This is a genomic window from Jannaschia formosa (assembly GCF_003340555.1).
GTDB lineage: Bacteria > Pseudomonadota > Alphaproteobacteria > Rhodobacterales > Rhodobacteraceae > Jannaschia > Jannaschia formosa.
Genome location: NZ_QPLJ01000006.1, coordinates 109,863 through 164,668, shown reverse-complemented (window position 1 = coordinate 164,668; position 54,806 = coordinate 109,863). Strand labels below are relative to the sequence as shown.

General features: G+C 70.2%; 55 protein-coding genes (2 of these 55 cut by a window edge). 28 read left to right on the top strand and 27 right to left on the bottom strand.

All coding sequences use genetic code 11. The features are described 5' to 3' along the window. Positions 1–686: the 3' portion of an extensin-like domain-containing protein gene (locus DR046_RS09115; protein WP_115382065.1), read on the top strand. It extends 211 nt beyond the left edge of the window; 686 of the gene's 897 nt are visible here — the last part of the coding sequence; the start codon falls outside the window, past its left edge; the stop codon is at positions 684–686. An 18-nt stretch (positions 687–704) separates the two neighbouring features. On the opposite strand, the gene DR046_RS09110 is transcribed toward DR046_RS09115, so the two are convergent. Beyond that, positions 705–4,046, bottom strand: a complete 3,342-nt coding sequence (locus DR046_RS09110; RefSeq protein WP_115382064.1) for a hypothetical protein — start codon at positions 4,044–4,046, stop codon at positions 705–707. Between the two features lie 156 nt (positions 4,047–4,202). Here DR046_RS09110 and DR046_RS09105 point away from each other — a divergent pair, with 156 nt between their 5' ends. Then, positions 4,203–4,889 (top strand): SIMPL domain-containing protein, encoded by a 687-nt coding sequence (locus DR046_RS09105; protein WP_115382063.1) that lies wholly within the window; start codon positions 4,203–4,205, stop codon positions 4,887–4,889. Positions 4,890–4,977: 88 nt separating this feature from the next. On the opposite strand, the gene DR046_RS09100 is transcribed toward DR046_RS09105, so the two are convergent. From DR046_RS09100 to fabD, 15 genes are all read right to left on the bottom strand, one after another. After that, entirely contained in the window at positions 4,978–6,285 is a 1,308-nt protein-coding gene (locus DR046_RS09100) for an O-acetylhomoserine aminocarboxypropyltransferase/cysteine synthase family protein (RefSeq protein ID WP_115382062.1), read from the bottom strand. A gap of 72 nt (positions 6,286–6,357) precedes the next feature. After that, entirely contained in the window at positions 6,358–7,161 is an 804-nt protein-coding gene (locus DR046_RS23620) for a hypothetical protein (protein WP_167767018.1), read from the bottom strand. Beyond that, positions 7,154–8,113, bottom strand: coding sequence for an alpha/beta fold hydrolase (locus tag DR046_RS09090; RefSeq protein WP_115382061.1), 960 nt, complete (start codon positions 8,111–8,113; stop codon positions 7,154–7,156). The genes DR046_RS23620 and DR046_RS09090 overlap by 8 nt, the downstream gene beginning before the upstream one ends. A gap of 87 nt (positions 8,114–8,200) precedes the next feature. Then, the gene (locus DR046_RS09085; protein WP_115382060.1) at positions 8,201–9,151 is read right to left on the bottom strand and encodes a homoserine O-succinyltransferase; all 951 of its coding nucleotides are present in this window, start codon (positions 9,149–9,151) and stop codon (positions 8,201–8,203) included. 124 nt (positions 9,152–9,275) lie between these two features. Then, positions 9,276–10,148: an ATPase gene (locus DR046_RS09080; protein WP_115382059.1), complete on the bottom strand. Its 873-nt coding sequence runs from the start codon at positions 10,146–10,148 to the stop codon at positions 9,276–9,278. Beyond that, complete coding sequence (locus tag DR046_RS09075) at positions 10,145–11,062, bottom strand: DMT family transporter (protein WP_115382120.1); 918 nt, start codon at positions 11,060–11,062, stop codon at positions 10,145–10,147. The genes DR046_RS09080 and DR046_RS09075 overlap by 4 nt, the downstream gene beginning before the upstream one ends. 245 nt (positions 11,063–11,307) lie before the next feature. After that, entirely contained in the window at positions 11,308–12,630 is a 1,323-nt protein-coding gene (locus tag DR046_RS09070) for an OmpP1/FadL family transporter (RefSeq protein ID WP_115382058.1), read from the bottom strand. 191 nt (positions 12,631–12,821) lie between these two features. Then, on the bottom strand, positions 12,822–13,649 hold the full coding sequence (locus tag DR046_RS09065) for a DMT family transporter (RefSeq protein WP_115382057.1): 828 nt from the start codon (positions 13,647–13,649) through the stop codon (positions 12,822–12,824). Between the two features lie 50 nt (positions 13,650–13,699). Then, positions 13,700–14,143: a cytochrome c maturation protein CcmE gene (gene ccmE / locus DR046_RS09060; protein WP_115382056.1), complete on the bottom strand. Its 444-nt coding sequence runs from the start codon at positions 14,141–14,143 to the stop codon at positions 13,700–13,702. A 10-nt stretch (positions 14,144–14,153) separates the two neighbouring features. Beyond that, on the bottom strand, positions 14,154–14,960 hold the full coding sequence (locus tag DR046_RS09055; RefSeq protein ID WP_115382055.1) for a glutamate racemase: 807 nt from the start codon (positions 14,958–14,960) through the stop codon (positions 14,154–14,156). Between the two features lie 23 nt (positions 14,961–14,983). Continuing rightward, entirely contained in the window at positions 14,984–15,856 is an 873-nt protein-coding gene (locus tag DR046_RS09050; RefSeq protein WP_115382054.1) for a lysophospholipid acyltransferase family protein, read from the bottom strand. Positions 15,857–15,953: 97 nt separating this feature from the next. After that, positions 15,954–16,190 (bottom strand): acyl carrier protein, encoded by a 237-nt coding sequence (locus tag DR046_RS09045; protein ID WP_109563358.1) that lies wholly within the window; start codon positions 16,188–16,190, stop codon positions 15,954–15,956. Between the two features lie 180 nt (positions 16,191–16,370). Continuing rightward, positions 16,371–17,108 (bottom strand): 3-oxoacyl-ACP reductase FabG, encoded by a 738-nt coding sequence (gene fabG / locus DR046_RS09040; RefSeq protein WP_115382053.1) that lies wholly within the window; start codon positions 17,106–17,108, stop codon positions 16,371–16,373. A gap of 22 nt (positions 17,109–17,130) precedes the next feature. After that, positions 17,131–18,594 (bottom strand): calcium-binding protein, encoded by a 1,464-nt coding sequence (locus tag DR046_RS24185; protein WP_115382052.1) that lies wholly within the window; start codon positions 18,592–18,594, stop codon positions 17,131–17,133. A gap of 36 nt (positions 18,595–18,630) precedes the next feature. Continuing rightward, positions 18,631–19,572 (bottom strand): ACP S-malonyltransferase, encoded by a 942-nt coding sequence (gene fabD / locus DR046_RS09030; RefSeq protein WP_115382051.1) that lies wholly within the window; start codon positions 19,570–19,572, stop codon positions 18,631–18,633. A gap of 150 nt (positions 19,573–19,722) precedes the next feature. On the opposite strand from fabD, the gene DR046_RS09025 reads away from it, so the two are divergent. From DR046_RS09025 to mltG, 8 genes are all read left to right on the top strand, one after another. Beyond that, positions 19,723–20,949: a cytochrome b/b6 domain-containing protein gene (locus DR046_RS09025; RefSeq protein WP_115382050.1), complete on the top strand. Its 1,227-nt coding sequence runs from the start codon at positions 19,723–19,725 to the stop codon at positions 20,947–20,949. A 104-nt stretch (positions 20,950–21,053) separates the two neighbouring features. After that, the gene (locus DR046_RS09020; RefSeq protein ID WP_115382049.1) at positions 21,054–21,665 is read left to right on the top strand and encodes a holin-associated N-acetylmuramidase; all 612 of its coding nucleotides are present in this window, start codon (positions 21,054–21,056) and stop codon (positions 21,663–21,665) included. Further along, entirely contained in the window at positions 21,656–22,201 is a 546-nt protein-coding gene (locus DR046_RS09015; RefSeq protein ID WP_115382048.1) for a holin family protein, read from the top strand. The genes DR046_RS09020 and DR046_RS09015 overlap by 10 nt, the downstream gene beginning before the upstream one ends. 96 nt (positions 22,202–22,297) lie before the next feature. Next, positions 22,298–24,268, top strand: coding sequence for a heme lyase CcmF/NrfE family subunit (locus tag DR046_RS09010; RefSeq protein WP_115382119.1), 1,971 nt, complete (start codon positions 22,298–22,300; stop codon positions 24,266–24,268). Beyond that, complete coding sequence (locus DR046_RS09005) at positions 24,265–24,714, top strand: cytochrome c-type biogenesis protein (protein ID WP_115382047.1); 450 nt, start codon at positions 24,265–24,267, stop codon at positions 24,712–24,714. The genes DR046_RS09010 and DR046_RS09005 overlap by 4 nt, the downstream gene beginning before the upstream one ends. 126 nt (positions 24,715–24,840) lie before the next feature. After that, positions 24,841–25,617 carry an enoyl-CoA hydratase-related protein gene (locus tag DR046_RS09000; RefSeq protein ID WP_115382046.1) on the top strand — a complete coding sequence of 259 codons (777 nt, stop codon included), beginning with the start codon at positions 24,841–24,843 and terminating at the stop codon, positions 25,615–25,617. Between the two features lie 78 nt (positions 25,618–25,695). Further along, complete coding sequence (gene fabF / locus DR046_RS08995; protein WP_115382045.1) at positions 25,696–26,952, top strand: beta-ketoacyl-ACP synthase II; 1,257 nt, start codon at positions 25,696–25,698, stop codon at positions 26,950–26,952. Positions 26,953–26,972: 20 nt separating this feature from the next. Further along, positions 26,973–28,142, top strand: coding sequence for an endolytic transglycosylase MltG (gene mltG, locus DR046_RS08990; protein ID WP_115382044.1), 1,170 nt, complete (start codon positions 26,973–26,975; stop codon positions 28,140–28,142). A gap of 74 nt (positions 28,143–28,216) precedes the next feature. Here the strand turns inward: mltG and DR046_RS08985 are convergent, their stop codons facing one another. Next, positions 28,217–28,525, bottom strand: a complete 309-nt coding sequence (locus DR046_RS08985) for a hypothetical protein (RefSeq protein WP_115382043.1) — start codon at positions 28,523–28,525, stop codon at positions 28,217–28,219. 186 nt (positions 28,526–28,711) lie between these two features. Between DR046_RS08985 and DR046_RS24180 the strand changes: the two genes are divergently transcribed. The 18 genes from DR046_RS24180 (at position 28,712) to cysE (ending at position 43,437) form a co-directional block, all read left to right on the top strand. Beyond that, positions 28,712–29,227: a hypothetical protein gene (locus DR046_RS24180; protein WP_245190882.1), complete on the top strand. Its 516-nt coding sequence runs from the start codon at positions 28,712–28,714 to the stop codon at positions 29,225–29,227. Then, the gene (locus DR046_RS08980; protein ID WP_370815947.1) at positions 29,154–30,497 is read left to right on the top strand and encodes a DNA-packaging protein; all 1,344 of its coding nucleotides are present in this window, start codon (positions 29,154–29,156) and stop codon (positions 30,495–30,497) included. The genes DR046_RS24180 and DR046_RS08980 overlap by 74 nt, the downstream gene beginning before the upstream one ends. Positions 30,498–30,573: 76 nt before the next feature. Then, positions 30,574–31,725 (top strand): phage portal protein, encoded by a 1,152-nt coding sequence (locus tag DR046_RS08975; RefSeq protein ID WP_115382041.1) that lies wholly within the window; start codon positions 30,574–30,576, stop codon positions 31,723–31,725. Then, positions 31,722–31,952, top strand: coding sequence for a GTA head formation protein, RCAP_rcc01685 family (locus tag DR046_RS08970; RefSeq protein ID WP_115382040.1), 231 nt, complete (start codon positions 31,722–31,724; stop codon positions 31,950–31,952). The genes DR046_RS08975 and DR046_RS08970 overlap by 4 nt, the downstream gene beginning before the upstream one ends. Positions 31,953–31,961: 9 nt before the next feature. Further along, positions 31,962–32,489, top strand: coding sequence for an HK97 family phage prohead protease (locus DR046_RS08965; protein WP_115382039.1), 528 nt, complete (start codon positions 31,962–31,964; stop codon positions 32,487–32,489). A gap of 33 nt (positions 32,490–32,522) precedes the next feature. Continuing rightward, a complete protein-coding gene (locus tag DR046_RS08960) occupies positions 32,523–33,668 on the top strand; it encodes a phage major capsid protein (protein WP_115382038.1) in 1,146 nt (381 codons plus the stop codon). A gap of 150 nt (positions 33,669–33,818) precedes the next feature. Further along, positions 33,819–34,367 (top strand): head-tail connector protein, encoded by a 549-nt coding sequence (locus tag DR046_RS08955; protein WP_115382037.1) that lies wholly within the window; start codon positions 33,819–33,821, stop codon positions 34,365–34,367. After that, positions 34,367–34,702 (top strand): head-tail adaptor protein, encoded by a 336-nt coding sequence (locus DR046_RS08950; protein WP_115382036.1) that lies wholly within the window; start codon positions 34,367–34,369, stop codon positions 34,700–34,702. Before DR046_RS08955 ends, DR046_RS08950 begins: the two co-directional genes overlap by 1 nt. After that, a complete protein-coding gene (locus DR046_RS08945; protein WP_115382035.1) occupies positions 34,699–35,112 on the top strand; it encodes a DUF3168 domain-containing protein in 414 nt (137 codons plus the stop codon). Before DR046_RS08950 ends, DR046_RS08945 begins: the two co-directional genes overlap by 4 nt. Before the next feature lie 11 nt (positions 35,113–35,123). Then, on the top strand, positions 35,124–35,534 hold the full coding sequence (locus DR046_RS08940) for a phage major tail protein, TP901-1 family (protein ID WP_115382034.1): 411 nt from the start codon (positions 35,124–35,126) through the stop codon (positions 35,532–35,534). After that, positions 35,531–35,857 (top strand): gene transfer agent family protein, encoded by a 327-nt coding sequence (locus DR046_RS08935; protein WP_115382033.1) that lies wholly within the window; start codon positions 35,531–35,533, stop codon positions 35,855–35,857. The genes DR046_RS08940 and DR046_RS08935 overlap by 4 nt, the downstream gene beginning before the upstream one ends. Continuing rightward, entirely contained in the window at positions 35,854–36,048 is a 195-nt protein-coding gene (locus tag DR046_RS08930; RefSeq protein ID WP_115382032.1) for a rcc01693 family protein, read from the top strand. The genes DR046_RS08935 and DR046_RS08930 overlap by 4 nt, the downstream gene beginning before the upstream one ends. Beyond that, entirely contained in the window at positions 36,048–36,692 is a 645-nt protein-coding gene (locus tag DR046_RS08925) for an RcGTA-type gene transfer agent tail tape measure protein (protein ID WP_115382031.1), read from the top strand. The genes DR046_RS08930 and DR046_RS08925 overlap by 1 nt, the downstream gene beginning before the upstream one ends. 10 nt (positions 36,693–36,702) lie before the next feature. Beyond that, positions 36,703–37,335 carry a DUF2460 domain-containing protein gene (locus DR046_RS08920; RefSeq protein ID WP_115382030.1) on the top strand — a complete coding sequence of 211 codons (633 nt, stop codon included), beginning with the start codon at positions 36,703–36,705 and terminating at the stop codon, positions 37,333–37,335. After that, a complete protein-coding gene (locus DR046_RS08915) occupies positions 37,332–38,204 on the top strand; it encodes a phage/gene transfer agent baseplate hub protein (protein WP_115382029.1) in 873 nt (290 codons plus the stop codon). Before DR046_RS08920 ends, DR046_RS08915 begins: the two co-directional genes overlap by 4 nt. After that, positions 38,201–38,629, top strand: a complete 429-nt coding sequence (locus DR046_RS08910; RefSeq protein ID WP_115382028.1) for an NlpC/P60 family protein — start codon at positions 38,201–38,203, stop codon at positions 38,627–38,629. Before DR046_RS08915 ends, DR046_RS08910 begins: the two co-directional genes overlap by 4 nt. A gap of 23 nt (positions 38,630–38,652) precedes the next feature. Beyond that, the gene (locus tag DR046_RS08905; RefSeq protein WP_115382027.1) at positions 38,653–42,546 is read left to right on the top strand and encodes a baseplate multidomain protein megatron; all 3,894 of its coding nucleotides are present in this window, start codon (positions 38,653–38,655) and stop codon (positions 42,544–42,546) included. 75 nt (positions 42,547–42,621) lie between these two features. Further along, positions 42,622–43,437, top strand: coding sequence for a serine O-acetyltransferase (gene cysE / locus DR046_RS08900; RefSeq protein ID WP_115382026.1), 816 nt, complete (start codon positions 42,622–42,624; stop codon positions 43,435–43,437). 31 nt (positions 43,438–43,468) lie between these two features. Here the strand turns inward: cysE and DR046_RS08895 are convergent, their stop codons facing one another. From DR046_RS08895 to DR046_RS08845, 10 genes are all read right to left on the bottom strand, one after another. Beyond that, complete coding sequence (locus tag DR046_RS08895) at positions 43,469–44,818, bottom strand: pyruvate dehydrogenase complex dihydrolipoamide acetyltransferase (RefSeq protein WP_115382025.1); 1,350 nt, start codon at positions 44,816–44,818, stop codon at positions 43,469–43,471. A 12-nt stretch (positions 44,819–44,830) separates the two neighbouring features. Further along, positions 44,831–46,228: a pyruvate dehydrogenase complex E1 component subunit beta gene (locus tag DR046_RS08890; protein WP_115382024.1), complete on the bottom strand. Its 1,398-nt coding sequence runs from the start codon at positions 46,226–46,228 to the stop codon at positions 44,831–44,833. A gap of 2 nt (positions 46,229–46,230) precedes the next feature. Beyond that, positions 46,231–46,479, bottom strand: a complete 249-nt coding sequence (locus DR046_RS08885; RefSeq protein ID WP_115382023.1) for a hypothetical protein — start codon at positions 46,477–46,479, stop codon at positions 46,231–46,233. Beyond that, on the bottom strand, positions 46,479–47,498 hold the full coding sequence (gene pdhA / locus DR046_RS08880; RefSeq protein WP_115382022.1) for a pyruvate dehydrogenase (acetyl-transferring) E1 component subunit alpha: 1,020 nt from the start codon (positions 47,496–47,498) through the stop codon (positions 46,479–46,481). The genes DR046_RS08885 and pdhA overlap by 1 nt, the downstream gene beginning before the upstream one ends. Before the next feature lie 130 nt (positions 47,499–47,628). Continuing rightward, on the bottom strand, positions 47,629–47,928 hold the full coding sequence (locus DR046_RS08875; protein ID WP_115382021.1) for an FtsB family cell division protein: 300 nt from the start codon (positions 47,926–47,928) through the stop codon (positions 47,629–47,631). 124 nt (positions 47,929–48,052) lie between these two features. Then, positions 48,053–48,946 (bottom strand): fructose bisphosphate aldolase, encoded by an 894-nt coding sequence (locus tag DR046_RS08870; RefSeq protein WP_115382020.1) that lies wholly within the window; start codon positions 48,944–48,946, stop codon positions 48,053–48,055. A 100-nt stretch (positions 48,947–49,046) separates the two neighbouring features. Further along, positions 49,047–50,621, bottom strand: a complete 1,575-nt coding sequence (locus tag DR046_RS08865) for a hypothetical protein (protein ID WP_167767016.1) — start codon at positions 50,619–50,621, stop codon at positions 49,047–49,049. 67 nt (positions 50,622–50,688) lie between these two features. Then, positions 50,689–51,867: a phosphoglycerate kinase gene (locus DR046_RS08855; RefSeq protein WP_115382017.1), complete on the bottom strand. Its 1,179-nt coding sequence runs from the start codon at positions 51,865–51,867 to the stop codon at positions 50,689–50,691. A gap of 327 nt (positions 51,868–52,194) precedes the next feature. Next, positions 52,195–52,563 (bottom strand): response regulator, encoded by a 369-nt coding sequence (locus DR046_RS08850; protein ID WP_209313565.1) that lies wholly within the window; start codon positions 52,561–52,563, stop codon positions 52,195–52,197. Beyond that, a protein-coding gene (locus DR046_RS08845) for a PAS domain-containing protein (RefSeq protein ID WP_115382016.1) crosses the window boundary here: on the bottom strand, positions 52,556–54,806 show its 3' portion. Its footprint extends 1,079 nt past the window's final position; only the last 2,251 of its 3,330 coding nucleotides appear in the window; its start codon lies beyond the right edge, outside the window; its stop codon occupies positions 52,556–52,558. Before DR046_RS08845 ends, DR046_RS08850 begins: the two co-directional genes overlap by 8 nt.

Sequence of the window (54,806 nt, the reverse complement as noted above, 5' to 3'; positions counted from 1 at the left end):
ACGGCGAAGATGCATCGGAGGACGGCGAAGAAGCATCGGAGGACGGCGATGCCGTCGCGACGCCGCCCGGCGACACCGAGCGGGCGCAGATCGCGCTTTCCGATGCGCAGTATCGGCAGTGCCTCACCCTGCTCGACGGCCTCGGCGCCACCTACCGCAGCGTGGAGCCGATCACGCCCGAGGATGACCCCGATTGCGGCATCCTGCAGCCGATCGAGGTCAGCGAGATCCTCCCCGGCGTCGCGCTGGAGCCCGCGGCGACGCTGCGCTGCCCCACCGTGGTGGCCCTGGCGCAATGGACCCGCGATTTCGTGCGCCCGGCCGCCGACCGGCTTGGCCGCGGCGACCTCACCGCGTTGCGCGGCGGCTCGGGCTATACCTGCCGCCGTCGGAACAACCAGCCCGACGGCAAGCTGTCGCAACACGCCTTCGGCAACGCCTTCGACGTCACCGCCTTCGCTTTCGCTGGTGGCGAGCCGCTGCCGATCATGCCCCGGGCGCGCGACGGCACCCTGGAGGAAAGCTTTCAGGACGCCGTGCGCGCCTCGGCCTGCATGGAGTTCACGACGGTGCTCGGCCCCGGCTCGGACGAGTTTCACGACGACCACCTGCATCTCGACGTGGTCGAGCGGCGCAGTGGCTTCCGGCTCTGCGAGCAGGGGCGCGGCGAGGGCGACGAGGACTGATCCGCGCCCGATCCGCGCTCAGGTCTGGGGCAGGCTCAGCACCACGTTGCGGCCGCCGCGCTGGTATTGCAGCCGGTCGTCGCCGATGGCGACGACCCGGCCGCGATCCAGCCGGTCGCCGACCTCGACCTTGACGTAACGGCCGTTCGACAGGCGGACCAGCGCGCGGCGCGCGTTCGACCGCCCATAGACCCCGATCAGGTTGATTTCGTTGAGGCGGATCGCGTTCTCCTGCGTCGCTGCCCGCGCGACGTTCCCCCCGGCCGACCGAATCTGCTGCGATCCGCCATTGTCGGGGCTCGCCTCGGGCTGACGCGGCTGGGTCGTGGCGGCGGCGACCTCGCGGCGCTGGGTGACGATGCGCGCAGCATCGCGCTCGACGCTGCGGGGCCGCGTCCGGGGACGCTCCGACTGCAGCAGGGCGAGGTCGGAAATCGACTCCGCGGGTGGCTGTGCCGATTGGGCGGCGGCGTTGGCGAGCGAGGCGGCGGCGGCCTGCTGGGCGGCGTCGATGGCGGCCTGCTCGGTCGCATCCTGCGCGGCGCGCAGCGCAGCCTCGGCCTCCGCGGCGGCGGTCGCGATCGCCTCCGGGCGTTGGCGCGGCGGCGTGCGGCGCATCTCGGCCAGCGCCGCCTCCGTCTCCGCGCTCTGGGCGGCCAGTTCCGCCTCCGCCGCTTCGGCCTCGGCGGCGAGCTCGGCGGCGCGGGCGGCGGCGGCGCCATCGACGGCCCCCGGGCGCTCCACCGGACGGACGCGGCGGAGGATCGCGTCCTCCTCGCTCAACTCCGCGGCGGGTTCGGGCGTGGAGACGGCGAGCGGTGCGTCCGCGGGGAAGGGCGCGGCCTCCGTGGAGGCGAGCGCGACGGAGGCGTCCTCCTCGCCCGGCCGGGGCTCGGGCAGGATCTCGGGGCGGCCCAGCACCAGCGTGTAGCCGCCGGGCGCCACGACCCCGTCGGGCGTCGCGGCGATGTCTTCGGTCTCGGTGCCCGGGGCCTCAGCCTCCTCCACGGCGTCGGGGCGCCGCAGCGGCAGGGTCGCGGGACGGCCCTGCAGGACGGTGTAGCCGCCGGGCGCGACGGTGCCGTCGGCGGTCGCTGCGACGAGGACGAGGCCCTCGCCCCCTTCGGGCGCGTCCGGCGCGGCGGTTTCGAGCGCCACGGGGTCTGGCGCCGCCTCGGCCAGCGCGGCGAGGCGGGCCTCGGCCTCGCCGCCGGGTCGGGCGCGGGGCAGGGTCGCGGGGCGGCCGCGCAGCAGCGCGTAGCCCTCGGGCAGGATCGTCCAGTCGAACGTCGCGGGCACCAGCCCCAACGCCGCCGCGCGGCTTTCCACCAGTTCCGCCGGAGGCGGGTTCAGGCGCGGCGCGAGCATGTCCGGCGCGGCGGCCTGCGCGGGCAGGCCGGGCGCGGAAAGGCCCGCCAGCACTGGGTCGAGCGACGCGACCACGGTCAGCGGATCGGCAGGCAGTGCGGGCGGCGCGGCGAGGTCCGGGGCCTCGAAAGCGCCGTCTGCCTCCCAGATCTCGATGAACACGGCCGGGGTCGTCTCGGCGTTCGGCGCGGTGTCGAGCGCCGGGGCCTCGGCGAGGTTGGGCGCGACATCCGCCTGCAGCGGGTCCTCCGCCGCCGCCGACAGATCAGGGAGACGGGTCAGGACCGGGCCCTCGATCGGCTCGGGCGCGGCGATCACGGACGGCGTGGCGCTGCCCGTCGTGACGGAGCCCGGCTCCGGCAGCAGGATTGCGAGATCGATCTCGGTCGCCGTCGCGGGTGCGGCCTCAGGCGCCGTCTCGGGCGGCAGGCCGGCCGGGGCCGCGACGGAGAGTTCGGCCCGCTCCACCAGCGGGACGGAGGCGGGGACCATCGGCGGGGCGGCCAGGTCGCCGTCCTCCTCGGCCATAAGCGTGGCCGCGACCCCCACGAGGATCAGGACGGCCAGCAGCCCGAGCGTCATCATCAGGCCGAGCCGCCCGCCGCGACGCGCGGCCGCGGCTTCGCGCGCGAGGCCGGGCAGGGCCAGGGCGGCGGCTTCGGGCGCGTCCCCCTTGGGTTTCTGGGCCGCCTTCTCCTGCGCTTTGGTCTCTTCGGCGCGGCGCTTGATCCGCGCGGCGAGGCTGGCGGGCGCGTCCTCGGGCGCGACGTCGTAGCGCTTGGCCTTCGGGGCGGGGGCAGGGGCGGTGCCTTCCGCCGCCCGGCTTTCGGCCTCGGCATGCCACTCGGCGACTGCCTCGGGATCGGCGGCCCGGCGCTTCAGATGGGCGGCGAAGCTGCCCGGCGCCGCGACGGGCGGAACCTTCGGCGCGGTGGCGGCCGGCGTCTCCGGTGCGTGCGGGTCGGACTTCTTCGGCGCGTCGAAGCTGGTCGAGGGGGCGGCATTCGCCGTCATCGATGGCTCGGCCGCGGTGGGGCGCGGGCCGGGATAGCGGGCGTCGCGCTTGCCGGTGGCCTCGATATCGGCAGGGGTCGGCAGCCAAGGGGCGCTGCGCACCCCGCCGGGCTGCGCCGTCAGGCGCGGCGCGATGCGGGCCAGACGCTCGCCGCTGGCGGTCCGCGCCACGGGCGGCGCGGCGCTGGCCGCGCGGGCGCTGGCGAAGCTCTCCGGCGACGCGGGCGCCTCGCTTCGGGGCGGGCCGAATGCGTCGTCGCCTTCGCCCGGCGCGGGTTCTGCGCGGCTGCGGCGGAATGTCGGGATCGGCGCTTCCGGCTCGTCCTTTGTCACTCCGTCTTCCGTCGCGGGCGAAGCGGCCTCGGCCTCCGCTGTGACGTCCTCCGCCTCCGGCTCTGGCGCCAACTCCGGCTCTGGCTCCGGCTCCGGCAGAGGCGGAGCCGGGGTCGCGCGGAAGCCCTCCCCCAGCGCCAGTTCCAGCGGCGCGCCGCCCAGAAGATCGCCCGCGAGGCCGGTCTTTCCGAACTCGGGAATGCCCGGATAGGCGGGGTCCTTGGGGTTGGCCACCACCGCGACCGGGCGGAACCCGTATTCGGCGGCGAAGGTCTCGGCCTCGATCAGCGTGTCGAGCGCGACGACGGCGACCTGCAGTCGGTCCCCGCGTTCGACATAGTCCCAGGTCAGGTCCTCGACGGCATAGGGCGTCCGGCCCCTCAGCAGCGCGCGGATCGTGTCGTCGGGGCGGCGGTCGTCCCGCTCCAGCGAGGTGTAGAGAAGCTGGCTGTCGGGCAGGACTAGGATCGAGAGGAAGCCCGCCCCGACCCGCGCCTCGGCCACGTCGCGCAGCCCGGCCAGCCGCTCGGGCATGTCCGGCTCGCTCAGCCGCACGGTGCCTTCGCGCCACCACCCGTCCTCGGGCGCCCGGCTGAGGACGGTGATCGAGTCGAGCGACAGGTCGAGGGCGATCTGAGGTATCATCGGGTCGAGCCTAGCACGGGGGGACGGCCCCAGCGAGGGACGGTCGGGACATGACCGGAGTCTAGGGCAAGGCTTTGCCGATGAAAAGACGACTGGCCCCGCCCATGGCTGTGGCGATACTGTGGCGGAACGGGACCATTCCGAGGACACGAACCGATGCGCGTCATTCCAATCCTACTGTTTCCGCTGCTCTTGCCGCTGATGGCGGCCGCGCAGGAAGCCCCGCGGCTGCTGGTCGAGGGGCGCGGCGAGGTGTCTCTGGTGCCCGACGTGGCGACGGTGTCGGTCTCGGTCACCCGCGAGGCCGAGACCGCCGAGGCCGCGATGGAGATGCTGGCCGAGGCCACCGCCGCCGTGCTCGAGCGGATCGCCGCCGAGGGCATCGCCGCGCGCGACGTCCAGACCGGGCAGATCGCGCTCCAGCCGAGCTGGGACCAGCGCGAGGACCGCGCCGCGCCGCGCATCGTGGGCTATATCGCACAGAATTCGCTGACGGTGCGGGTGCGCGACCTGGACCGTCTGGGTGCCGCGATGACGGCCGTGGTCGCCGACGGGGCGAACGGGCTGAACGGTCTGTCGTTCGAGGTGGCCGAGCCGCGCCCGGCCGAGGACGAGGCCCGCCGCGCCGCCTTCGCCGACGCGATGGCGAAGGCGCGGCTTTATGCCGAGGCGGCGGGGATGGAGGTCGGGCCGATCCTGACGCTGCGCGAGGGCGGCGCGCAGCAGCCGGGTCCGGTGCGCTACGAACAGATGGACATGGCCCGCGCGATGCCCGTGGCTCCGGGCGAGGTGACGCAGGCCGTCACGGTCACGCTGGAGGTGGAGCTGACGCCCGCCGAGTAGGACGGGCGTCGGGCCGTGGGTGCGGTCGGGCCGCCTGGCGGCGCGCCGTCGGAGCCCGGTCCGGCTCCGGGTCGGCGCGCCGTCGCGATCACTCCGCCGCCATCTGCGGCGCAACCTTGGCCAGCGCCTGATCCAGATCGGCGATCAGGTCGTCGGCATCCTCGATCCCGATGCTGAGCCGGACCACGTCCGGCGAGGCGCCCGCCGCGGCCTGCTGCTCGGGCGAGAGTTGCCGGTGGGTGGTCGAGGCGGAGTGGATCACGAGGCTCCGCGTATCGCCCAGATTGGCGACGTGGCTGAAGATCTCGACCGAGTCGACGAACTTCACGCAGGCGTCGTAGCCGCCCTTCAGCGCGAAGGTGAAGAGGCCGCTCGCCCCCTTCGGGCAGACCTTCTTCGCCAATTCGTAATAGGGCGAAGAAGGAAGGCCGGCATAGGTGACACGGGCGACGGCCGGGTGCGCCTCCAGCCAGGCGGCGATCTTCTCGGCATTGGCGACGTGGCGGTCCATCCGCAGAGACAGCGTCTCGATCCCCATCAGCGTGTAATGCGCCGCCTGCGGGTTCATCGTCATGCCGAGGTCGCGAAGCCCCACCGCGATGGAATGGAAGGTGAAGGCCAGGCTGCCGAAGGTCTCGTGGAAGCGCAGGCCGTGATAGGCGGGCTCCGCCTCGCTGAGCGACGGGAACTTGCCGGAGGCCGACCAGTCGAACTTGCCGCTGTCGACCACGCAGCCGCCGGTGACGGTGCCGTTGCCGGTCAGGTATTTCGTGGTCGAGTGGACGACCAGCGTCGCGCCGTGCTCGATCGGGCGGACGAGGTAGGGGGTCGCCGTCGTGTTGTCGATGATCAGCGGGATGCCCGCCGCGTCCGCGACGTCGGCGATGGCGCGGACGTCCATGATCCAGCCGCCTGGATTGGCGATGGCCTCGCCGAAGACGGCGCGCGTGTTCTCGTCGATTGCATCCGCCACGGCCTTCGGATCGTCGAAGTCGACGAACCTGGCCGACCAGCCGAAGCGCTTGATCGTCTGCGAGAATTGCGTGACCGTCCCGCCATAGAGCCGGGTCGAGGCCACAACGTTGCAGCCCGGTTGCATCAGCGGGAACAGCGCCATGATCTGCGCGGCATGCCCGGACGAGCAGCAGACGGCGCCTGCGCCGCCTTCCAGCGTCGCAATGCGCTCCTGCAGGACAGCGACGGTCGGGTTGGTCAGGCGCGAATAGATGAAGCCGACTTCCTGCAGGTTGAACAGCGCCGCCGCATGCTCGGCGTCGCGGAAGACGTAGGCGGTGGACTGGTAGATCGGCGTCTGCCGGGCGCCGGTGGCCGGGTCGGGGCGGGCGCCGGCGTGGATCTGCAGCGTGTCGAAGCCGTATTGGCGGGTCTCGGTCATGGGGTCCTCCCTCGCGTGTCGCTTGCCCGCAAGGCTACCCTGCCCGGTGCGAAGTCGCCAGTGGGAAGCCGCCTAGGGCCTGGCCTCGGGGACCCCGGCGCAGGTCGGTCGGGTGGCGAGCCCGGCGGCGCAGATCTCGCGCCGCGCAGGGTAGAGCATGTCGTCCGGCGCGGCCTGCCGCATCCAGCCCAGCACGGCGAGCGGGGCGGCGCCCATGCGGCTGACATGGGCGCCCATCCGGACCTGGATCGGGTCGATGGCCGAGACGGCGGTGCCGTTCGCCCACGCGGCCTGGTGGAAGCCCAGCCGGCCCACGCCCGGGGTCAGCCGACGGATGCGCCCGCCGAGGAAGACGAAGGGGCAGGCCGAGACGCAGGCGCCCGCGGCTTCGGTGGCGAGCCCGCGCCGCCGCAGCAGCGCGCCTGCCGCGATGGCCGCGCCGACGCTGCCGCCGGGGCTGACCAGCGCGACGGTGGTCACCTGTGGGTTGGCGTCGAGCTTGGCCTCCAGCCGTTCGGCGAAGCGGATGTCGATCTCGCCCGCGACCGACAGCACCGCGCCCGCCGCGAGCATGGTGGCGTCGGCGGGCATCTCCAGCAATTGCGAGGCGGCGCCGTTCGGGCGGTCGGCGCAGTCGAAGTTCCACACGAGGCGGCTGCGCGGCAGGTCCCAGACCGCCACTTCGGCCGCGGCGGCGGCGCGTGCGCGCTGGGCGGGGGTCTTCGCCGGGCCGGGCTTTGACGGGGGCGCGAGCGCCAGCCGCTCCGCCAGGGGGGCGCAGCGGTGCTGGGCGATCTTGGCGGGCGAAAGCGGTTCGGCGGCGGCGGGCGCGCCCAGAGCCGCGCAGAGCGCGAGCAGGGCGCGCCACCTAGCCATGGGCGGCGGCGCGGTCGATGGCGGCGACGACGGCCCCGGGGTCGGCATGGTGCGGCATGTGGCCGATGCCCGGCAGCATCGTCAGATTGGTGCGCGGCATCCGGGCCTTGAACGGATGCCCGTGGACCTGCGGCGGAACGATGGTGTCGCGGTCCCCGTGGACCCATTCGATCGGCAGGTCGAGCGTGTGATACCGCTTCTGCATCGCGACCACATGCGGCTTCAGCCCATTCACCTGCCGCGCATTGGCGCGCAGCGAGGCGCGGCGCAGGGTCAGAAGCCCGCCGATATGCGCCTCGTAGCCGGGCGGGACCGGGTCCGGGGCGAAGATGACGCGGGTGATGTCGCTCAGCCGGGTGTCAGGCACCGCCGCCGTCAGCAGCGGCACCGCCATAGCTCCGCCGGGCGCCGAAGCGGTCACGGCGTAGACCGGGCCGAGCCCGCCTTTCCACTCCATCGCCGGCGCCGCCAGCAGCACCAACGCGCGCGCGGGATGGTCCAGCGCCCAGGCCAGCGCGACCGTGCCGCCGAAGCTGTGGCCGAGGATCAGCGGCGCGCCCTCGCCGACCTGGCGGTAGGCGCGGGCGAGCAGCGCGGCCTGTTCCGCGGGGCTTTCGGCGCGGGAGGTCCAGGCGGAGGCATAGGCCGGATCGGTGCGCCCGGTATAGCCGAGGCCGGGCCGGTCGAAGGCGATGCAGCGATAGCGCTCGGAGAGCCGGGGGATCAGGTCGAAGGTGAATTCCCGGAGATTGCCGGACGCGCCGTGAATCATCACGAGGTCCGGCCCCGTGCCCCGTACGACGACATGGACCGGGACGCCGCCCACATCCAGAAGCTCTCCCTGCGGCGGGAAGGTCGTCTCCGCCAGCCGTTCGCGCCGCGCCGCCGCCGCCCGGACGCCTCCGGTCAGAAGCGCGGCGGCGCCGCCGGTGATGAGCGCTCGCTTCGTCATGCCGCCGAGGCTAGGCCGTCCTGAGGACCTTGAAAAGACGGGCCGGAGGCGCGGCAGAGTTTCCGCCGCGGCAACGGGATTGGCCTGTCACAGCGGCTCCGGATCGGCGCCAAGGACCTGGCGATGGGTGCCGATCAGCGCAGTGTCGAAGGGCGTGGTCTGGTAGATCTCGTTGATCCAGTTGCCGTAGAGAAGGTGCCCGTGGCTGCGCCAGCGGTTCTGGGGCGGCCGGGTCGGATCGTCGTCGGGATAATAGTTGCCGGGCACGTTGATCGGGGTGCCCGCCGCAACGTCACGCTCGTATTCGCGGCGCAGGGTGTCGGTGTCGTATTCGAAGTGGTTGAAGATGTGCACGCAGCGCTTCGCCCGGTCCTCGATCAGGCAGGGACCCGTCTCCTCGGAACCCAGCAGCACGTCCATCCCCGCCGCCTCGACCTCGTCGCGCTTCAGTTCGGTCCAGCGCGAGACGGGGACGAGGCATTCGTCCGAGAAGCCGCGCAGATAGGGCGAGGCCGGGGCCTCGTTCGTCACGCGGAAGCAGCCGAAGAGCTTCCGTTCGAGGATGTGCTTCTGCACGCCGTGGAAATGCCAGGCCATCGCCATCGCGCCCCAGCAGACGCCGAAGGTCGAATGCACATTGGTCTGCGTCCAGTCCATGACCTCGCAAAGCTCGTCCCAGTAGGTGACCTCCTCGAACGGCAGATGCTCGATCGGCGAGCCGGTGACGATGAGCCCGTCGAACTTCTGGTGCTTCACGTCCTGGAAGGCGCGGTAGAAATTCTCCATGTGCGCCGGGGAGGTATGCTTCGACTGATGCTCCGTCATGCGGATCAGCGTCAGCTCGACCTGGAGCGGGGTCGCGCCGATCAGCCGGGCGAACTGCGTCTCAGTCGCGATCTTCATCGGCATCAGGTTCAGCAGGCCGATCCGCATCGGCCGGATGTCCTGTCGGCTCGCGGCGCGGTCGGACATCACCATCACGCCCTCGGACCCGAGCACGTCATAGGCGGGCAGGTCGCGGGGAAGGGTGATGGGCATCGGGTGTCTCCTGACGGCGCCCCGCTTCGGAGGGCGGCGTGGCGGGCGGCCGTGAGCATCGAGGGCCGGAAGTTGGAAGGGCGGGCGTTAACCTTGAGGGCGGATGGGTTGGCGGAGGACCGATCTAGCCATCGGCGCGTCGCCTGCCAAGGGCACCCGCGACGAGGTCGATCACGTCGTCGCCATCGCGGACCTGCGCCACGTCGGAGGCCTGCACGGTCACGCCCCAGTTGCGGGCCATCGCGGCGTAGCGCGGCTGCCGCTCGCGGATCGCGGCGGTATAGGCCTCGACGGCGAAGGCCTTCGGGTCGACCTCTTCGGGGGCGCAGCCGGTGCGGGCCATATGCGCCCTCCACGCGTCGGTCAGGAAGGCGGGGCGGTAGCACATCGGCTTCGGCGCGCGGGCGAAGCGGTCGATCAGCGTCTGGGTATGGGCGTCGCTGCCCTCGATCCAGACCATCAGCGTGGCCCCGGCCAGCGTCGTCAGGACCGGATCGTTCGGGTCCTCGGCATCGACGACCTCGCAGGTGGAGCCGCCGGAGTCGCAGACGAAGTTGTCGTAGCCGTAGATGTCCTGCGCCCGCTCGATGAAATGCGGCGTGTCGAGCAGTGCGTTCACCTCGGCGCGGACATGGAGCGCCTGACGCCGCTCGTATTCCGGCAGGGGCAGGCCTCCCTTTGCCGGGTCGCCGGGCTGGCCCAGATAGGTCGAGAGCGGGGCGAGATTGTCGAAGGTGATGTTGGAGCCGATATAGATCGAATCCGTCCGCAGCAGCCCGGCGAGGAAGGGCACGCGCATCGCCTCGCGCTTGAGGTTGTCGTTGATGTGCTCGCCCATGTAGGCGGTGCCGATGCGGTAGTCGACGGAGTAGTGGAACCACTCGCCCGCCTCGCGCAGGATCTCCGACAGGTGGGTCTTGCCCAGTCCGGACATGCCGAAGAAGGTGACGCGCTTGGCGGGCGCGGCGCGCCACTCGGTCTCGGACTCGTAGATCATGGACGCGGCGTAGACCCGCGGCGCAGCGCGCGCAACAGCCGCCCGTCGATCAGCACAAGGCCGAGGGCGAGCAGGGCAAAGCCGGCATAGACATTGGGCGAGAGCACCTCGTCCCTGAGCCCCGCGCCGAGCAGGATCGCGACCGGCGCCACCAGCAGCGTGCAGAGCATCACGTTGCCCGAACCCGCCATCGCGAGGATGCGGAAATAGAGCAGGTAGGCGCAGGCGGTGGCGACGATCGCGTAGTAGCCGATGGCGAGGATCGTGTCGGGCTCGCGCGGCAGGACCGGCCCGTCGAGCCAGAGCGCGGCGGGGATCATGACCAGCGACGATCCGGTCAGCATCCCTGCGGCCTGGACCTGCGGGACCAGACCGGCGAGCCGCAGCCGCGCCCAGACCCCGGCCATCGCATAGGACACCGTGCCGAGGACCACGGCGACCTGCGCCATCGACCGCAGGTCGAAGGCGGCCAGGTTCTCCAGGCCTATGGCGGTCGCGACGCCGAGAAAGCCCAGGCCGACCCCCGCCGTGCGCCGGGGCGTGAGCGATTCGTCGGCGAGGAAGGTGGCCGCTGCGAGGACGCCGAAGACGGCCGTGCCCGCGTTCAGGATCGAGGTCAGGCCGGTCTCGATATGGAGCTGCCCCCAGGCCATCAGCGAGAACGGGACGACGTTGTTCAGAAGCCCCATCACCAGCAGCGCGCCCCAGACGCGCGGGTCGCGCGGCAGCGGCAGGCGCCGCAGCGCGACGTAGGCCCAGAGAACGAGGGCCGCGATCCCGACCCGGTAGGCGACCGAGGTGACGAACGGTATCTCGTCCAGCGCGGTGCGGATCGCGAGGAAGCTGCCGCCCCAGATCAACGAGAGCAGGCCCAGCTCGGCCCAGGCGCGGGTGGTCATGTCGCGGGAGGTCATGGGGAACGGGTAGGCCCCGAGGCGGGCATGCGCCACCCGGAACCTGCTCGTTTGTCGGCCTTTTCGGGAGAGGGACCGATCTCGGACGGGGAGGGGGCTCTGCCCCCGCACGCTTCGCGCGCCCCCCCGGCATATTTGACGAGCATCGAAAGGAGGGCGCTGGCCTTGACGGAAAGCCGGTCCGGGCCGGAGCCGGTCCTCGGACGCCCCGCGAGAGGAGCGGGGCGCCCGGAAGGTTCAGCGGATCAGAACTCGTAGGCGACCTTGAGGCCCACGCCCACGGCGCTGTTGTCCTCGAAGAACGCGACGGGCTGGTCGGCCACGCCGGCGAAGGCGTCGCCGATCTTGGTGTAGTTGATCCCGCCCGAGATGTTCAGGTTGCCCGAGGTATAGCGCGCGCCCAGCGACAGGCCGATCTGTCCGTCGGTCGGCCCCAGCGGCGAGACGGTGTCGCTGCCCAGGTCCTTCTCGTAGGTAATCGAGGCGAGGCCCACGAAGTTGTCGGTGAAGCGCCGTGCCACGCCGAGGTTCCAGCGATAGCTGTCGTCGATATTGGCGAGGTCCGAGTTCAGAAGCTCGGGGATGACGTCGAAATCGTCCCAATCCGTCCAGCGGACGCCGGCCAGCACCAAGGTCTTCTCGTTGATGCCGGTCTGGAATTCGACGTTCACCGATTGCGGCGAGGCGAAGGTCAGGCCGTTCGACTGCTCGACGCCGCCGCCGAACAGAATCGAGGTCTCGTTGCCGCGCGTATCGTGGGTGACTTCCGAATGGTAGGTCACGGCCATGCGCAGCGCGATCTCGGGGATCTCGTAGGCGGCGCCCAGCGTGACGCCGACACCCCAGTCCTGCTCGACCTCGACCTCGTATCCGCCGCTGGCGGCGAAGTTCTGCACCGCCGTGACGGTCTGCGCGAAGGTCGGGCTGATCGCGCTGATCTGCTGGGCGAGGGGCTGCGTCGCCGGATTGCCCGTCGCCACGCCCGCAAGCGCCTGGGGGGCGCCCGCGCCGAGGTTCTGGAGGATGGCGCTCGCCGTCGGATCGCCCGCCGCAGCCGCCGCGCCCAGTGCGGAGCCCAGGCCACGCGCGCCCAGCGCCGCCTGATATGCGATGCCGTTCAGGGCGATCTCGCCGCCCGCCCGCTCGGCCCGGAGGCCGCCGAAGACGCTGATGCGGTCCGAGAACTTGTACTTGCCGATGAAGCTGATGGCGTCCGACGTCAGGTCCGCCTTCGTCCCGCCAAGGGCAGAGGCCGTCGGTGCGTCGTCGTAGAAGATGTCGGCGCCGAAGGGCTGGTCGCCGATGACGGCGTAGCTGAAGCGGTCGTTGACGTCGTTCTTGTAGCTCCAGCTATAGGTCGTGTAGCTGTTGCCTGCATCGTAGCTGCCCGGCAGGCCGCCGGTATCAGAGCCCGACAGGCTCGGGTTCACGTAGCTCAGCCCGAAGGACAGGGTGTTGGCCGGGTCGAAGATCGCGGCGACGGATTGCCCCGATCGGTCGAGACCGCCGGCCAAAGCTGCGCCGGCGCCGACGGTCGATGCGACCGCGGCAAGAATGAAGCGATTCATGTGTTCCTCTTCCCTTGTTCGGCGGCCGAGAGGTGCCGCCCGGCCTTCCCCAGCCGATCTCCATCGTGCGATGGGGCTGAAGGTGCACAGATCGTCCGATTTCGGTCAAATCGGACGCAGCGTCAGACCGCGTGCGCCAAGCCCCCCATTCGTAGCAGTGGCGGAATTGCCACAGCGGGCCTCGGGCTGGGTCAGCCCTTGTCGGCCAGCCTGAGATTGGCCCAGGCAGCCCCGGCGATCACCCCGCCCCCGAGCAGGATGAGCGGATCCAGCGCCTCGCCGTAGAAGGCCGCGCCGATCAGCGCGACGACCGGAAGGCGGGCGAAATCGACCGGCATGACCGTCGAGGCCGGGGCCAGCGACAGCGCGTTGGTCAGGCAGAAATGGGCGCAGAGCCCGGCGAGTCCGATCAGCACCAGCCAGGGCGCCGTCGCCATCCGGGGCAGGGCGATGTCGCCGTCGATCCCGGCGGTCACGAGGCCGAAGACCAGTTGCAGCGACGTGAGCCAGAACATGATGCAGAGCACCGTCTCGGTCCGGGTCAGCCGCCGGGTCAGCAGGTTGGTCAGCGCGAAGAACATCGCCGCCATCGCCGCCCAGAGGAGGCCCGGCGACATCGCCCCCGAGAACGGCTGCGCGACCAGCAGCACGCCGGCGAAGCCAACGACCGCCACGGCATACTGCGCGCGGCGAACCCGCTCGCCCAGGATCAGCGGCGCGAGCAGCAGCACCCAGAGCGGGGAGGTGAACTCCATCGCGAAGACCTGCGCCAGCGGGGCCGTGATCAGGGCGAGGAACCACAGGTTCTGCCCAGTGAAATGCGCGAGGTTGCGCCCGATCTGCAGCTTGAGGTTCTTCGTCGAGATCTGCCCCAGCCCGCCGATCGCCCAGCCGACCGACAGCACGACGATCACCCCCACGATCGAGCGGTAGAGCATGATCTCGAACGTGTCGTGCACGCTGCTGACGGCGCGGCCCGCGACCGCCATCGCGGTGAAGGACGCGATCGAGCCGAGCATCCACGCGGCGGCGCGCAGATTGGTCCGGGCGACGGGCTGGGCGAGATCGGTCAGCTTTCCGGGTCCTGGTAGACGCCCTGTTCCTTCAAGGCGTCGATGACCTCGGCGGGCATGTAGGTCTCGTCGTGGCGGGCGAGGATCTCGGTGGCGACGAAGGTCCCGTCCACGAAGGAGCCGGTGCCGACCATCCCCTCGCCCTCGCCGAAGAGGTCGGGCAGCACGCCGGTATAGGTCGCTGGAATCGAGGCGCCCCCGTCGGTGACGCGGAAGGTGACCGAGGTTCCCTCGCCGCGCACGAGGCTGCCCTCCTCGACGAGGCCGCCGATGCGGAACACCTCGGTCGGGGGCGGCGGGGCCTCGGCGACCTGGCTGGGCGAGCGGAAGAAATTGATCCCGTCGCGCAGCGAATAGCCGATCAGCGCCGTCGAGAGCGCCAGCGCCACCGCCGCGATGGCGATGACCTGGATCCGTCTGGTCTTCTTCAATCCGCGCATGGGCGTTCCCTCAGGCCGCTTCGAAGGTGATCGGGCGCCGCAGGAACTGCGTCGCCCGGGACGAGACCCGCACCGGGTCGCCGGTGGTCACCATCCGCGCCTGCCCGCCTTCGGCCATCTCGGGCCTGCGGGACAGGTAGTCGGCGAGGCTCTCGGCGACAATGTCCGCCTGGCTGAAGACGGTGACGTCCGGGCCGAGCGCCGCCTGAAAGCTTTCGGCGACCAGCGGGTAATGGGTGCAGCCGAGAATCGCCGCGTCGGGCTTCGGCATCTTGCGCTTGAGCGCGTCGACATGGGACTTCACCAGCGCGTCGGCGAGGATCATGTCCCCGTCCTCGATCGCGTCGACGACGCCGCCGCAGGCCTGCGCCTCGACGTCGACGCCGATGGCGCGGAAGGCGAGCTCCCGCTGGAAGGCGCGGGAGGCGACGGTGGCGGGGGTGGCAAACAGCGCCACCTGATTCACCGCGACCTCGCGAGGGGGGGAGTTGTCGCCCCAGTTCCGTTCGGTCAGCGCCTCTATCAGCGGGACGAAGACGCCGAGCACGCGCTTGCCCGGCGGCACCCCCGCCTCCTGCATGCGGCGCAGGGCGGCGGCGGAGGCGGTGTTGCAGGCGAGGACGACGAGGTCGTCGGTCTCCCACATCTTCGTGACGGCGGCGACGGTCAGGGCGTGAACGTCGTCGGCGGTGCGCGTGCCGTAGGGGGCGTTGGCGTTGTCGCCGTAATAGCTGACCTTGAGGTCGGGAAGGCGGCGGGTCACCGCCTGCCAGACGGTCAGGCCGCCCAGGCCGCTGTCGAAGATCGCCACGCTCATTCCGCGCCCCTCGGGGCGTGGTCTCAGGTGCAGCCCGCCCTCTGTCTGTCCCAGTCGAAGCCCGGATCGGGCGTCGCTCCTCCGGCTTCATAGGTCTTCCGGCGGAGCCAGTCCATCAGCTCCGTCTGGGTGCCGGAATGTGCGGCGATCTGTTGCGGCGGGATGGGCGCGCCGACCGAGAACCGGACCGGCCCGTCGGTGCGGGCGCGGAACTCCCGGATCAGCAGGCCGAGGCGCAGCGTCGCGTGCAGATGCGAGGCGAGCTGGAACAGGCGCGAATTGGCGCCCTCGAAATGGATCGGCACGACGGTGGCCCCCGACTTGCGGATCAGCTTGGCCGAGAAGCCCCGCCAGGGCGGGTCCATCGCCCGCCCGAGCGGGCGCTGCGCGGTCGAGACGGCGCCGCCCGGAAAGACGCCGACGATGCCGCCGTCGGCGAGGAAGGACAGCGCGGCGCGGCGCATGGCCAGGTTGACCTCCTGCCCGTCGCGGGTGCCGTCGAAGGAGACCGGCAGGACGACGTCGGCCAGGTCCGGCGACCGCAGGAAGACGTCGTTGGCGATGACCTTGAAGCCGCCCGGCCGCGCCCGGCTGAGCAGCAGCGACAGGACCAGCCCGTCAAGGATGCCGTATGGGTGGTTGGCGACGACGACGACGGGCCCGGTGGAGGGGATCGCGTCGAGACGCCCGCGCAGGATCTGCGGGCGCAGGCCGTAACGCTGCGCCATCTCCTCCCAGAAGACGGCGCCGCCGGCGACGGCCCGGTCATAGCCCTCGGCCCGGCGCAGCAGGATCGTCCGGCCGCCGAGCGCCTCCATCCCCCGGATCAGCAGCCGGCCGGAGGCCGAGCGGGCGCCGGTGGCATAGGTGATGTCGCTGGCGACGGATCGGACCATGGGCCGGTTTAACGGGGCAGAGGTGACGGTTCCATGACAGCCGGCCACGAAAAAGGGCGCCACCAGGGCGCCCGTTCGTCTCGACTGCGAGAGGCTGTCAGGTGTTGGCCTTGATGAAGGTCACGGCGTCACCGAAGGTCTGGATCGACTCGGCCGCGTCGTCGGGGATCTCGATGCCGAACTCTTCCTCGAACGCCATCACGAGCTCGACGGTGTCGAGCGAGTCGGCGCCCAGGTCGTCGATGAACGAGGCATTGGCCACGACCTTGTCCTCTTCGACGCCCAGATGCTCGACGACCTTCTGGCGGACGCGCTCTTCGATGTTGTCGCTCATGCTCTCATCCCTACCTTGCGGCCGTTCCTGGCCCTGTCTGCGCATGTTGGCCCCATGCCGGGCCGCTCACGAATGTGTGAACGTCGGGTCGGCCGTCAAGCCCCCCGGGAAAATGTGCGCCTCCTCTAGCGGCGGTGCGACAGGATGGCAAATCCTTTGTCGGGCCGCCGATTGACGCCGTCAGAGCATCGCCATTCCGCCGTTCACGTGCAGCACCGTGCCGGTGACATAGGCCGCCTCGGGCGACGCGAGGTAGAGCGTCGCCGCCGCGATCTCTTCCGGCTTTCCCATGCGGCCGGCGGGAATCTGCGCGTCGATCTTCGCCTTCTGCTCGTCGGTCAGCTTGTCGGTCATCGGCGTCGCGATGAAGCCCGGCGCGACGGCGTTGACGGTGATCCCGCGAGAGGCGACCTCGTAGGCGAGCGACTTCGCCATGCCGACCATGCCGGCCTTGGAGGCGGCATAGTTCGCCTGGCCCGGATTGCCGGTCGCGCCGACGATGGAGCTGATGTTCACGATCCGGCCCCAGCGGGCCTTCATCATCCCGCGCATCACGCCCTTCGACAGGCGGAAGGCCGAGGTCAGGTTGACGTCGAGCACCGACTGCCACTCCTCCTCGGACATGCGCATGAACAGGTTGTCGCGGGTGATGCCGGCGTTGTTCACCAGGATGTCGACGGCGCCCATCGCCTCTGTCGCGCGCTTCGGCAGCGCGTTGACCGCCTCGGCGTCGGACAGGTCGCAGGGCAGGACATGGGCGCGCTCGCCGAGCGTCCCGGCGAGGGCGTTGAGAGGATCCTCGCGCGTGCCGGACAGGCCGACGGTCGCGCCCGCGCCGTGGAGCGCGGTGGCGATGGCGGCGCCGATGCCGCCCGATGCGCCGGTTATGAGCGCCGACTTTCCTGTTAGGTCAAACATCTATGGGCCTTTCTTCATGTGATCAGAACAGCAGGAGGTCCGAGGCGTCGAGCGTCGGCGCCCCGCTCAGAATCGCGACGGCGCGTGGGGCGTCCGGCCCCGCGCCGTCGAAATCGACCGACAGGAGGCCGGTCCGCGGGTCATAGAGCACGCGGGTCTCTGGCGTCGCCTCGCCGATGGCGAAGACGAAAGGATCCAGCGGCCGCGGCCGCGTGGTGCCCGCACCGCCGAGGAAGCGGTCGTCGAGGGCGAGCCGGTCGCCCGCGCCGAAGTCCAGCACCCGATCCACGCCCCCGGTGGCGACGAAGGCGAAGGCATCCGCGCCGGGCCCGCCGATCAGCACGTCGTCGCCTGCGGACCCGATCAGCGTGTCGTCGCCCTGACCGCCGTTCAGCCGGTCCGCGCCGTCGCCCCCGGCGATCCGGTCGTCCCCGTCGCCGCCGCGCACCCGGTCGTCGCCTGCGCCCCCGTCGATCCGGTCGCCGCCGCCCATCGCGACGATGCTGTCGGCGCCAGAGGTCCCGCGCAGACGCTCCGCCGCCCCAGTCCCCTCGATGTCAGGGGCCGGAAGGAAGCTCTCGAACCAGGCCATGGCCTCCGGGCTCGGCAGGTCTTCGTCCCCGTCCGGGCTGCGGGTGAACTGGCCGAGCGGGACCGGCGTGCCGACCTCCATCCCGCCGCTGTCGAGCTTGTTCAGCACGACCTCCAGCATGGCGCCGAAGGCGGTCAGCCCGTCGACCTGCGTCGCATGGAAGGGCGCCCAGTCGAATTCGGGACCGACCAGGGCCGCGACCTGATGGATGAGCTTCATGTCGAAGCCGTGATACTCGGCGTTCAGGACGTCCCGTCGGACATAGGCGGGGCGCGACGGGTCGGCGTCGTCGACGCGGTAATAGGCCCAGGCGTTCAGCACCGGCTCTCCGGCCTGATCGTGCACGAAGAAGTCCGCGAGCCGCGGGCCATGCTCCCCGAGGACCATCTTTCGCAGCCCGGCCTCTCCGGCGCGCTGGTAGAGCGCGGCAGCGTCCGGGCGCCCGACCTCCTCCAGCACGTCTGCGGCGAGGAGGATCTGGCGCGCGGCGTAGAGATGCTTGTTCAGCGTGCCGCCGATCGTGTCCGCGCTGCGGGAGGTCAGGCCCGCGAACCATGCCGTCTCGGCCTCCAGGTCGAGCAGGCCGAGGCCGCCCGCCTCGTGGTCGGTCAGCATGACGCGGAAGGCGGCCATGCCGCCGTCGATCCACTTGGGCACGTCCCACTGCGCCCCCGCGAGGATCAGGTAGAGTCCCATGTCGGACTGACCCATCGCGTTATAGGCCCGGCCTGCCTCGTTCCCGTCGATCAGCAGGCGGTTCTCGTAGTCGAGCGTGACGTCCTCGCCCGAAAGCGCGGTCTGGAGCGCGGCACGGAACGCCTCCCGGTCGTCCTTCGCCAGCGCCTCGGCGAAGGCGTTGACGAAGTGATGCCAGGGCTTGGCGGTGGCGGTCATGGCCGATCCTCCGTCGCGCGTCGCGGAATTGGAGCGTCAGCCTCGCAACGCGGCGGCGGCCTCGGCGACCTCGGCAGGCGTGCCGATGGCGCGGGTGGCGATGGACTTGTCGATGCGGCGGATCATGCCGGACAGGGCCTTGCCCGCCCCGATCTCCCAGATCTCGGTGACGCCGCTATTCGCGAGGGTCAGGACGCTTTCGCGCCAGCGGACGGAGCCGGTGACCTGGTCGACCAGCAGCGACCGGATACGGGTCGAGTCGCTGGCGGGCTCGGCCGTGACGTTGGCGATCAGCGGGACGACCGGATCAGCGATCTCCACGTCGTCCAGCGCCTCCGCCATCACGTCGGCTGCCGGGTCCATGAGCTGGCAATGGAACGGGGCGGAGACGGGCAGCAGCATGGCGCGTTTGGCGCCGCGGTCCTTCGCCAGCGCCACGGCCCGCTCGACCGCTGCGCGGTGGCCGGAGATGACGACCTGCGTCGGATCGTTGTCGTTGGCGGCCTGGAGGACCTGCCCGTCGGCGGCGTCGCGGGCGACGGCCTGCGCCTCCTCGAAGCCCATGCCGAGCAGGGCGGCCATCGCGCCTTCGCCGACGGGCACGGCGGATTGCATCGCCTCGCCGCGGATGCGCAGGAGCCGGGCCGCGTCGCCCAGGTCCAGCGCGCCGGCGGCGACGAGGGCGGAATACTCGCCCAGCGAGTGCCCGGCCACGTAGGCGGCGTGCCTCGCGACCGAGACGCCCTCGGCCTCCAGCGCGCGGAGCGCGGCGATGGAGGTCGCCATCAGCGCGGGCTGGGCGTTGCGGGTCAGGGTCAGGTCGTCGATGCTGCCGGACCAGATCAGGCCGGACAGGTCCTCCCCCAGCGCGGCGTCCACCGCGTCGAAGACGGCGCGGGCGGCCGGGTAGGCATCGGCCAGCTCTCGCCCCATGCCGATGGTCTGGGCGCCCTGGCCCGGAAACACGAAGGCTCTCATCTCGGCCCCTCCCTCAAGGTCAGGCTCGTCTAGCGGGCGGGGCGCCACGCTTCAAGCTGGGGGCGCGGCGCACGGACGCTGTGCGGCATTTGCAATTGGCCGGACTCGCCGATGCGGGCAGATTGCGGCGGAAAATTCGGAGACACCGCCATGCCGACCGATACCGCCGCGCCGACGCGCAGCGCCGCGACCAACACGCCCTCGACCTATGGTTGGGTGGAGCGCGCCTTCCATTGGGCCATCGCCCTGCTGATCCCCACGGTCATTGCGCTGGGCGTGATCGCTCATGATGCGCCGTTCGACAGCGACGAGGCGCTGGCGCGCAAGGCCTTCCTGTTCAGCTTCCACAAGACGGTCGGCGTCACGATCTTCTTCGTCGCGCTCGCCCGCATCGCCTGGGCGCTGAGCCAGCCGCGCCCCGCGCCGCTGCATCCCGACCGCAAGGTGGAGACCTTCGCGGCCTCGGCGGTCCACTGGCTGCTCTACGGCTCTCTGCTGCTGGTGCCGCTGTTGGGCTGGGCGCATCACGCCACCGCCGAGGGTTTCGCGCCGATCTGGTGGCCGTTCGGGCAGTCGCTGCCCTTCCTGCCGAAGGATCCGGAGCTTTCGGCGCGCCTGGCCGTGCTGCACATGACCTTCGAGCGGGTGCTGGTGATCGCGCTGGCGCTGCACATCGCGGGGGCGCTGAAGCACCTGTTCGTCGACAGGGATTCGACCTTCGCGCGGATGTGGCGCGGCGCCGATCCGGGGCCGCTGGCCGGGGGCAAGGCCCATGTCGCGCCCTTCGTCGCGGCGCTGGCGGTCTGGGCGGTGGCGCTGGGCGCGGGCTTCGCCATCGCGCCGCAGGGGGTTCAGGCGGTCGAGGCGCAGGCGGCCTCCGTCGAGGGTGTGTCGACCTGGACCGTCGAGGAGGGGACGCTGTCGATCACCGTCACGCAGCTGGGCTCGCCCGTCACCGGCACCTTTAGAGACTGGCAGGCGGCGATCGACTTCGACGAGACGCCGCGCGCGGACGGCAGCTTCGGCACGGTCGAGGTCGGAGTCTCGACGGGGTCGCTGACGCTGGGCTCCGTCTCGGAGCAGGCGACGGGGGCGGAGTTCCTCGCCTCGGGCGAGTATCCGCAGGCGACCTTCTCGGCCACGATCCTGGCAGACGGCGAAGACTATGTCGCGGACGGCACGCTGGACCTGCGCGGCGTCGAGATCCCGTTGCGACTCCCCTTCACGCTGGAGATCGAAGGCGACCGCGCGGCCATGACAGGACAGGCCTCGCTCGACCGGCGCGATTTCGGGATGGGAGAGACCTATCCCGACGAAAGCTCCGTCGGGTTCGGGGTGGCGCTGGACGTGGCGCTGACGGCGGTGCGCGCGGAGTAGCGCGCGCCGCCCCCGGGGCGTTAACCCCGCCTTTACCCGCAATTGAGCGACCCCGTGCTCGGCCTTAGCCGCTTGCTTCCTCGGACCACGGGAAGGGAGCGGTCATGCACAGCGTCAGATCCATCGCAGAGGAGATCGTCGCCCGCGAGGGCGGCTACGTGAACGACCCGGACGACCCCGGAGGGGCGACGAATCACGGCGTCACCATCCACACGATGCGGCGCCTCGGTCTGGATCTCGACGGCGACGGGGACGTGGACGCGGCCGATGTCCGCCGGGTAAGCCGCGCGCAGGCGACCGACATCTTCATGGAGCACTATTTCGCCCGCCCGCGCATCGACCTGCTGCCCGAGGCGCTGCAGGCCAGCGTCTTCGACATGTATGTGAACGCCGGCGACAATGCCGTGCGCATCCTTCAGCGGCTGCTGAACCGGATGGGGCAGCGCGTCGCGGTCGACGGGGCGCTGGGGCCGCGCACGGCCGCTGCGGCCCGCGAAGCCGCCGAGGAGGCGCCGGACCACATCGCCGACGCCTACGGAATCGCGCGGCGCAACTACTATTACGCGCTCGCAGACCGGCGCCCGGCCTCGCGGAAATACGCGCGGCGGCGGGATGGCGGCAAGGGCGGCTGGATCCGGCGCGCCGAGGAGTTCATCTCGCCGCGCCACCACCTGAGCGAGGCGCAGCACAAGGCACGGGTGGCGGCATGGGGATGATCGGGGGACTCGCCCGCGCGGGCGGCGCGGTGGCGACGCTGGGCCGGGCGGCGCAGGGGCTGTCGGAGGTCTTCGTCCCCAACGCCACCGAGGGCCAGGCGCTGGTCCATGCGGGCCGGAAGGCCGCGCTGGACCAGCTGGGCGCGGAGTTCGCGCTGCCCAAGCGGGGGCTGTTCGACCGGGTGGTGGACGGGCTCAACCGCCTGCCGCGACCGCTGCTGGCGCTCGGGACGCTGGGGCTGTTCGTCTATGCCATGGCCGAGCCCGTGGGTTTCGCCGCGCGGATGGAGGGGCTGGGTTATGTGCCGGACCCGCTGTGGTGGCTGCTGGGCGCGATCGTGGGCTTCTACTTCGGTGCGCGGGAGCTGCATTACGCGCGCGGGCCCTCTGCGCCGCCGGCGCCGGAGCTGCCCGAGCCCGTCCATTCCGCCTGGATCGCGCCGGACCGGCCGGAGGAGGTCGCCGGGCCGGAGGTCGAGGAGGCGGACGACAACGCCGCCCTTGCGGAATGGCGCGCGGCGCGGAGCGGCGGCTGAGCCGGCGATCCGGCCCGCCTTCCGGGGCGGCCCGCTGACGCAGGCGTGACGCCGCACCCCGTTGGCGCGGCGAAGCGGCTCGCCTATACCGGGGGCATGATCGTAGAGTTCGGCCACTTCGCCCTCGTCCTCGCCTTCGCCACCGCGCTCGTGCAGATGGTGATCCCGCTGATCGGCGCCCACTACCGATGGAGCGGGTGGATGGCCGTCGCCTCGCCCGCCGCGACAGTGCAGGTTCTGCTGGTCGCGTTCAGTTTTGCGGCGCTGACCTATGCCTTCGTGACCTCGGATTTCTCGCTCAGGCTGGTCGTCCTGAACTCCCACACCGACAAGCCGATGCTCTACAAGGTCACCGGCGTCTGGGGGAATCACGAAGGGTCGCTGCTGCTCTGGGTGCTGATCCTGGCGCTGTTCGGGGCGGCCGCCGCCTGGTTCGGGCAGCAGTTGCCGCCGACGCTGCGGGCCCGGGTCCTTGGGGTGCAGGCGAGCGTCGGAGTGGCCTTCTACGCCTTCATCATCTTCACCTCGAACCCGTTCACGCGGCTGGCCGTTCCGCCCTTCAACGGCGAGGATCTGAACCCGCTGCTTCAGGACCCCGGCCTGGCCTTCCACCCGCCGTTCCTCTACCTCGGCTACGTCGGTCTCAGCATGGCGTTCAGCTTCGCGGTCGCCGCGTTGCTGGAGGGCCGGGTCGACGCGGCCTGGGGACGCTGGGTGCGGCCCTGGACGCTGGCGGCCTGGCTGTTCCTGACCATCGGCATCGCGCTGGGGTCGTGGTGGGCCTATTACGAACTCGGCTGGGGCGGGTTCTGGTTCTGGGACCCCGTCGAGAACGCCTCGTTCATGCCCTGGCTGATCGCCGCCGCCCTGCTTCATTCGGCCATCGTGGTCGAGAAGCGCGAGGCGCTGAAATCCTGGACGATCCTGCTCGCCATCCTCGCCTTCGGTTTCTCGCTGGTCGGCACCTTCATTGTCCGCTCGGGCGTCCTGACCAGCGTGCATGCCTTCGCCAACGACCCCGAGCGGGGGGTCTATATCCTGGCCATCCTCGGGATCTTCACCGGCGGCGCGCTGGCGCTGTTCGCGTGGCGGGCCCCGACGATGCAGGCCAAGGGCGTGTTCGGCGTGGTCAGCCGCGAGAGCGCGCTGGTCGCCAACAACCTGCTGCTGGCGGTCGCCTGCTTCGTCGTCTTCATCGGCACGATCTGGCCGCTGATCGCCGAGATGGCCTTCGACCGGAAGCTGTCGGTCGGCCCGCCCTTCTTCAACGCGGCCTTCACGCCCTTCGTCATCGCGCTGGCCATCATCCTGCCGCTGGGCTCGATCCTGCCGTGGAAGCGGGGCACGGGGGCAACCATGCGCAAGATGCTGCCCGCCGCCGTGCTGGCCATCGCCGTCGCCGGGCTGGTCTGGGCGATGGAGACCGAGCGGTCGCTGGGTGGCCCGCTGGGCGCCGCGCTTGGCGTCTGGCTGGTCGTCGCCTCGCTGATCGATCTCTGGTCGCGAACGGGGCGGGGGCCGCTCTCGGGGCGGCTGTCGCGGCTGACGCGGTTGCCGGGGGCCGACTGGGGCAAGGCGCTGGCGCATGGCGGACTCGGGATCACGATCTTCGGGGTCGCCGCGCTGGTCACCTGGGAGCAGGAGAAGATCGAGGTCATGAACATCGGCGACCGCATGACGCTGGGCGCCTATGAGATCGTGCTGGAGGATGTGAGCCGGGTGCAGGGGCCGAACTACATATCGACCCTCGCGCGGATGCATGTCTACGAGGACGGGCGCGATATCGGTGTGCTGCCCGCCGAGAAGCGGGTGTACCCGGTCGCGCAGATGCCGACGACCGAGGCGGGCATCGACAACGGCTTCACCCGTGACTTCTATGCCGTGATCGGCGATCCGCAGACCGGCGGGGGCTGGGCCGTGCGGGTCTATATCAAGCCCTTCGCCAACTGGGTCTGGGGCGGCGCGATCATCATGGCTCTGGGCGGGATCGTGTCGCTGACCGACCGGCGGTACCGCGTGGCGGCGGGCGCCCGGAAGGCGACACCGCAGCCGGTGCCGGCGGAATGAGGGCCTGGCTGGCCGGCGCGATGCTGCTCGTCGCCACGGCGGCGGGAGCGGTGCAGCCCGACGAGGTGCTGGACGATCCAGCGCTGGAGGCGCGGGCGCGGGCGCTGTCCGAGGGCATCCGCTGCCTCGTCTGCCGCAATGAGTCCATCGACGAGAGCAATGCCGACCTCGCCCGCGACCTGCGCCTGCTGGTGCGGGAGCGGCTGGTCGCGGGGGACAGCGATGCGGAGGTGATCGACTTCCTCGTCGACCGCTACGGCGAGTACGTGCTGCTGAACCCGCCCGCGACGGGCTCCACGCTGCTGCTGTGGGGTGCGCCGCTGGCGCTTCTGCTGCTGGGCGGGGGCGTCGCCGTCGCGCATGTGCGGGGCCAGCGCAAGGCTGGGCCCGAGACTCTCTCCGAGGCGGAGGAGGCGCGGCTGAAGGATCTGATGAGCGGACGGTAGGCGGTGCCGGGCAGGGTGATGCCCGCCCTGTGGCCCGGCCGGCTGCCCGGCATTTCTGCCGCCGGGTCGCTCTTCCGCTCATCGGCCGGGGCAGCTACCTTTGCCGCCGCAACCCCGGAGGGCCAGATGAACTACGAGACGATCCGCCTGAGCGTCCGCGACGACGTCGCGGTGCTGCAGCTCAACCGGCCCGAGGTGATGAACGCGCTATCGACGCAGATGCGGGCAGAGATCCTGCACGCCGTCAAGACGGCCGGCGACGAGGCGCGGGTGCTGGTGATGACGGGCAAGGGCAAGGCCTTCTGCTCGGGCCAGGATCTGGGCGACCGGGCGAACATGGACGATCTCAACCTGGAGCGGACGCTGCGCGACGAGTACGAGCCGATGCTGCGCGCCATCTTCGACTGCAAGGTTCCGACAATCGCCGCCGTCAACGGTCCGGCGGCGGGGGCGGGGGCAAACCTGGCGCTGGCTTGCGACGTGGTGATCGCTACGGAAGGCGCCGTCTTCCTGCAGGCCTTCACGCGGATCGGGCTGATTCCTGACGCGGGCGGGACCTACTGGCTGCCGCGCCAGATCGGGACGGCGCGGGCGATGGGCGCGGCGCTTTTCGCGGAGCCGGTCCCGGCGCGGAAGGCGGCGGACTGGGGGATGATCTGGGAAGCGGTGCCGGACGCGGAATTCCACGAGGTCTGGAACGAGCGGGCGCGGCACCTCGCCCGAGGGCCCTCGGTCGCCTATCGGGCCGTCAAGGAGGCGATCCGGGGCAGCTTCGACAACAGCATGGACCAGCAGCTGGCGCTGGAGGCGCGGCTGCAGGGCGAGGCCGGGAAGACGCGGGACTTCAAGGAGGGCGTGCTTGCCTTCCTCGAAAAGCGCCCCGCCGCCTTCGAGGGGCGCTGACCGGGCCGGGGCCGCACCCTTGCGGCGAGCGGCCTGGCGGCTTAACTGGCCCCGGATGCCAGGCAGGGGGACGGTGACATGCGCCGAGTAGTCGTGACCGGATTGGGAATGGTGACGCCGCTGGCCTGCGGGGTCGAGGAGACGTGGCGCCGCTTGCTGGACGGGCAGTCCGGCGCGGGCACGATCACCCGCTTCGACGCCTCGCATCTGGCGACCACCTATGCCTGCGAGATCCCGCGCGGCGACGGCAGCGACGGCACCTTCAACCCCGACGACTGGATGGAACCGAAGGAGCAGCGCAAGGTCGACGACTTCATCCTCTATGGCCTGGCCGCCGCCGCGCAGGCCGTCGAGGACAGCGGCTGGGCGCCTGGCGAGGAAGGCAAGCTGCGCACCGGGGTCATGATCGGCTCGGGCATCGGCGGGCTGGAGACCATCGCGGAGACGGCGGTGACCCTGAAGGAGCGGGGCCCGCGGCGCGTCTCTCCGTTCTTCATCCCCTCGGCGCTGATCAACCTCGTCTCGGGGCAGGTCTCGATCCGCTACGGGTTCAAGGGGCCGAACCACGCCCCCGTCACCGCCTGCGCGACAGGGGCCCATGCCATCGGCGACGCGGCGCGGATGATCATGCTGGACGATGCCGACGTGATGATCGCGGGGGGCGCCGAGGCGCCGATCTGCGAGATCGGAATCGCCGGGTTCAACGCCTGCAAGGCGTTGTCGACCAAGTGGAAGGACGACCCGACCAAGGCCTCGCGCCCCTATAGCGCGGACCGCGACGGGTTCGTCATGGGCGAGGGCGCGGGCATCCTCGTGCTGGAGGAATACGAGCACGCCAAGGCTCGCGGCGCGAAGATCTATGCCGAGGTGAAGGGCTACGGCATGTCCGGCGACGCCTATCACATCACCGCCCCGTCCGAGGATGGCGACGGCGGAGAGCGCGCCATGCGCGCCGCGTTGCGCAACGCGGGGCTGGAGCCGGGGGCCGTCGACTACGTGAACGCCCACGGCACCTCGACCATGGCCGACACGATCGAACTGGGCGCGGTGGAGCGGGTGCTGGGTGCGCATGCCTCGAAGGCCACGATGTCCTCGACCAAATCGGCCATCGGGCACCTGCTGGGCGCGGCGGGCGCGGTCGAGGCGATCTTCTGCGTGCTGGCCCTGCGCGACCAGATTGCGCCGCCGACGCTGAACCTCGACACGCCCGATGTGGAGGCGAAGATGTCGCTTGCGCCGAAGGTCGCCGAGCGGCGGAAGATCGATGTCGCGGTCTCGAACTCCTTCGGGTTCGGCGGTACGAATGCCTCGCTGGTGCTGGCGAAACCGTCTTAACTTCGGAGTGTAACCGTCGGATGTGGAAGCATATCGCCTCCAATGCGCTGACGCTGGGGATCGTCGGGATCATCGTCCTGATCGGCCTGATCCAGATCGGTCAGTCGCAATGGTCGGGTCCGGGCCCGCTGGACGAGGCGACCTTCTTCGAGGTGCCGCGCGGCGCGTCCCTGACCCGTGTCAGCGAGGCGCTCGCCGCCGAGGGCATCGTCGCCTCCGACAGCATCTTCCGGATCGGCGCGAAATATTCCGAGCGGGACGACGAGATCAAGTTCGGGACCTACGAGATCCCGGCAGGGGCAACGATGCCGGAGGTGCTGGACATCATCACCGCCGGCGGGCCCTCGGTCTTCCCCTACACGGTGACCCACGTCCTGCGCGCCTCGGGGCCGGAGGTCCGCGCGCGCGAGCGGCAGCCGGGGTCGTCGGAGGTGATCGAGATCGCGACCTTCCAGCCGGGGGTCGACCCGGTGCCCGAGGCCTATACCGAACTGGTGGCAAGCGGGGTGCCGATCACCTGGCGCGTCTCGGTTGCGCCGGGCCTCACCTCCTGGGAGGTGGTCGAGGGGCTGAAGGCGGCGGATTTCCTGACCGGGACCGAGGACCTGGCGGTGCCCGCTGAGGGGACGCTGGCGCCGGACACCTACGAGGTCTCGGAAGGCGCGGATGCGGGCGCGCTGATCGACCGGATGCAGGACGCGCAGGAACTCATCATCGCCGAGGCCTGGGCCAACCGCGCCCCGGGCCTGCCGCTGGCGAGCCCGGCGGAAATGCTGACGCTCGCCTCGATCATCGAGAAGGAGACGGCCGTCGCGGATGAGCGGGAGTTGGTCTCGGCGGTCTTCGTGAACCGCCTGAATCAGGGAATGCGGCTGCAGACGGACCCGACGGTCATCTACGGCGTCACCGGCGGGCGCGGCTCGCTGGGCCGGGGCCTGCTGCGCAGCGAGCTGGACGAGGCGACGCCCTACAACACCTACCGCATCGACGGCCTGCCGCCAGGGCCGATCGCCAACCCGAGCGCGCAGTCGATCCGCGCCGCGGTCGATCCGGCGGAGAGCGACTATATCTTCTTCGTCGCTGACGGCACCGGGGGCCACGCCTTCGCGCGGACGCTGGCCGAGCACAACGAGAACGTCGCCGCCTGGCGTGCGATCGAGGCGGCGCGGGAGTCGACGGACAGCAACTGACGGGCCGGGACGGCGCGAGTTGATGCAAAAAGGGCGGCCCGAGGGCCGCCCTTCCGTTCGAAACGCGTGCGCGATCAGTTGTCGAAGTACTGGATCGTCCGGTTCGCGGGCGCGACGATGACGATCTGACCGCCCTGATTGGTGAAGCTGAACTCCATCCCCGGAAGCGGGGTCAGGTTGAGGTCGGTCGGCTGGGTCGCCGAGATGACGGTCTCTCCGGAGATCAGCACCGGCTGCTGCCCGGCCGGACGCACGACCCGGATCGACCGGTCCCCTTCGACGCCGACAGGCAGCGCGGGGTTGGTATCGGTGACGACGACCTGGGGGAAGGCGGGCGTCGCGGCCAGGACGGCGGCGGCGAGTGCAAGCGTGACGGTCTTCATTTCCCAAAGCCCTTTCTTGGTTGAAGCCTAAGCAGACAGGGTCCGCTGTTTGGTGACAATAAGTCAATGCGCCATCGGCAGATGAGGTTCCACGGGAAATGCAAGAGGGCGAATGGTTGTGCGCCACGTTCCGCTTATCCGGGAGATTCTGTCGGTGTTTCAATGCGGAATAGAAGTTTTGCAGCTGTGCCGTTCTTCACGCTTGACCGAGCGAACGCTCTCCGGGACATTTCGATCAAGCTGAAGGAAGTGGGCGAGGCGCCGGGGTTCGGGAAGACCGAGTCGTGGCGCTCTTTCATTTTCGCGTCGTGCGGACCGGGGGAAACCTGCACGGAGCTGACCATGCAAGACGAGGTGGGAACGATCGCCGGGGCCGCGGGCCCGGGCGGGATGAAGGCGCGCGCGGAAGCGGCGCTGCGGAGCATGGAAGCGCTCCGCGAACTGGTGGATCGCAAGGTCGCGACCGTGAAGGCGTCGCCGGATTGGGATGGAAAGGATCCCGACCTGGAGCGCCTGATGCGGGAGCTGACCAGGGCCGTCATCTCGGCGGTCGACTTGGAAGGGAAGGTCCAGGATGCAGGACGGATCGAACGGGGCGGAGACGGGCTCGACCTCGACGCGGCCCGATCTGAGATTGGGCGCCGACTCGATCTGCGGGCTGCCGCCGAGGGCGCGGCAGGCGTGGCTGGAGGGGCTGAGTGACAACGCCTTGGGCGCGCTGCCCTGGCTGTTCGACTTCTGGGCTTTGCCGCATCAGTTGCCGCCCGAGGGAAGCTGGCGGGCCTGGGTGATCCTGGGCGGGCGCGGCGCGGGCAAGACCCGCGCCGGAGCCGAATGGGTCCGGACCCAGGTCGAGGGCGCGCGGCCGCTGATGCCGGGACGGGCGCGGCGCGTGGCGCTGGTCGGCGAGACCTACGAGCAGGTCCGTGACGTTATGGTGGAGGGGGAGAGCGGGATACTGGCCTGCTCTCCGCCGGACAGGAGACCCGTCTGGAAAGCGACCCAGCGCAAGCTGGTCTGGCCGAACGGGGCGGAGGCGCAGGCCTTCTCGGCGCATGATCCCGAGGCGCTGCGAGGGCCGCAATTCGACGCGGCCTGGGTCGACGAGCTGGCCAAATGGAAGCGCGGGCAGGAGACCTGGGACAACCTTCAGTTCTGCCTGCGGTTGGGCGACGATCCTCGGGTTGTCGTGACGACCACGCCGCGGAACGTGGAGGTTCTGAAGGAGGTGCTGGCGCGGCCGACGACGGTCACGACCCATGCGCCGACCGAGGCCAACCGGGCGCATCTGGCGAGGCCGTTCCTCGACGAAGTGCGGGCGAAGTACGCGGGCACGCGGCGGGGCCGGCAAGAGCTGGACGGGGTGCTGCTGGAAGACATGGAAGGCGCGTTCTGGACGACGGCGCGGCTGGACGCGCTGCGGGTTGAGGCGGTGCCCATCTTCGACCGGGTCGTCGTGGGTTTGGACCCGGCCGTCAGTTCGGGCGGGGCGTCTGACGAGACCGGAATCGTGGTCGTCGGCGCCGTGACGAAGGGGCCGCCGAAGGATTGGCGGGCCTGGGTGCTGGAGGACGCGACCGTGTCCGCTGCCTCGCCCATGAAATGGGCCGAGGCGGTGGCCGGGGCATATGGCCGCTGGAACGCCGATCGCGTCGTGGCCGAGGGCAACCAGGGCGGCGAGATGATCGAGGCGGTGCTGCGGCAGGTGGCGCCGCTGGTGAGCTACCGGAAGGTGACGGCGCGCCACGGCAAGGGCGCGCGGGCGGAGCCGGTTGCGGCGCTCTATGAGCAGGGCCGGGTGCGGCATCTGCGGGGGCTGGGCCTGCTCGAGGACCAGATGTGCCGGATGGGCGCGACGGGCTATCAGGGCCGAGGGTCTCCGGACCGGGTCGACGCGCTGGTCTGGGCGCTGTGGGACGCGATGCTGGACCCGGCGCGGATGAAGTCCGGGCCACGGGTGCGGATGCTGTGACGGCGGGATGGACATGACGAGGAGGGCGCCCCTGGAGGCGCCCTTCTTCTTGGCGGAAGCACGGAAAGGACGGCCGATGTTCGGATTTGGCAGGAAGGATGAGGCGCCGCGCCAGGCGAAGGCGTCGGCGGCGGGGCGGGTCATCGGCTGGGGCTCGGTCGGACGCAACGTCTGGTCGCCTCGGGACGACGTCTCGCTGGCGCGCGCGGGCTTCACCTCCAACCCCGTTGGGTTCCGCGCAGTGAAGCTGATCGCTGAGGCGGCCGCGGCGGTGCCGCTGGTGGTCGGCGACGGGACGGCGCGGTTCGACGTACATCCGGTGCTGGACCTCCTGCGGATGCCCAACGGGGCGCAGGGCCGGGCGGAACTGTTCGAGGCGCTGTTCGGGCAGCTGCTGCTGTCGGGCGACGCCTATCTGGAGGCGGTCGGGCCGGGGGGCCTGCCGCTGGAGCTGCATGTCCTGCGCTCGGACCGGATGTCGGTGGTGCCGGGGCCGGACGGCTGGCCCATGGCCTATGACTATTCGGTGGGCGGTCGGTCGCATCGCTTCAAGGTGGGCGAGGTGTCGCCGGTGCTGCATGTCCGCAGCTTCCACCCGCAGGACGACCATTACGGGCTGTCCCCGATGCAGGCGGCGGCCTCGGCCATCGACGTGCACAATGCGGCCTCGGCCTGGTCGAAGGGCCTTCTGGACAACGCGGCGCGGCCATCGGGCGCGATCGTGCATCGCAGCGATGTGCCGCTGTCGCCGGAGCAGTTCGACCAGCTGTCGGCGGCGCTCGAGTCGAACCATCAGGGCGCGCGCAACGCGGGCCGGCCGATCCTGCTGGAGGGCGGGCTCGACTGGCAGCCGATGGGGCTGTCGCCCTCGGACATGGAGTTCCAGCAGACCAAGGCGGTCGCTGCGCGCGAGATCGCGACGGCCTTCGGCGTGCCGCCGATGATGCTGGGGATCCCCGGCGACGCGACCTATGCCAACTATGTCGAGGCGAACCGGGCCTTCTATCGTCTGACGGTCATGCCGCTGGTGAGCCGGGTCGGGGACGCCCTGTCGCGCTGGCTGTCGCAGCACTCCGGCGAGACGCTGCGGGTCGAGCCGGACCGCGACCGGGTTCCCGCGCTGCAGGCGGAGCGGGACGCCGAATGGGCTCGGGTGGCGCAGGCCGACTTCCTGACCGATGCCGAGAAGCGGGAGATGCTGGGTCTGACGCCGCTGGGGGATGCATGAGCGCCCCGCGCGGGGGGTCGCGCTTTCTCTACGATCCGTTCGACGCCGCCAATGCCCGGATCGAGGCCAACGAGCGCGTGCTCGAGGAGCGATGGGAGGGGCTGACCTTCCGGCTGCGGCATATCGAGGGAATGCTGGAGCGACTGGAGCGGCGGCTCTGGCTTGCGGTGATGGGCGTGGCCGGAACGGTCCTGGCCCAGGGCGTGACGTATCTCATCCAACTGTAGGAGGGGCCGATGGCCTTGGAACGGAAGTTCGCGCACGGGGAAGCCTCCGTGCGGCTGGAGGACGGTGTCCGCATCACCGGCTACGCCTCCTGGTTCGGCGTCGAGGACTCCGGTCGCGACGTGGTGGCGCCGGGCGCCTATTGCGACAGTCTGGCGCGCGCCAGCACCGAGGGGCGCGGCATCAAGATGCTGTGGCAGCACGACCCCACGCAGGTGATCGGCGTCTGGGAGCGTGTCGAGGAGGACGCGCGCGGCCTGCGGGTCGAGGGACGGCTGCTGAAGAGCGTCGAGAAAGCGCGCGAGGCGGCGGCGCTGCTGGAGGCCGGGGCGTTGGACGGGCTGAGCATCGGCTACACCGTCAAGCGCGCCACGAAGGACGGGCAAGGGCGCAGGCTTCTGCAGGAACTGGAGCTTTGGGAAGTGTCGCTGGTCACGTTCCCGATGCTGCCCAGTGCGCGGGTGGGGGCCAAGGCGGACCCCCTGCGCGACGTCGCGCAGGCCATTCGGGCCGCGCGTCTAGAGCTGGCGCGCGACTGACGCCGCCCAACCCTTTCCAGAGGAGAGACCCCAATGAGCCATGACGGCGTCGGCGAAGTCGCCGAGGCGCTGACCGGACTGGTCAGCGATCTCAAAGGCTTCCGCAAAGAGATTACCCAGAAGATGCAGCAACAGGAAGAGCGCCTGACCATGTCCTACAAATCCCACCGCCCGCAACTGGAAACCGCCCGGTCGGCCGAGGCCCCGCACCAGAAGGCGCTGGACCTCTACCTCCGATCCGGCGACGACGACGGGCTGCGCGCGCTGGCGCTGGAAGGCAAGGCGATGAACACCGCCGTCTCGGCCGAGGGTGGATATCTGATCGACCCGCAGACCGCGCAGACCGTCGCCTCGGTCCTCAATGGCGCGTCGTCGATCCGGGCGGTCGCCAACGTCGTGAACGTCGAGGCGAGCTCCTACGACGTGCTGGTCGACCATACCGAGCTGGGCAGCGGCTGGGCCACCGAGACCGCGCCCGCGACCGAGACCGACACCCCAGTCTTCGACCGCATCTCGATCCCGCTGCACGAGCTGTCGGCGATGCCCAAGGCGTCGCAGCGCCTGCTCGACGACGTGGCCTTCGACATTGAGGGCTGGCTGGCCGGGCGCATCGCCGACAAGTTCGCCAGCGCCGAGGCGGCGGCCTTCGTCTCGGGCGACGGGATCGACAAGCCGACGGGCTTCCTGACCTATACCGCCGTTCCGGATGCGAGCTGGAGCTGGGGCGAGATCGGCTATGTCGCCACCGGCGCGGCGGCGGATTTCGACTCGGACGCGCCGGCGGATGCCATCGTCGACCTGGTCTATGCGCTGGGCGCCAAATACCGCGCCAATGCGACCTTCGTCATGAACTCCAAGACGGCGGGTGCGGTGCGCAAGATGAAGGACGCGGACGGGCGGTTTCTTTGGACCGACAGCCTGCAGTCGGGTCAGCCGGCGCAGCTGATGGGCTATCCGGTGCTGATCGCCGAGGACATGCCCGATGTCGGCACCGGCACCCACTGCATCGCCTTCGGTGATTTCGGTGCGGGCTACACCATCGCCGAGCGGCCGGACCTGCGCGTGCTGCGCGACCCGTTCTCGGCCAAGCCGCATGTCCTGTTCTACGCCACCAAGCGCGTGGGCGGGGACGTCACCGACTTCTCGGCGATCAAGCTGCTGAAATGCGCGATCTCGTGACGGAATAGCGGGCGCCGCGGCGCCCGTGACCGACCCCGCCGCCGGACCAACCGGCGGCGGGCGGCGAGGTCGGCGGCCTTCGGCTTTGGTCCGCACGCTCGGCCTGTCGGCCTCGTCACATGTGATCCCACGAAATCCCGGGAGGGCCGGATGGTCTTGATGGTTCTGGAAACCGAGGCGTTGGCGGATGTCGCGCTGCCGGTGGCGCAACTGGCCACCCATATGCGGCTGGCCGAAGGCTACGGCATCGTGCCGGGTCAGGAAGATCGGCTACGGCTGCGGCTGCGCGCCGCGATCGGCGTGATCGAGAAGCGGCTGGGCCTGCTTCTGATCGCGCGCGAGGTGGTGCTGACGGGGCCGGGCGGGGCGGCGCGCATGGCTGTCCCCGTCGGGCCGGCGGCGTCGCTGATCTCGGTCGAGCAGGAGCTCGGCAGCGTGACGACGGTGCTGGCAGGCGCGGTGCTGAGCCAGGAGGACACGTTTGGCCCGGTGCTGGAGCTGCCGCAGGCGCCGACCGCCGCGGCACGGCTGCGCGTCGTGCTGCGGGCGGGGTTCGGCAGCTGGGACTCGGTCCCGCCGGAGCTGGCGCAGGCCGTGCTGGGCTGGGCGGAGGCGCTTGACCTGGGCGAGCCCGCCCCGAGCGCCATCGAGCGGCTGATCTCTCCCTGGCGGACGCTGCGCATCGGAGCGCGGGTCTAATGGCCCGGCATCTGCCGCGCCGACTGGTCCACGAGGTTCCCCTCCGCGTCGAGGACGGGGCCGGCGGCTGGGTCCAGAGCTGGGAGGCGCGGGGTGCGCATTGGTGCGAGGTCCGCATGCGCTCGGGCGACCTCAAGGCGACGGAGTTCGGACGCACGCCCCGGCTGGGCGTGCGGATCCTGACCCATGCGGTGCCGCAGGACCACGTGGCCCGGCCCTGGCCGGGTCACAGGCTGACCGACGGGCTGCGGCGCTACATCGTCGACGCCGTCCAGGAGAGCGATGCGGGAGGGCGATTCATGACCATCCTTGCCGCCGAGGAGGTCACGCAATGAGTTACGCGATGGGCGCGAGCCTGCAGACCGCGGTCTACACCGCGCTCGCCGCCGATCCGGCGCTTGGCGCGATGCTGGGAGGCGCCGTCTACGACGCCGTGCCGCAGCGGGCGCCCGACCTGTTCGTGGCGCTGGGACCCGAGGACGTGGCCGGGCGCGACGACATCTCGGGCCGGGGCGCGCGCCACGATCTGCGGGTCAGCGTCGTCACCAAGCGCGAGGGATATTCGGCGGCGAAGGCGGCGGCGGTGCTGGTCTCGGACGCGCTGCTGTCGGCGGAGCTGGTGCTGACGCGCGGGCGGCTCGTTTCGCTGCGATTCCTGAAGGCGCGGGCGCGCCGCGACGAGGGCGAGAACACGCGGCGGATCGACCTGTGGTTCCGCGCGCGGCTGGACGAAGACAATTCCTGAGGAGTGGGACGATGGGTGTACAGAGCGGCAAGGACCTTCTGCTGAAGGTAGATCTGGACGGCACGGGCGACTTCGCCACGATGGCGGGGCTGCGCGCGACGCGGCTGACCTTCAATTCAGGCGCGATCGACGTGACCTCGCTGGAGAGCGCGGGCGGCTGGCGCGAGTTGCTCGGCGGCGGCGTGAAGACGGCGGCGATCCAGGGGTCGGGCGTGTTTCGCGACGCGGCCTCGGACGCGCGGGCGCGGACATTGTTCTTCGACGGCGCGATGCCGGTCTTCCGGGTCATCATCCCCGATTTCGGGACCGTCGAGGGGACGTTCCAGATCACTTCGCTCGAATATGCGGGCAGCCATGACGGTGAGGCCACCTACGAGATCGCCCTGGCCTCGGCCGGCGCGCTGAGCTTCGCCGCGCTTTGACGGGCGACGGGAATCCCTGGGCGGGGGAGGTCGCGCTGGTGCTCGACGGAGAGCGGCGGGTGCTGAAGCTGACGCTCGGCGCGCTGGCCGAGCTGGAGGCGGCGATGGAGGCGGACAGCCTCGTCTTCCTTGTCGAGCGGTTCGAGACCGGCGAGTTCGCGGCGCGCGACGTGGCGGCCCTGTTGGTGGCAGGGCTGCGCGGCGGCGGGTGGCAGGGCACGGCGCGCAATCTACTGGACGCCGAGATCGAGGGCGGCCCGCTGGAGTGCACCCGGGTCGCCGCGCTGCTGCTGGGACGCGCCTTCGCGCTGCCCGGCGGATGAGCGCGGGCTTCGACTGGCCGGTGCTGATGCGCGCCGGGATGCGCGGGCTGGGACTGAGCCCCGCCGCTTTCTGGGCGCTGACACCGGCGGAACTGGCCTTCCTGCTGGGCGAGGGCGACGGGCGGATGCCGATGGACCGCGCCGGGCTGGACGCCTTGGCAGCGCGGTTTCCTGACGGAGGAGAGATGTGATGGATCAGGACGCGGGTAGGTTCGGCGACGAGCTGGACGCCCTGGAGGAAAAGCTGGGGGGCGGGCATCTCGTCATCTCGCGCTTCACAAAGGAGTTGGGGTCGCTGGAGCGGCAGATGCTGTTCACCCAGCGCGAGGTGAGGGGCCTGTCGCGCAGCTTCGGCGGCAGCCTGAAGCGGGCCTTCGACGGGGTCGTCTTCGACGGCCTGAAGCTGTCGGACGCGCTGAGCGGCCTGGCCCGTTCGATGGTCCACGCGACCTACAACGCCGCCATGAAGCCAGTCCAGAACGCGCTGGGCGGCGCGCTGGCCCATGGCGCAAGCCGGATCCTGCCATTCGAGGCCGGCGGCTCTTTCGCGCAGGGGCGGGTCATGCCCTTCGCGTCGGGGGGCGTCGTCTCGGGGCCGACGACCTTCCCGATGCGCGGCGGTCTGGGGCTGATGGGCGAGGCCGGGCCGGAGGCGATCATGCCTCTGAAGCGCGGCGCCGACGGGCGGCTGGGGGTCGAGATGTCGGGCGGGGGCGGACGCGTCACCGTGAACATGAACATCTCGACGCCGGATGTCGCGGGTTTCCGCCGGTCACGCAGCCAGGTCGCCGCCGAGATGTCGCGGGCGCTGGCCCGCGGCGCGCGCAATCGCTGAGGAGACGAGCATGGCCTTTCACGAGATACGATTTCCGACGCAGCTGTCCTTCGGCAGCGTCGGCGGACCGGAGCGGCTGACCGAGATCGTGACGCTGGCGAACGGCCACGAGGAGCGCAACACGCCCTGGGCACATTCGCGCCGGCGCTACGACGCGGGGATCGGCATGCGCTCCCTCGACGACCTGGCGGAGCTGATCGCCTTCTTCGAGGCGCGGCGGGGCCGGCTTTACGGCTTCCGATGGAAGGACTGGACGGACCACCTGTCCTGTGCGCCTTCGGCGCAGCCCGGGTTCGAGGACCAGCTGATCGGGACGGGCGACGGGGTGACGGTCGCGTTCGGCCTGAGCAAGACCTACACTTCGGGGGGCGAGAGCTATGTCCGCCCGATCTCCAAGCCGGTCGGGGGCAGCGTCCGCGTCGGTGTCGGCGGCAGTGAACTGGTCGAGGGCGCGGGGTTCTCCGTCGACGTCGCGACCGGGACGGTGACGCTGGACGAGGCGCCGGGGATCGGCGTGGCGGTGACGGCGGGGTTCACATTCGATGTGCCGGTGCGCTTCGACGCGGACGCAATCCGGATCTCGGCGGCGAGCTTCCAGGCGGGCGAGGTGCCCGACGTCCCGGTCGTGGAGCTGCGGACATGAGCGCGTTGCTGAGCCGCTTCGAGGGCGGGACGAGCACGATTTGCCGCGCCTGGGTGCTGACGCGGACCGATGGCCAGGTCTTCGGCTTCACCGACCACGACGTTCTGCTGACCGTCGATGGCACGGTCTGCGCCGCCGCTTCGGGCATGTCCGCGGGCGCCCTGGAGGGTGCGACCGGCCTGTCGGTGGACAACACCGAGGCGGTCGGCGCGCTGAGCCACGACGGGCTGACCGAGGCGGACATGCGGGCCGGGCGTTGGGACGGGGCGACGGTCGTCGCCTATCTGGTCGACTGGCGGCTGCCCTCGGCCTTCGAGATCGTGTTCCGCGGGACGCTGGGCGAGCTGACGATGGCGGACGGCGCTTTCACGGCGGAGTTGCGCAGCCTGTCCGAGGCGCTCAATCGCGTGCGGGGACGGCTCTACCAGCCGCGCTGCGACGCAGTGCTGGGAGACGGGCGCTGCGGTGTTGATCTGGGCGATCCCGCGTTTCATGTGGAGGTCGAGTTGACAGCGGTCGAAGCGGGGCGGGTGCTGAGCTTGCCGGCGCTGGAAGGATTTTCCGACGGCTGGTTCCTGCGCGGGCGTCTGACGGTCCTGGACGGGCTGGCGGCGGGGCTCGTCGAGCAGGTCAAGTCGGACGAGCGCGTCACGGGCGGGCGGCGGGTCGAGCTGTGGGCCTCTCTCGGTGCTGAGCTCCGGGCAGGGGACCGAGTGCGGATCGAGGCCGGATGCGACAAGCGCGCGGAAACCTGCCGCGAGCGGTTCGCGAACTTCCTCAACTTCCGGGGCTTCCCGAACATCCCGGGCGACGACTGGCTGATGGCCTACCCGAGCTCCGGCAGGAGGAACGACGGAGGCCGGTTATGAGCCGCATCGTCACGGAGGCACGGCGCTGGATCGGGACGCCTTACGTCCATCAGGCCTCGGTACGCGGGGCGGGGACGGATTGCCTGGGGCTGATCCGGGGCGTCTGGCGGGCCGTCCATGGCGTCGAGCCGGAGGTGGTGCCGCGATACTCCGCCGATTGGGCAGAGCCGCAGGGCGACGAGGTGCTCTGGCAGGCGGCGGGACGGCACATGGTCCCGGTGGCGCGGGGGCGGGCGTTCCAGCCCGGCGAGTGCCTGTTGTTCCGGCTGCGCGACGGGAGCGTGGCGAAGCACTTGGGCATCGTCGGCGAGGCGGGCGCGGCGCCGAGCTTCATCCATGCCTATAGCGGGCAGGGCGTGGTCGAAAGCCCGCTGTCCCGCCCCTGGGCGCGCCGGATCGCGGCACGCTTCGATTTTCCCGCCTGAGCGCGGACAGGAAGGACCAAGACATGGCTACACTCGTTCTCGGAGCGGCGGGCGCCGCCATCGGCGGAAGCCTCGGCGGAGCGGTCCTGGGGCTGAGCGCGGCCGTGATCGGTCGCGCGGCGGGCGCCACGCTGGGCCGCGCGCTGGACCAGCGCATCCTCGGGAGCGGGGCGGACGCCGTCGAGCACGGGCGCATCGACCGCTTCCGCCTGACCGGCGCGGCGGAGGGCGCGGTCATTCCCCGGGTGACCGGGCGGATGCGGATTGGCGGGCAGGTCATCTGGGCGAGCCGCTTCAAGGAGACCCGCTCGACAACGGGCGGGGGCGGAAAGGGGGCACCAAAGGCGCCGAAGGCGACCTCGTTCAGCTACTCGGTGTCCTTCGCACTGGCGCTTTGCGAGGGAGAGATCCGCCGGATCGGACGGATCTGGGCCGATGGCGAAGAGGTTGCGCGCGACAGCGTGCCGTTCCGTCTCTACCACGGGGGCGAGGACCAGCAGCCCGACGCGCTGATCGAGGCGATCGAGGGGCAGGGCAACGCGCCCGCCTTTCGCGGCACGGCCTATGTGGTGATCGAGGATCTTGAGCTTGCCCGCTTCGGCAACCGGGTGCCGCAGTTCTCGTTCGAGGTCGTCCGCGACGCCGACGCGCCGGAGCTGGGACCCGCGGTGAGCGACCTGATCCGGGGAGTCGCCATCGTGCCCGGCACCGGGGAGTACGCACTGGCGTCGAGCCAGGTGCATTTCGATCACGGGAACGGGGTCGGGGACTCGGCCAACGTCAACACCGTGCAGGAGGTCTCGGACTTCGAGGTTTCCATGCGCGACCTCGTGGAGGAGCTTCCGAATGTTGGCGCGGCGTCGCTGGTCGTGTCCTGGTTCGGGGACGACCTCAGATGCGGGACTTGCAGCTTGCGACCCCGTGCCGAGCAGGCCGAGATCGACGGCACGCCGATGGCGTGGCGGGTCAGTGGGCTGGACCGCTTGGCGGCCGGGACCGTGCCGCAACTGGAAGGGCGTCCGCTTTACGGCGGAACGCCGGCAGACGATGCCGTCGTGGAGGCGATCCGCGGATTGGCGGATCGCGGGCTGGACGTGACCTTCTATCCGTTCATCCTCATGGATCAGCTTGCCGGTAACGGGCTGCCCGACCCTTGGGGCGGCACCGAACAGCCTGCATTGCCCTGGCGGGGGCGGATCACGACCGCGATCGCTCCGGGGCGGCCCGGGACGACGGACCGGACGACGGCCGCCCGGGCCGAGGTCGACGCGTTCTTCGGGACGGTCCGGGCCTCCGACTTTACCTTGGACGACGGGGCCGTGTCCTATGGTGGTCCCGCAGAATTCACCTATTCGCGATTCATCCTGCATTACGCGGCGCTCTGCGCGGCTGCCGGCGGCGTCGAGGCGTTCTGCATCGGGTCGGAGATGCGGGCGCTGACTCAGATCCGGGCGGACGGAGACAGCTTCCCGGCCGTCGAGAAGCTGGTCGAACTGCTTGAGGAGGTGCGCAGCCTGCTGCCCGACGCGAAGCTGAGCTACGCGGCGGATTGGTCGGAGTATTTCGGGTATCATCCCGAGGACACCGGAAACGTGCATTTCCATCTCGATCCGATCTGGGCGCATCCCGATTGCGACTTCGTCGGGATCGACAATTACATGCCGCTGTCCGATTGGCGCGACGGGGCCGAGCACGTGGACGCGGGCTTCGGAAGCATCCTTGCCCCGGCCTATCTTCGAGCCGGTGTCATCGGGGGCGAGGGCTACGACTGGTACTATCCTGATCGGGCGGCGAGGGACGCGCAGGCGCGTTCGGCGATCACGGACGGCGCGTATGGCGAGCCCTGGGTGTTTCGCTACAAGGACCTGCAGGGATGGTGGTCCAATCCCCATCACGACCGGATCGGAGGCCAGAGGGCGGCGCAGCCGACCGACTGGGTGCCCGGATCGAAGCCGTTTCGGTTCACGGAGTTCGGATGCGCGGCGATCGACAAGGGGGCCAATCAGCCCAACAAGTTCCTCGACCCCAAATCATCGGAATCACGCCTGCCCTACTATTCCAACGGACACCGCGACGACGCGATGCAACATGCCTATCTGGAGGCGACGCTGGGGGTATGGGGCGAGTCGTCCAACAATCCGGTCTCGGCGCTTTACGGCGCGGCCATGATCGATCTCGATCACAGCTTCGTCTGGGCCTGGGACGCGCGGCCGTGGCCCACTTTCCCGGAACTTCTGGATTTCTGGTCGGACGGCGCGAACTACGCGCGCGGGCATTGGGTGAACGGGCGGAGCGGCGTTCAGTCCCTGGCGCAGGCGATCACGGAGATCTGCCGCGAGAGCGGCCTGACGGAAATCGATGTCTCGGGCGTGCGCGGCATCCTGCGCGGCCATGAAGTCAATGAGGTGCAGTCGGCGCGGGCCGACCTCCAGTCGCTGCTGCTGGCCTACGGGGTGGAGGCGGTCGAGAGCGGAGGGCGTCTCGTCTTCTCGATGCGCACCGAGGCGAAGGCCCACGATCTGGAAAGCGAGGCGTTGATCCGGCGGAGCGGGGCGGTCCTGACGCATCAACGCGCTGCGAGCTCCGAGGTGCCCGGACGGGTGCGGGTCGGTCATGTCGACGCGATCGGTGCGTTCGAGACGCGGATGGCCGACGTGGTTCATCCCGGGGCCGGCGATCTTCCGGTGGACGAGAGTGCGCTGCCCCTGTCGCTGACGACCGGGGAAGGCCATGCGCTGGCCGAGCGCTTCCTCGCCGAGGCCCGCGTCGCGCGCGACGGGATCGAGTTCGGGCTTGGGCCTTCGCGGAGGGACGTAAGGGCCGGTGATCTCATCCGGCTGGACGGGGCCGAGGACACGTGGAGGATCGACCGCGTGCGGGACGACGGTGCACGCTTGGTCACGGCGCAGAGGGTCGAACGGGGACCCTATCGGACGAGTGACGGTGAAAGCGATGTCGTCGCGAAGGTCCGTCCGGCTGCGCCACTGCCCGTCGACGTCCTGTTCCTCGATCTGCCGCTACTGACGGGCAGCGAGATCGCCCATGCACCCTATGTCGCCGCGGCGTCGCTGCCTTGGCCGGGATCTGTCGCCGTGCATGTCGGGGTCGAGGACAGCGACTACAGGCTCGATACCGTGCTGGACGTTCCGGCAGTCCTTGGCACGACGCTCTCGGCGCTCCCCCGCGCATCGCCGGCACGATGGGACAGGGGGGAGGAGTTGCTCGTGCGCCTGTCGGGCAGTGGCTTGCAGTCTGTCTCGGACGTGGCGCTGCTGTCGGGCGCGAACGCGCTGGCGATCGGCGCCGGTGGGCCAGCCGGGTGGGAGGTCTTCCAGTTCCGGGACGCCCGCCTGGTCGAGCCGAATGTCTGGGCGCTGTCGATGCGGCTGCGCGGGCAGCGCGGAACGGATGCGGTCATGCCCGAGGTCTGGCCGGTAGGGTCGCGGGTGGTGCTGCTCGACGGCGCGACGGGGCAGATCGGCTTGGCGCTGGACGCTGTCGGCCTGCCGGGTCACTACAGGATCGGTCCGGCGCGGCTTCCGCTCGATCATGCAAGCTTCCTGCATCGCGAAGTGGTTGCCGCGGGGAACGGGCAGCGGCCGTTCTCTCCGGTCCATGTGACGGCGCGCTGGAACGGCGGAGACCTGTCCGTCTCATGGACGAGGCGAACCCGGGCGCCTGGCGGGCACTGGGGCACCGTAGACGTGCCGATGCTGGAGAGCGCGGAGCGGTATCGCGTGGAACTGCTCGATCAGGGGACGGTCAGGCGCCGGGTCGACCTGTCCGCCAGCTCCGCCACGTTCACCGCGGCGGAACTGAACGAGAGCGGCCTGACCGGGCCGACTTTCGAGTTGAGGGTCTGCCAACTCTCCGACCTCGTCGGCGAGGGGCATTGGGCCGGACTGACGCTCTCGTGAAGAATGGCGCGCGGTGTCTTATCAACGTTGTCCAAACGGACTAGGTCTGGGGCACCACAAGCCGCGAGGTGAGCCATGCCCCGGACCGAAGCCAGCATCCGTTCCGTCGATTTCGTCTGGGAACAGGCGTTGAACGAGGCCGCTGCCGCAATCACGGCGGAACCGCTGCTGGGCGGCCTGATTCATTCCTCGATTCTGCATCACGCCTCGCTCGAGAGCGCCCTTGCGCATCGCTTCGCGCAGAAGCTCGCCTCGCCGGAGATGGGCGAGCAGCTGCTGCGAGAGATCGCCGACAGCGCCTATGCCGGAGATCCCGATCTGGGACAGGCGGCGCGGGCCGACATCGTCGCCGTCTACGAGCGCGATCCCGCCTGCCACCGGTTCCTTCAGCCTCTGTTGTTCTTCAAGGGCTTTCAGGCTGTTCAAGCCTACCGTATCGCGAACTGGCTGTGGCGGCAGGGGCGGCAGGATCTGGCCTATTTCGTCCAGATGCGGGTCAGCGAGGCGTTCGGGGCCGACATCCATCCCGGCGCGCGGATCGGGCGGGGGATCATGATCGACCACGCCCACTCGATCGTCATCGGCGAGACGGCGGTCGTGGGCGACAATGTCTCGATGCTGCATTCGGTGACGCTCGGCGGCACCGGCAAGGAGCATGACGACCGCCATCCGAAGATCGGGAACGGCGTGCTGATCGGGGCGGGCGCGAAGGTGCTCGGGAACATCCGCGTCGGCCATTGTTCCCGGATCGCGGCTGGCTCCGTCGTGCTCGAAGACGTTCCGCCGATGAAGACCGTCGCGGGCGTGCCCGCACGGATCGTCGGCGAGGCGGGCTGTGCCCAGCCGTCCGTCATGATGGATCAACTGATCGGCCTGCGGGCCACGGATTGAAGGAAAGGGGCCCTGCGGCCCCTTTCCCGCATCAGGCCAGCATCATCATCGGGCTTTCGAGGTTCTCGGCCAGCGCCTTGAGGAAGTCCGCCCCGAGCGCGCCGTCGATCACCCGGTGATCGACGCTGAGCGTGACCGACATGACCGTCGCCGCCGTGATTTCCCCATCCGAACCGATCACCGGCTTCTTCACGCCCGCCCCGACCGCGAGGATCGAGCCGTGCGGCGGGTTGATGACCGCGTCGAAATTGTCGATCCCGAACATTCCCAGGTTGGAGATCGCGAAGCTGCCGCCCTGATATTCATGCGGCGCCAGCTTGCGTTCCCGCGCGCGGGTGGCGAGGTCCTTCATCTCGGCCGACAGGGCCGAGAGCGACTTCTGGTGGGCATCCTTCAGGACCGGCGTGAACAGCCCGCCCTCGATGGCAACGGCGACCGCCACGTCCGAGGGCTTCAGCTTCAGCACCCGGTCGCCGGCCCAGACGGCGTTGGCATCGGGCACCTGCTGCAACGCCAGCGCCCCGGCCTTGATGATGAAGTCGTTGACCGACAGCTTCACGCCCCGCCCTTCGAGCTGCTTGTTGAGCTGGCTGCGGAACTTGAGCAGCGCGTCGAGCCGGATCTCGCGGCGCAGGTAGAAATGCGGGATCGTCTGCTTGGCCTCGGTCAGGCGCGCGGCGATCGTCTTGCGCATCCCGTCGAGCTTCACCTCCTCGAACTCCCGACCCTCGTACATCTTCATGACGGTCTCGGCGGCCATGCCCGCGGCCATCGGAGGCTTCTGCCCCTCCGTCGCGGCGGGTTTCGGCGCCTCGGCGGCGGTCTTGGCCGTCTCGGGCTTCACCTGGCTTGGCTGCGCCTTCTCGACATCGGCCTTCACGATCCGGCCGCGCGGGCCGGAGCCCTTGATCTGGCTGAGGTCGAGTCCCTTGTCCTTCGCGATCCGCCGCGCGACGGGCGTGGCGAAGATGCGTTCGCCTTTCGAGGCGGGGGCAGGGGCAGGAACTTTCGTCTCGAATTCCGCTCCGCCTTCCTCGCGGCCATAACCTTTCTGCGGCTCGGTCTTGCCAGAGGGTTCAGCCGGCGCCGCATGGGACGATCCGTCCGATGACGCGCTGTCGATGGCCGAGGCGTCCTCGCCCTCCTCCAGCAGCACGGCGATGGGCGAGTTGACCTTCACGCCCTCCGTCCCTTCCGCCACGAGGATCTTGCCGACGATGCCCTCGTCGACAGCCTCGAATTCCATCGTGGCCTTGTCGGTCTCGATCTCGGCCAGCAGGTCGCCCGAAGAGACGGTGTCCCCTTCCTTCACCAGCCATTTCGCGAGCGTTCCCTCCTCCATCGTCGGAGAGAGCGCGGGCATGAGGATTTCTGTCGCCATGGTGTCAGGTCCTCACTTGTAGGTCACGCTGCGGACGGCCTCGACGACCTCGTCCGTGGTCACAAGCGCCAGCTTCTCGAGATTGGCGGCGTAGGGCATGGGTACGTCCTTGCCGGTGCAGGTCACGACCGGCGCGTCGAGATAGTCGAAGGCACGCTGCATGATGGTCGAGGCCATGTGGTCGCTGAAGCTGGCCACCGGGAAGCCTTCCTCGACCAGCACACAGCGGTTGGTCTTCATCACCGAGGCGAGCACGGTCTCGTAGTCGCAGGGCCTCAGCGTCCGCAGGTCGATGACCTCGGCTTCGATCCCGTCGGCGGCCAGTTTCCCGGCCGCCTCCAGCGCATAGGTCATGCCGATCCCCCAGGACACGATGGTCACGTCCGACCCCTCGCGCCAGATGCGGGCCTTGCCGAAGGGCACGGTGAAGTCGTCCAGCTTCGGCACCTCGAAGGACTTGCCGTAGAGGATCTCGTTCTCGAGGAAGATCACAGGGTTCGGGTCGCGGATCGCCGTCTTCATCAGGCCCTTCGCGTCCGAGGCCGAGTAGGGCATCACCACCTTCAGCCCGGGGATCGACGCATACCACGCCGCGTAGTCCTGGCTGTGCTGGGCGCCCACCCGGGCCGCCGCGCCGTTGGGCCCGCGAAACACCATCGGCGCGCCCATCTGCCCGCCCGACATGTAGAGCGTCTTGGCCGCCGAGTTGATGATCTGGTCAATGGCCTGCATCGCGAAGTTGAAGGTCATGAATTCGACGATCGGGCGCAGGCCGCCGAAGGCCGCGCCGACGCCGATCCCGGCGAAGCCGTGCTCGGTGATCGGCGTGTCGATCACGCGCCTCGCGCCGAACTCGTCCAGCATGCCCTGGGTGATCTTGTAGGCGCCGTTATACTCGGCGACCTCCTCGCCCATGATGAAGACGCTCTCGTCGCGGCGCATCTCCTCGGACATGGCGTCGCGCAGGGCCTCGCGGACGGTCTGGGTGACCATCTCGGTGCCTTCGGGCCAGTCGGGAGAGGCCTTGGATTTCGGCGTCGGCTCCTCCTCGGCGACGCGGGCGGGGGCCTTCTCGGGCGCCTTGCCGCGCGGCTCGTCCGCGGCGGGCTTGGCCTCGTCACCGCCGCCGCCTGCGGGCGCCGCGTCCTCGACGGCGGAGGCGTCCTCGCCCTCTTCCAGCAGGACCGCGATGGGCGAGTTGACCTTCACGCCCTCCGTGCCTTCGGCCACGAGGATCTTGCCGATGGTGCCCTCGTCCACGGCTTCGAACTCCATCGTGGCCTTGTCGGTCTCGATCTCGGCCAGGATGTCACCGGAGGAGACGGTGTCGCCCTCCTTCACCAGCCACTTGGCCAGGGTGCCCTCCTCCATCGTGGGAGAGAGGGCGGGCATCAGGATTTCGGTCGCCATTCTCAGTATTCCTCCCGCAGTTCGAGGCGACGCTCGATCCGGTCCAGTCTGTGTTCGAACGCAGCCAGCTTGGCGTCGCTATGCGATTGGGTCAAAAGCGAGGCTGCAATCGGCTGCTTTTGTGCGCGCATTTCCCCGAACATGAAGCGCATGTCGTCGGTCATCCGGTCGATCCGGCCATCCAGGCGACCCAGCTTCTCGTCCATGCCGTTCAGCCGCTCCAGGACGAGGTTGATCGGCTCCTCCCCCATCACGCCGTCTCCTGCGGCACCTCGTCCGCGTAGATGTCGGTCCAGAGCTCCTCCAGAGCAGGCTCGGGGCTTTCCTTGGCGAACTCGGCGCTCTCGTTGACGATGTCCTTCACCTCCTTGTCGACGGCCTTCAGGTCGTCTTCGGTTGCGTGGTCGCCGGTCAGAAGAAGCTGGCGGATCATCTCGATCGCGTCCCGCTCCTCGCGCATCTTCTGGACCTCGTCCCGCGTGCGGTACTTGGCCGGGTCGGACATCGAGTGACCGCGATAGCGGTAGGTCTTGATCTCCAGGATGTAGGGACCCTTGCCCGCGCGGCAGTAGGCGACGGCCCGGTCGCCCGCGTCCTTGACCGCCAGCACGTCCATTCCGTCGACCTCCTCGCCCTCGATCCCGTAGGCGGCGCCTCGTTCCCAGTAGGACGGCGAGCGGGTCGAGCGCTTGGTCGAGGTGCCCATCGCGTACTGGTTGTTCTCGATGACGAAGATCGCCGGCAGGTCCCAGATCTCGGCCATGTTGTAGGTCTCGTAGACCTGGCCCTGGTTGGCCGCGCCGTCGCCGAAATAGATGAAGGTGACGTTGTCGTTGCCCTTGTACTTGTCCGAGAAGGCAAGCCCCGCGCCCAGCGGCACCTGCGCCGCGACGATGCCGTGCCCGCCGTAGAAGTCCTTCTCCTTGGAGAACATGTGCATCGAGCCGCCCTTGCCCTTGGAGTAGCCGCCCTCGCGGCCCGTCAGCTCGGCCATGACGCCCTTCGGATCCATGCCGCAGGCCAGCATGTGGCCGTGATCGCGGTAGGAGGTGATGCGCTTGTCGCCCGGCTTGGCCGCGGCCTCCAGCCCGACCACCACGGCCTCCTGCCCGATGTAGAGATGGCAGAAGCCGCCGATCAGGCCCATGCCGTAAAGCTGGCCCGCCTTCTCCTCGAAGCGGCGGATCAGGAGCATGTCCTTGTAATACCCAAGCAGCTCCTCGGCGCTGACATTGGGTTTCGCCTTGGCGGTTGTCTTGCGCGCTGCCATTGGGTTCCTCCGGTCGCGAGAACGTTCAACGTTAAACAATGGTCTAGCGCGCGTGTTTGTCGATGGCAAAGGTCGAGCCGGTCAAACTTGCGCCCGTGTCGCAACCCGTTCGTCCGGAAGGGAAAGGATCCTACTCGACGATGATCTCGTCGGTCCGCGCGACGCCCAGCACGGCGCGCGCGCGCTCGTCGAGCAGGTCGAGATCGAGGAAATCGTCCGACAGCCGAGTCGTCCGGTCCGCCATCCGTTGCGCCTGCGCGGTCAGCAGCGCGAGCTCCGCCTCCAGCGTCTGCCGCTCCGCTTCCAGCTCGACCCGGCGCAGCGCGCCATATTCTCCCTGGACGGCGGCGAAGATGAAGTAGAGGGCGAAGCCCAGCAGGGCGACGGGAAGGATCAGGCCGGGGCCCGGAGCTATGCGTCTGGTCGACATGTCGGTCCTGCACGTGCGGGCCTCTGGCGGGCCCGTTCGGCCGCACCATGCCAGAGCCGGGGGAATCTGTCAGTCCCCGTGGCAGTTAGGGCGCGCGCCGTTGCGCGCCCGCCACGGCCCGCGATCAGCCCGCGACCGACGCGTCGCGGATGCTGTCGATCGTGGCGCCCAGCGTCGTGTCGAACTCGGCCTCGGACTGCTGGTCCGACAGGCCTTCGGTCAGCGCGCGGCTGAAGCTGGCGATGACGCCCTTGTTCTGTGCGAGCCGCGCATTGGCCTCGTCGCGCGAATAGCCGCCCGACAGGGCCACCACGCTCATCACCTGGGGATGGTCGACCAGCGGCCGGTAGAAGTTCGCCTCCTCGGGCAGGGTCAGCTTCAGCATGATCTCCTGCCCGTCCTCCAGCGTGCCGAGATGCTTCAGGATCGCGTCGCGCAGCATGGCCTCGGCCTCTGCCTTGTCGGCGATGGAGATCGTGACCTCCGGCTCGAGGATCGGCACCAGCCCGTGGGCCATGACCTGGCGCCCGACCTCGAACTGCTGGGCGACGATCGCCTCGATGCCCTCGGCATTCGCGGCGTCGATCACCGACCGCTCCTTGGTGCCGAAGATCCCCTTCTCCTTCGCGCGTGACAGGGTCGCGTCGAGCCCCGGCATCGGCTTCATCAGCTTGACGTCGTTCGCGCCGTCCTCAAGCCCCTTGTCGATCTTGAGGAAGGGAACGACGCCTTTCTTCTCCCACAGGTACTGCGCCGCCGGCATGCCGTCGAAGTCGCGATCCATGGTCTGCTCGAACAGGATGGCGCCGATCACCTTGTCGCCGGTGAAGGCGGGCGACATGACGATGCGCGAGCGCATCTGGTGGATCAGGTCGAACATCTCGTCTTCGGAGGAATAGCGGTCCTCCTCGATCCCGTAGAGCCGCAGCGCCTTGGGCGTGGAGCCCCCGGACTGGTCGAGGGCCGCGATGAAACCTTGGCCCGCGCGGATCTTGGCGGCTTGGTCGATGGTGCTCATGGGGTCTCCTCCGGGGCGCGACAGAACGCCCTTGGCCTAAGCCGGGCGCGGCCCTGCGGCAAGGCCGTGATTGCGCTAACGCGTCCGCGCCTCGTCGGGATCACTCCGTTCCGCCGGTCCAGGCGGAGAGCGCGACCTCCGCCACCTCTTCCGAGATCGCCGCCCAGGTCGCGGCGTCCTTCTCCGGAATGGCGGCGTCGATCCGCTCCAGCAGGCGGGCCGCGCCGCCATCGCCCCGCGCCGCGGCCAGCGAGGCATAGAGCGTCGCCGCCCGCAGGCTGCGCACCGCACCGATTCCCGAATAATGCGCCTGCGCCCGCGCGGCGAGTTCGCGGACCGGCGCCGTCAGGGCGTTTCGGTCTGGCACCGGCGTGTGCGAACCCTGGATGCGGATGCGGGTGACGAAGTCGAGCTCCCGCTCCAGCCGGTCCAGCACCGCCCGCGCGCCGGGCGCGGCGTCGCGGCCCGCCAGCAGCGCGGCGCCATAGGCGTCCTCCGGCGCGCTCGCCGCCACGGCCTCGGCCATGGCCAGCATCACCTCTCCATCCTGTTCCGGCAGGTCGGACAGCAGGCCGATCCCGCGCTGCACCGCGCGCGGCGCCCCCTCGCCGGTCAGCAGTGCCAGCCCGACTGCGCGCCGCTGCTCGGCGGGCAGGGTGTCGGGTGCGGTGATCGCCTGCGCAACCAGGTCGGGCGCCAGCGCCGCGCGCTCGGCGGAGGGGACCTGGCGGACCACCGGCATCAGCAACTCGATCAGGTCGAGCGGCGAGCCTTCGAAGCTTGCGGGGTCAAGGAATAGCGGCTCCGAGGCCGGGAAGCCGGTCTCGATCACCAGCCGGGTGGGCTCGGCCACGAAGGTCGCCCAGCCCTGCGCGACCTCGGTGACGAAGGTCTTGCCGTGCTTCGGCAGCACCCCGCCCTCGGCCTGCTGACTGAGGCTGGCGCTCAAGGCTTGGGTCATCGCCGCCCCGGCGGAATTCGGGTCGGTAAAGGGCGGGGGCAGGAAGCCGCGCGCCATCTCCCACCCGCCCAGATTCTCGAGGGTCAGCGAGGCCGCGCCCAGATCGCCGCTCAGTTCCGGCTCCGGCTCCGGCTCCTCGCCGTCGCCCTCGGGATCGTCGGCGCCGTCGCCGGCCCAGAGCGTGACGTAGTCGAAATCGGCGTCTACCGTCGCGGCCAGCACGCCCTCCAGGCTGGTCGACAGCCGTGCCCGCATCGACGCGCTGGGCATGTCATAGACGAGGTCGAGCACCGCTTCGGGCAGGTAGAGCCCTTCGGGCCCGAGCATCGCCGCCACCGGCCCCGCATCCGGGGGCAGGCAATCAGGCGCCAGCGTCACCGCCCGCGCCGCCACGGTCATCTCGACGCGATCGAGATCGAACGGATCGCCGGTCCTGACCTCCATCCCGCCGATCCAGACGTCGCAGACCTCCCCGCCGGTGATGTTGTCGTAGAGCGTGACCGCAAGGTCGTCGATCGCGACCGTGCCCGATGCGAGCGAGACCGAAACGCTGGAATAACGCAGGTCCATCTGCGAGCGCAGCGCCATGATCCCCGCGCGCACCATCGAGGCCGCCAGCCGGTCGGGATGGATCAGCTCCCACAGCGACCGTTCCTGCGCCGAGGCGGGCAGGGCGGCGGTCAGGGCGAGGACGGACAGGGCGAGGCGGCGCATGACGGAAACTCCAGGGGCCAGCGATGCCGCCAGCCTAGGTGCGCCCGTGCCGCCCTGGCAAATCCTTTCAGTCCGACAGGGCCGCCACGCCGGGGAGCGTCTTCCCCTCCATCCATTCGAGGAAGGCGCCGCCCGCCGTCGAGATGTAGGTGAAGTCGCCGGCCACCCCCGCCTCATTCAGCGCGGCGACCGTGTCGCCCCCGCCGGCTACCGACACCAGCCTGCCCTCCGCCGTCAGCTTCGCCGCATGGCGCGCGGCGGCGGCGGTAGCCGCGTCGAAGGGCGCCATCTCGAAGGCGCCGAGCGGACCGTTCCAGATCAGCGTGGCGCAACCGTCGAGCACCGTCCGGATATGCGCGACCGAGTCCGGCCCCGCGTCGAGGATCATGTGCCCCTCGGGCACCTCCTCGGCCTTGACGGTCACGGTCGGCGGGTTGGCGCGGAACTCGGTGGCGCAGACCACGTCGCGCGGCAGCAGGATCGCGCAGCCCGCCGCCTCGGCCCTGGCCGCGATCTCGCGCGCGGTGTCCAGAAGGTCGTGCTCGCAGAGGCTCTTCTGCACGTCGAACCCTTGGGCGGCGAGGAAGGTGTTCGCCATGCCGCCGCCGATGATGAGGTGCTGCACCCGTCCCACGAGGTTGCCCAGAAGGTCCAGCTTGGTCGAGACCTTGGCCCCGCCGACCACGGCGGCGACCGGGGGCGTCGGATCGCCCAGCGCCTTCTCCAGCGCCTCGAGCTCGGCCTGCATCAGCCGACCGGCGCAGGCGGGCAGCATCCGCGCCAGCGCATGGGTCGTGGCATGGGCGCGGTGGGCGGCCGAGAAGGCGTCGTTGCAGTAGACGTCGCCGATCGAGGCAAGGCGCTTGGCGAAGCCCTCGTCGTCCTTCTCCTCACCGGGGTTGAAGCGGACGTTCTCGAACAGCAGCACGTCGCCCTCGGCCATCTTCGCCACGGCGTCGCCATAGCCGCCGTCGACGAAGCCGACCTCGCGGCCAAGCGCGGCGCTCAGCGCGGGCACGACCTGGCGCAGCGACATCTCGGGCACGACCTTGCCCTTGGGGCGCCCGAAATGGGCGAGCAGCACCGGCTTGCCGCCCTTGGCGATAATGTCGTTCACCGTCGGCACGATCCGGTCGATCCGGGTCGTGTCGGTCACGCGCCCGTCCTCGACCGGCACGTTGATGTCCACGCGGATCAGGACGACCTTTCCCGAAAGGTCCATGTCGTCGAGCGTCTTGAAGGCCATGTTCGTCTCCGGCTGGGGGCGTCGTCATGCCCTCCTATCAAGCCAGGGCGCCGGGCGGAAGCGACGGACCCGGACGCCAGCGGCCCCCGCCCCGGAGCGCCGGCCGAAGCCCGTCCGAAACCGCGCCGACAAGGCGGGACCGATCGCGGCTCTGGGGACCACTGCCTGAGCAACGCTGCAAGCGATGCGGGCGGCCTCACTCGTTCCTCCGGGCACGGCGTCCCGTGGATCGCCGGATCGGCCCGGCGACGCCGCCTGGAACGGACAGGTCTCAAGACGGGCGTGACAGGCTCTGGCCCCCGTCGATACCGGCCAGACGGCGGCGCGTCAGCCGAACAGGGCCCGGATGATCTCTTCGATATCGGCCGGCTTGCTGCAGCGCGGGCAGGACCGGTAGGGCTCCGGGATGGCCCAGTCGTCGTAGCCGGTCGTGAAGACGAAGGGGATGTTCCTGGCCAGCAGGACGTCGGCGACCGGGAAGGACTCCTCCCGTCCCAGCGTGACGTCCAGCGTGGCGCCGTCGACCCTTGCCTCCGAGGAGAGCAGCTCCAGCGCGGCGCGGACCGAGGGAACGGGGCCGAGCACCTCCGCTCCGCGATCCTCCAATTCCAGGCGCAGCTCGTCGGCGATCATGTACTCGTCCTCGACGATCAGGACGCGGCGCCCGCCGAGGTTCCCGGCCGCCGCATCAGCCACGCGACCTGCCTCCGAACCGGGTTGAGACGGGCACCAGGACGACGCAGCGCAGGCCGTCCGGTCCCAGGTCGTACTCGGTCTGGGCGTCGAGCTGGTAGGGCAGGGCGCGCTCGATCAGCTCGCGTCCATAGCCGCTGCCGCGCGCGGGGTCGCCCGGCGGCGGGACCGGCACGCCCGTTTCGCGCCACTCGACGCGCAGGCGCGGCTCTCCGTCGTGCTCCAGCAGGTGCCAGTCGATGGAGAGCCGCCCCTCGGGGCGGCTGAAGGCGCCGTACTTGGTAGCGTTGGTCAACAGCTCGTGGATGGCCAGGGCGAGGGTCTGCACCGTCGTCGAGCGCAGGGGGACGCCTTTCGGCCCGGTCAGGACGATCCGCTCGTCCCCGGTCAGGCCATGCCCGCTCAGCTCCGCCTCCAGCAGCTCGTCGAAGGTGATCCGGTCGCCCTCCTCCAGCCGGGAGAGCAGGCCGTTCACCCGCGCCAGCGCCATCAGCCTGTTCTGGAAATGGTACTGGAACACGTCCAGCGAACTGCTGTTGGCCAGGGTTCGGCCCGCGACCGCGCGGACGACGTTCAGCAGGTTGCGCGTGCGGTGCTGCAGCTCGGCCACCAGCACCCGCAGCCTGTCGGCCGTGCGCTTCTCCTCGGTGACGTCGTGGCCGACGCCGCCGATGCGCCGGACGCGCCCGTCGGCCCCGAGGATCGGGAAATCGGTGTTGCGCAGCCAGCGGATCTCGCCATCGGACGGGCGGATGACGCGATACTCGAAGGTCGCGGTCTCGCCGCGGCGCACGCGCTCGATATTCGCGGCGGCGTGGTCGCGGTCTTCCGGCACGATCAGGTCGAGCCAACTGCTTAGCCCGCCGCCCGCGAGCCCGGAGGCGCGGTCGACGCCGTAGATCCGCTCGAAGGCCGGGCTCAGGTATTCCCAGTCGAGCGTGTCGGCCGTCCGGATCCAGAGTACGTCCAGCGAAGCCTCGCCGAAGCCCAGCAGCCGCTCTTCGCTGTCGCGATGCGCCGCCTCGGCGCGCGCCCGCTTCACGGCGTCCCAGCTGCGTTCCGCGGTCTCCCGGACCAGCTCGATCTCGCGGGGGGTCCACTCGCGCGCCTCGCTCGAATGGACGCCGAAACCCGTGACCAGCCGCCCGTCCTTGACGAGCGGCAGGCTCAGGCGGGCCCGCACGCCATGCTGGCGCCAGAAGGCGCGCCGGTCCTCGGACATCTCTCCGGCCTCGATGTCGGGAATGACGACCGCGCGTCCGGCGCGCAGCATTTCGAGTTGGGGCGTGAACTTTTCGGCCGGGTGGCGGCCCGCAAAGCTCGCCGTGCCTTCGGCGAGGTATTCCCGCTCCACCACGACGAACTCTTGCCCGTTCTCGATGACGAGCCCGGCATAGACCACGCGGGATACCCCCAGATGACGGCCGAGAAGCCGCGTCGCCTCCTGCTGGATCGCGACGGGATCGTTGAGCGGTTGAAGCGCATCGCTGAGCGCGAGCAGGAACGCCTTGCGCTCCTCGCTCGCGCGCAACGTCTCCTCGGCACGGCGTTGCGCGGTGATGTCCTGCACCACCCCAAGCAGCCATTGCCCCCCGCCTTCCTGAACGCGGGTGATGAACATCGACAGGACCATGCCCTGCGTTTCGGCCTCTCGCACGATCCGCATCGGCTCGCCGGTCTCCATCACGCGGGCGAAGTCGTCGTACCAAGCCTCGTCCTCGTCGGGGAAATTCTCGCGCATCGTCTGGCCCGTCAGGTCCGGGATGCCGAACATATGCTGCATCGCCGGGTTCATCGCGACGTAGCGGTAGTCTCGCAGACCGTCGGCTCCGACGGGGAGCTGCTCGCACAGCCATGCCCCCTCGTCGATCGAGTCGAAGAGGGCGCGGTGGCGGGCCTCGCTCCGGCGGAGCGCAGCCTCCGCCCTCTTGCGCTGGGTGATGTCGGTGAACAGGACGGCGAAGGGGCGCGGGGCGTCCGGTCCGGCCCTTTCGGCCTCCACCGGCGAGACGGAGAAGCTGAACCAGCGGTCGATCACGGCGGTGTACTGCTCCGCGTGTTCGGCGAGACCGCTGCGCGCGACCCGGTCGTAGATCTCCAGCCAGTAGGGCTCGGCGTCGGGCGCGATCTCGCTCAGCCGTCGCCCGGCATGGCCCTGCACGCCGATCAGGCGCGCCGCGGCGCGATTGCCTTCGTGGTAGTACACGTCGATCGGCCGGCCTTCCGCGTCGCGGACCACCTCGGCG

Bases quoted from the DNA above. Each gene is read 5' to 3' on its own strand.
- DR046_RS09110 (WP_115382064.1), bottom strand. From the start codon at position 4,046: ATGATACCTCAGATCGCCCTCGACCTGTCGCTCGACTCGATCACCGTC.
- DR046_RS09105 (WP_115382063.1), top strand. From the start codon at position 4,203: ATGCGCGTCATTCCAATCCTACTGTTTCCGCTGCTCTTGCCGCTGATG.
- DR046_RS09100 (WP_115382062.1), bottom strand. From the start codon at position 6,285: ATGACCGAGACCCGCCAATACGGCTTCGACACGCTGCAGATCCACGCC.
- DR046_RS23620 (WP_167767018.1), bottom strand. From the start codon at position 7,161: ATGGCTAGGTGGCGCGCCCTGCTCGCGCTCTGCGCGGCTCTGGGCGCG.
- DR046_RS09090 (WP_115382061.1), bottom strand. From the start codon at position 8,113: ATGACGAAGCGAGCGCTCATCACCGGCGGCGCCGCCGCGCTTCTGACC.
- DR046_RS09085 (WP_115382060.1), bottom strand. From the start codon at position 9,151: ATGCCCATCACCCTTCCCCGCGACCTGCCCGCCTATGACGTGCTCGGG.
- DR046_RS09080 (WP_115382059.1), bottom strand. From the start codon at position 10,148: ATGATCTACGAGTCCGAGACCGAGTGGCGCGCCGCGCCCGCCAAGCGC.
- DR046_RS09075 (WP_115382120.1), bottom strand. From the start codon at position 11,062: ATGACCTCCCGCGACATGACCACCCGCGCCTGGGCCGAGCTGGGCCTG.
- DR046_RS09070 (WP_115382058.1), bottom strand. From the start codon at position 12,630: ATGAATCGCTTCATTCTTGCCGCGGTCGCATCGACCGTCGGCGCCGGC.
- DR046_RS09065 (WP_115382057.1), bottom strand. From the start codon at position 13,649: ATGCTCGGCTCGATCGCGTCCTTCACCGCGATGGCGGTCGCGGGCCGC.
- ccmE (WP_115382056.1), bottom strand. From the start codon at position 14,143: ATGCGCGGATTGAAGAAGACCAGACGGATCCAGGTCATCGCCATCGCG.
- DR046_RS09055 (WP_115382055.1), bottom strand. From the start codon at position 14,960: ATGAGCGTGGCGATCTTCGACAGCGGCCTGGGCGGCCTGACCGTCTGG.
- DR046_RS09050 (WP_115382054.1), bottom strand. From the start codon at position 15,856: ATGGTCCGATCCGTCGCCAGCGACATCACCTATGCCACCGGCGCCCGC.
- DR046_RS09045 (WP_109563358.1), bottom strand. From the start codon at position 16,190: ATGAGCGACAACATCGAAGAGCGCGTCCGCCAGAAGGTCGTCGAGCAT.
- fabG (WP_115382053.1), bottom strand. From the start codon at position 17,108: ATGTTTGACCTAACAGGAAAGTCGGCGCTCATAACCGGCGCATCGGGC.
- DR046_RS24185 (WP_115382052.1), bottom strand. From the start codon at position 18,594: ATGACCGCCACCGCCAAGCCCTGGCATCACTTCGTCAACGCCTTCGCC.
- fabD (WP_115382051.1), bottom strand. From the start codon at position 19,572: ATGAGAGCCTTCGTGTTTCCGGGCCAGGGCGCCCAGACCATCGGCATG.
- DR046_RS09025 (WP_115382050.1), top strand. From the start codon at position 19,723: ATGCCGACCGATACCGCCGCGCCGACGCGCAGCGCCGCGACCAACACG.
- DR046_RS09020 (WP_115382049.1), top strand. From the start codon at position 21,054: ATGCACAGCGTCAGATCCATCGCAGAGGAGATCGTCGCCCGCGAGGGC.
- DR046_RS09015 (WP_115382048.1), top strand. From the start codon at position 21,656: ATGGGGATGATCGGGGGACTCGCCCGCGCGGGCGGCGCGGTGGCGACG.
- DR046_RS09010 (WP_115382119.1), top strand. From the start codon at position 22,298: ATGATCGTAGAGTTCGGCCACTTCGCCCTCGTCCTCGCCTTCGCCACC.
- DR046_RS09005 (WP_115382047.1), top strand. From the start codon at position 24,265: ATGAGGGCCTGGCTGGCCGGCGCGATGCTGCTCGTCGCCACGGCGGCG.
- DR046_RS09000 (WP_115382046.1), top strand. From the start codon at position 24,841: ATGAACTACGAGACGATCCGCCTGAGCGTCCGCGACGACGTCGCGGTG.
- fabF (WP_115382045.1), top strand. From the start codon at position 25,696: ATGCGCCGAGTAGTCGTGACCGGATTGGGAATGGTGACGCCGCTGGCC.
- mltG (WP_115382044.1), top strand. From the start codon at position 26,973: ATGTGGAAGCATATCGCCTCCAATGCGCTGACGCTGGGGATCGTCGGG.
- DR046_RS08985 (WP_115382043.1), bottom strand. From the start codon at position 28,525: ATGAAGACCGTCACGCTTGCACTCGCCGCCGCCGTCCTGGCCGCGACG.
- DR046_RS08975 (WP_115382041.1), top strand. From the start codon at position 30,574: ATGTTCGGATTTGGCAGGAAGGATGAGGCGCCGCGCCAGGCGAAGGCG.
- DR046_RS08970 (WP_115382040.1), top strand. From the start codon at position 31,722: ATGAGCGCCCCGCGCGGGGGGTCGCGCTTTCTCTACGATCCGTTCGAC.
- DR046_RS08965 (WP_115382039.1), top strand. From the start codon at position 31,962: ATGGCCTTGGAACGGAAGTTCGCGCACGGGGAAGCCTCCGTGCGGCTG.
- DR046_RS08960 (WP_115382038.1), top strand. From the start codon at position 32,523: ATGAGCCATGACGGCGTCGGCGAAGTCGCCGAGGCGCTGACCGGACTG.
- DR046_RS08955 (WP_115382037.1), top strand. From the start codon at position 33,819: ATGGTCTTGATGGTTCTGGAAACCGAGGCGTTGGCGGATGTCGCGCTG.
- DR046_RS08950 (WP_115382036.1), top strand. From the start codon at position 34,367: ATGGCCCGGCATCTGCCGCGCCGACTGGTCCACGAGGTTCCCCTCCGC.
- DR046_RS08945 (WP_115382035.1), top strand. From the start codon at position 34,699: ATGAGTTACGCGATGGGCGCGAGCCTGCAGACCGCGGTCTACACCGCG.
- DR046_RS08940 (WP_115382034.1), top strand. From the start codon at position 35,124: ATGGGTGTACAGAGCGGCAAGGACCTTCTGCTGAAGGTAGATCTGGAC.
- DR046_RS08930 (WP_115382032.1), top strand. From the start codon at position 35,854: ATGAGCGCGGGCTTCGACTGGCCGGTGCTGATGCGCGCCGGGATGCGC.
- DR046_RS08925 (WP_115382031.1), top strand. From the start codon at position 36,048: ATGGATCAGGACGCGGGTAGGTTCGGCGACGAGCTGGACGCCCTGGAG.
- DR046_RS08920 (WP_115382030.1), top strand. From the start codon at position 36,703: ATGGCCTTTCACGAGATACGATTTCCGACGCAGCTGTCCTTCGGCAGC.
- DR046_RS08915 (WP_115382029.1), top strand. From the start codon at position 37,332: ATGAGCGCGTTGCTGAGCCGCTTCGAGGGCGGGACGAGCACGATTTGC.
- DR046_RS08910 (WP_115382028.1), top strand. From the start codon at position 38,201: ATGAGCCGCATCGTCACGGAGGCACGGCGCTGGATCGGGACGCCTTAC.
- DR046_RS08905 (WP_115382027.1), top strand. From the start codon at position 38,653: ATGGCTACACTCGTTCTCGGAGCGGCGGGCGCCGCCATCGGCGGAAGC.
- cysE (WP_115382026.1), top strand. From the start codon at position 42,622: ATGCCCCGGACCGAAGCCAGCATCCGTTCCGTCGATTTCGTCTGGGAA.
- DR046_RS08895 (WP_115382025.1), bottom strand. From the start codon at position 44,818: ATGGCGACAGAAATCCTCATGCCCGCGCTCTCTCCGACGATGGAGGAG.
- DR046_RS08890 (WP_115382024.1), bottom strand. From the start codon at position 46,228: ATGGCGACCGAAATCCTGATGCCCGCCCTCTCTCCCACGATGGAGGAG.
- DR046_RS08885 (WP_115382023.1), bottom strand. From the start codon at position 46,479: ATGGGGGAGGAGCCGATCAACCTCGTCCTGGAGCGGCTGAACGGCATG.
- pdhA (WP_115382022.1), bottom strand. From the start codon at position 47,498: ATGGCAGCGCGCAAGACAACCGCCAAGGCGAAACCCAATGTCAGCGCC.
- DR046_RS08875 (WP_115382021.1), bottom strand. From the start codon at position 47,928: ATGTCGACCAGACGCATAGCTCCGGGCCCCGGCCTGATCCTTCCCGTC.
- DR046_RS08870 (WP_115382020.1), bottom strand. From the start codon at position 48,946: ATGAGCACCATCGACCAAGCCGCCAAGATCCGCGCGGGCCAAGGTTTC.
- DR046_RS08865 (WP_167767016.1), bottom strand. From the start codon at position 50,621: ATGCGCCGCCTCGCCCTGTCCGTCCTCGCCCTGACCGCCGCCCTGCCC.
- DR046_RS08855 (WP_115382017.1), bottom strand. From the start codon at position 51,867: ATGGCCTTCAAGACGCTCGACGACATGGACCTTTCGGGAAAGGTCGTC.